Genomic DNA, 56,763 nt, shown 5'->3' with positions numbered 1-56,763 from the left:
CCCCGAACCAGGCCATTCGACAAGGGACCATCGAGCACCACGGCCGTGTCGATGCTGGTGGAGCCATTCCGGCCTGCGGCGAATCGGATCGGCGCGAGCGCAATGCGGGCGTTCCCCGCGGCGTAGGGCAGCACCTGGACCACGCCGCTCATGGGCGCACCGCTGCGAGGTTGGCTCAGCGCAAGGCGCGCCGTGGGCAGCCCGCCGCCCTGCATGGCAATCCGCCCGTCCACGCGCAGGCGCCCGCTCGGCCAGTAGTAAGTGACCCCATCGCCGCCGGCCACCTGGATGCGCGCGCCCGACCGGCTGCGGACGTTGGCCGTCTCGATCCGGACGGCGCCACCCCCGGCGAAGTTGACCAGCCGGAGCTTGCCCGCCGCATCCATGCTCGTGCCTGCGGCCCGGATCGCCTCGGACAAGGCCTTGCCGATCGGCTCCAATGGGGTGCCGCCCAGACCCCCGAGCGGGCCTGAGACGCCGCCCGTAATCGACTGCGGCACGGAAGCGCCCTGCGTCCGGTAGTCGCCCGCAAGCGTGATCTCCCCAGCCCTGGCGTTCAGCAGGTAACGGCCTGCGACTCGCGTCCGGCCAGTTCGAATCTCCGCCAGCCGAGCCGCCGCGGCGCTGAGGTCCACCTCGCCCCGGGCGGCGGTCGGCTCGCCGACGAAGGTCAGCCTGCCGTTGAGGCCGGCCATGCCGTTCGCTCCCGCGATCAACGACCCGACCGCGATCCGCCCCTCGCCATCGAACCGCTCGAAGGCCTCGCTGAAGCGGCTGTCGATCTCCAGCCTCGGCTGCTGGAGCGCGATCCGGCTCGCCGGGCAGTTGAACCGTTCGGCGGAGATCGGGCCGGTCACTCGCGGCCGCCGGGCCTTGACCGCAAGGCCGACCGCCGCGCGAAAGCCGATCAGCTCGCACCGGCCCGGAGCGAGCCTCGGACTGGTGGCCGCGAGCCGTCCCTTGAAGCCGCCGGTGAGATTGCCCTGACCCTCCACCGCAATCCCCAGCGGTCCGTAGGGAGTGGCCAGCGCGATGGATGAATCCGCAATATCGACGCTGAGCTCGGGCAGGCGGAACGGCTTGCCGCTGGGTGGAGGAAGCAGCTTGTCGACCTGCCCCCAGCTGATCCGCCCATCGACGAAGCGCCCGCGCAGCCTCACGCCGCGGGCGACCACCCGGAACACCTGGACCGAGCCGTTGAGCCTGATCCGCAGCTGCACCTGCGCGACTTTGGCGGTCAGGTCGGGATTGCGCGGATCGCCGAGGACGAGATTGCTAATCTGCTGGGTGCGCAGACCCACCCGGTCCAGCCGGTACGTCGCCTGAACGCCGCGCTTCTCCATCTCGCGGGCCAGGATATCGTTGGCGATCGGCCTTCGCTGCGTCCACAGGACAAGCAGGGCCGCAACCAGCAGCAGGCCCAGTCCGACCAGCGACCATTTGAGCACACGCGGCCAGCGCCGGCGCCGACGTGCGACGACCGAGCCCTCGGGAGCTTGCTCAACCGAGTGTTCGTCCATTACGCCTGCGCCACCATTCTTTGCTGAAGAACCTCGTTAGCCTGAAGCCGTTCCGCCTGCGGCATGAAGGAGTGTCCCGCGTGCCCCCGTTCCAGCCTAGCCTGTTGCCCGCCGGCGACAACCCGACCGGCACCGAAGGGCACCGCGCCCGCCTGCGCCAGCGCCTGCTCGACAGCAGCGGCGAGGGCCTGCTGGATCATGAACTGGTTGAATATCTGCTGACTCTCGCCATTCCCCGCCGCGACACCAAGCCGATCGCCAAGCGGCTTCTCGCACAGTTCGGCGGCATCGGTCCGCTGCTGGATGCTTCACCCGAGGCGATGCGGCGCGAGGGCCTGACCGACGGCATGATCGGCGCCCTTGCGATCGCCCGCGCAACTGCACTGCGCCTGCTCGAAACCAGGATGGAAGGCCGACCGCTCCTGTCCAGCTGGGACGCGCTGATGAATCACCTGCAGGCGGCCATGGCGCATTCGGCCGTCGAGGAAGTGCGCGTGCTGTTCCTCAACGCCAAGAACGTGCTCATCGCCAACGAGGCGATGTGGCGCGGCTCGGTGGACGAAGCGGCGGTCCACGTCCGCGAGGTAATCAGCCGCGCCATCGCGCTCGGCGCCACCGCCATCATCATCGTCCACAACCACCCGAGCGGCGATCCCACGCCAAGCCAAGCCGACATCCGCCTCACCCGCGACCTGATCGACGCCGGACGTCACATGAAGGTGACCGTGCATGACCATGTGATCGTGGGTGCAACCGGGCGGACGAGCTTGCGGGCGCAGGGCTTGATTTAGGTCCAGCGGGGGCCGCACGAACCGGAGCGGCACCGCAGTGACCTACTGAGTGTTGCCCTCGTGCTTGACGAGTCCGAACCGCATGTTGGGCGAGAGGTCGAGCACGACGACTTCGTTCAGGAACAGAGTGCTCCCGAAGAGCCCCTCGGCGCCCCCGCCGATCTGATCGCGAAAAAACGAAGGCGCCTGCGGGTTCGTGTACACGGTGGCTCCTTCTACTCGGACACCTCCCACTTGCAGCGGGAGGTGTGTCCGCGCACCAGAAAGCGGGATTTTCTTGCCCCACGAGGGCACCTCCAGCGTCCGCTCCGCTTCTTTCGCAGGATCGGCCTTGCGGGTGAGCATTTTCCAGCGGTCCAGATCGACATTGAGCGGGAACATGCTGGCGCCGGTGTCGAAGAAGCTGGCTGCGAACTCTTCGTCCCCGAGCTTCATTGGGACAAACAGCTTCCCGAATCGAAGGGTCGCGCGTTCCCACCCGACACGCTGTTCAAGGTCCGCAGGAACGCGATCCTGGGTCAAGACGCAAATCCTCTGACGCGGGTAGTCGATGATCACCATCGTGCCCAGCAACACGTCCAGCCCGACCGTGCCCGTGTTCTTGCCCTCGAGGAGGTGAAGGCGCGTCGGCAGCAAGGCCGTTCCCGCGACCTCCACGCTGCTTACATCAGCCTGGTCCTTTCCTGCGCGCCGCCAATTTCGCTTTGTCGCTTCGGTCGAGGGCGCGAAGCTTATGTGCGCGCCTGTGTCCAACTGGAACATATACGAGGTTCCGTTGATCTCGACCGGCACCAGCATCGCAGCCCTGTCCGATAGACCCGGAACGGCAACCCACTCGAACGGGGGACACGCAAGCTTATCAACGACAGAGGGCGCCTGGGCCTGAACAGCTCCGGACCACAAGAATGCGGTTCCTAATGCCAAAAGTATGCGATTTCTGATGCGGCACATTCCACGTCCCCCCGAACTGCTATCGTGCCGAGCATAGCACGCCTCGGCGATCGCGCAGGAGACAACATCCGTCCGTTCGTTGCAGCCCGAGGACTCTCCTGCTAGCCGCTCGCGCCATGGTTCCTCGCTATTCCCGCCCTGCCATGTCGGCCATCTGGTCGGCCGAAAACCGCTTTCGCATCTGGTTCGACATCGAGGTCTATGCGGCCGAAGCGATGGGCGAGATCGGGATGATTCCGGTTGAGGATGCGCGGAAGATCGTCGAGGCGCATGCCCGCGGCGTGATTGACCCCGTCGACGTGCCCGCGATCGACGCCATCGAGGCGGTCACCAAGCATGACGTGATCGCCTTCCTGACCTGGATCGGTGAGCGGCTCGGGCCGGAGAAGCGCTACCTTCACCAGGGCATGACCAGCTCGGACGTGCTCGACACGGCGCTGAACGTGCAGCTCACCCAGGCCGCCGATATCCTGCTTGCCGACCTCGACGAACTGCTCGCCGTCCTCGAACGCCGCGCCTTCGAGCACAAGCTCACCCCTACCATCGGCCGCAGCCACGGCATCCATGCGGAGCCGGTCACCTTCGGTCTCAAGCTCGCGCAGGCTCATGCCGAGTTCGCCCGCTGCAAGACCCGGCTACATCATGCTCGTGAGGAAATCGCCACCTGCGCCATCTCCGGCGCGGTTGGGACTTTCGCCAACATCGATCCGCGCGTGGAGGAGCATGTCGCGCAGCGCCTTGGCTTGACGCCCGAGCCCACCTCCACCCAGGTCATTCCGCGCGACCGCCACGCCATGTTCTTCGCGACGTTGGGCGTGATCGCCTCATCGATCGAGCGGCTGGCGGTCGAGGTCCGACATCTTCAGCGCACCGAGGTGCTGGAGGCGGAGGAGTATTTCTCGCCCGGGCAGAAGGGCAGCTCGGCCATGCCGCACAAGCGCAATCCGGTGCTGACCGAGAACCTCACCGGCCTCGCCCGGATGGTCCGCAGCGCCGTTGTCCCCGCGCTCGAGAATGTCGCCCTCTGGCATGAGCGCGACATCAGCCACTCCTCTGTCGAACGCTTCATCGGCCCGGACGCGACCATCACCCTCGACTTCGCGCTAGCCCGGCTGACCAGCGTCATCGACAAGCTGCTCGTCTACCCCGAGCGCATGCAGAAGAACCTCGATCGCATGGGCGGCCTAGTCCACTCCCAGCGCGTTCTGCTGGCGTTGACGCAGGCGGGCCTCAGCCGCGAGGACAGCTATGCGCTGGTTCAGCGCAACGCGATGAAGGTGTGGGAGTCCGACGGGCAGCTGTCATTGCTCGAATTGCTCAAGGCCGACCCGGAAGTCACCCGTGCGATCCCGCCGGCAGAGCTCGAGAAGAGCTTCGACCTCGGCTACCATCTGAAGCACGTCGACACGATCTTCCGGCGGGTGTTCGGGAGGAGTTAAGTCTGCCGTAATTGCGAGCGTAGCGAAGCAATCCAGCTGCGGGCACTCTGGATCGCTTCGCTACGCTCGCGATGACGAACTAGCGCGCCGCCCGCAAACTCTCGTACACCGCTCCCACGAAGTCATCGGCTTTGATGAAGCCTTCCTGCGTGGTGGCGAGATAAGGCGCAGCCGGCTTGCTGGCCACGATCTGCTCCTTGGTCCGACCCGCCTGAATGCCTGCGGCCACCTTCGCTCGCACATCCTCGAGCATGGCCAGGTACGCCGCATATTCCTCACGCGTCGCCACCGGCCCATGCCCCGGGATGACCTTCCCGCCCGGCCTCACCAGCTCCAGCCCCCGCTTGCCGGCCGCAACCATGCCGTCGACCGAGCCGCCGCTCTCCAGATCGATGAACGGGAATGTCGCCTTGTGGAAGAAGGTATCGCCGGCATGCAGGACATTCGCCTTCTGCCAGTAGATCAGCGCGTCGCCGTCGGTGTGGGCGTTAGCAACGTGCACCACCTGCAGCGTGTCGCCGTTGAGGTGGAAGGTGACACCCTGGTCGAAGGTGATGACCGGCAGGGCGGTTTTGGGCGAGGCCTTCACAGTCATGTTGAAGCGCTTGCTGATGTTGTCGACCGACATGCGCTTACGCACATTGTCCTGTGCGACGATCACGCTGCCCTGCCCGCCGAGCGCCTCGTTGCCGCCGGTGTGGTCGCCGTGCCAATGCGTGTTGATGACGAAACGCACGGGATCCGGGTCGAGGGTCTTCACCGCCGCGAGGATCTTCGGCACCAGCGGTGCGAACTGGTCGTCGATAATGACGTTGCCGTCCTCGCCATAGCTGACGCCGATATTGCCGCCCTGCCCGAACAGCACGGCAACGCCTGGCGCGACCTGTTCAACCTTGATCTCGACATTCGAAAAGTCTCGCTGCTGGGCAGCGGCTGGCGTTACGATCGTGAGCAGGCAAAGTGCGGCAAGTCGGCGCATGGCAAGTTCTCCCTGTCGGAGGAGCGTAGCCTTACGCATCCACTTCGTCATCCCCGCGCCAGCCGGGATCCATGTCCCGATTACAGCGTCTGATCGGGGCTGCGGAGATGGACCCCCCGCTTTCGAGACGATAATGGGTCTTAGTGGCCCAGCGCGTCCTTAATCCGGCTGAAGAAGCTCTTGGACGCCGGGCACTCCTCCCCCGTTTCCGTCTCCCGGAACTGGCAGAGCAGTTCTTTCTGCTTGGCCGTCAACCGGGTCGGAGTTTCGACAAGAATCCGCGTGACCAAGTCGCCGCGCCCGCGGCCGTTGATCACGCTCATGCCCTGTCCGCGCTGCCGCAGGGTCTCACCCGACTGGACGCCGGCCGGAATCTTGATCTCGATCGGCTGCCCGTCGATGCCCGGGACCGTGATCTGCCCACCAAGCGCGGCCGTGGTGAAGCTTACCGGACATTCGGCGATCAGCGTCGTGCCGTCGCGCTGGAAGATCGGATGCCGCTTGAGGTGCACGAACAGGTAAAGGTCGCCGTTCGGAGCACCGCGCACGCCCGCTTCACCTTCGCCCGCCACGCGGATGCGGGTGCCCTCGTCCACGCCGGCGGGCACGTGGATCGACAGTGTCCGGCGCTTGAGGCCGCGCCCCTCGCCTTCACATTGCGGGCAAGGGTCGGAGATGGTGACGCCATGACCGTAACAGGTCGGGCAGCCGCGCTCGACCATGAAAAAGCCCTGCTGGGCCCGGACCTTGCCCATGCCGTTGCAGGTGGTGCAGGTCTGCGGTCTGCTGGTGCCGCGGGAGCCATCGCCTTCGCACGGTTCGCAGGCGACGAGGGTCTCGACCTCGATCACCGCTTCCTTGCCGGCGAACGCTTCTTCGAGGCTTAGCTCAAGGTCGTAGCGCAGGTCCGCGCCTCGTGCCGCATTCTGGCGGGCGCCGCGCGGGTCCATGAACTCGCCGAAGATGGACGAGAAGATATCGGAGAAGCCCTCGAAACCCTGCCCACCGCCGAAGCCGCCAGCGCCGCCGTTCTGGAATGCCGCCTTGCCGAAGCGATCGTAAGCCGCGCGCTTCTGCGGGTCCTTGAGGCAGTCATATGCCTCGTTGATGGCCTTGAACTTGGCCTCCTGGTCCGAACAACCGCCGTGCCGGTCGGGATGGCATTCCATCGCCAGCTTCCGGTACGCCGCTTTGATCGTGCGATCGTCCGCACCCCGCTCGACTCCGAGCAGTTCGTAATAATCCGTCTCAACCATGACGCAGCACCGCGCACGCGGAGTGCGCCACCGTCGTGGTGACGAGGGTGACGCACTCCATTGCGCTTAGGCCTTCTTGTCGTCGTCGACTTCGGAGAACTCCGCGTCGACCACTTCCTCCTGGCCCGCCGATGCGGTGCTGTCCGCACCCGCTTCAGCATCAGTGCCGGACGCGGCCGCACCGGCTTCCTGCTGGGCCGAGTAGATCGCCTGGCCAAGCTTCATCGCCGCTTCGGTCAGCGCCTGGGTCTTCTGCGTCATTTGGTCGGCGTCGTTGCTCTCGACCGCGGTCTTGGCCTCCGCAATCGCGCGCTCGATGTCGCCCTTCACGTCGGCCGTGACCTTGCCGCCATGTTCGGCAAGCTGGCGCTCGGTCTGGTGGATAAGGCTCTCGGCGTTGTTCTTCGCCTCGGCCGCCGCCTTCCGCTTCTTGTCCTCCTCGGCGAACTTCTCGGCGTCCTTGACCATCTGCTCGATGTCATTGTCGCTGAGACCGCCCGAGGCCTGAATGCGGATCTGCTGTTCCTTGCCGGTGCCCTTGTCCTTGGCCGACACGTTGACGATGCCGTTGGCATCGATGTCGAACGTGACCTCGATCTGCGGCACACCGCGGGGAGCCGGCGGGATGCCGACCAGGTCGAACTGGCCCAGCATCTTGTTGTCCGCCGCCATTTCGCGCTCGCCCTGGAAGACGCGAATGGTCACCGCATTCTGGTTGTCGTCCGCGGTCGAGAAGACCTGGCTCTTCTTGGTCGGGATCGTCGTGTTGCGATCGATCATCCGGGTGAAGACGCCGCCAAGGGTCTCGATGCCGAGGCTCAGCGGAGTGACGTCGAGCAGCAGCACGTCCTTGACGTCGCCCTGCAGCACGCCGGCCTGGATGGCCGCGCCGATGGCGACCACCTCGTCCGGGTTGACGCCGGTGTGCGGCTCCTTGCCGAAGAAGTCCTTCACGACTTCGCGGACGCGCGGCATGCGGGTCATGCCGCCGACCAGCACCACTTCCGCGATGTCGGCCGCCTTCACGCCCGCATCGGCGAGCGCCTTGCGGCACGGCTCCAGCGTGCGGTCGATGAGGTCGCCGACCAGGCGCTCCAGGTCCGCACGGCTGATCGACTTGACCAGGTGCAGCGGGGTGGTCGCGCCGCCCTCCATGCGGGCCGTGATGAACGGCAGGTTCACCTCGGTGTTGGTCGCCGAGGAAAGCTCGATCTTCGCCTTTTCGGCCGCTTCCTTCAGCCGCTGCAGGGCCAGGCGGTCCTGCTTAAGGTCGATGCCGTGTTCCTTCTTGAACTCGTCCGCGAGGAACTCCACGATCTTGGCGTCGAAGTCCTCACCGCCGAGGAAAGTGTCGCCGTTGGTCGACTTCACCTCGAACACGCCATCGCCGATCTCGAGAATGGACACGTCGAAGGTGCCGCCGCCAAGGTCATAGACCGCGATCGTCTTGCCGTCGTTCTTCTCCAGCCCGTAGGCGAGCGCGGCCGCCGTCGGCTCGTTGATGATGCGCAGAACTTCAAGGCCAGCGATCTGGCCGGCGTCCTTGGTCGCCTGGCGCTGAGCGTCGTTAAAGTAGGCGGGGACGGTGATCACCGCCTGGGTGACGGTCTCGCCGAGATAGGCTTCGGCGGTTTCCTTCATCTTCTGGAGGATGAAGGCGGAAATCTGCGACGGGCTGTAGTCCTTGCCACCGGCCCCGACCCACGCGTCGCCGTTCGGTCCGCGCGTGATCTTGTAGGGAACCAGCTCGGTGTCCTTCTTGGTCACCGGATCGTCGAAGCGGCGGCCGATGAGGCGCTTCACCGCGAAAATCGTATTGTCGGGGTTGGTCACCGCCTGACGCTTGGCCGGCTGCCCGATCAGGCGCTCGCCGTCCTTGGTGAAGGCCACGACCGATGGAGTGGTCCGCGCGCCTTCCGCATTCTCGATGACCTTCGGCTTGCCGCCCTCCATGACCGCAACGCAGCTGTTGGTCGTGCCGAGGTCGATCCCGATCACTTTTGCCATGTTCGATACTGTCCTCTCACTAGCCCCCGGACGCCCCGTCAGGCACGCCCGTTATCTTCATGTTTCGGCGGCGATATAGGTGCGAGGAAAGCCGCGACAAGGATTCGCCGCGCGCAGAGTTGCAATACGGTTCTAGGACGGTGTGCGCGTGCAACACCTCATGTTCAGAGCATCGCCATGCCGCCATTCACGTGCAGCGTCTGGCCGGTCACATAGCCCGCTTCGCGGCTCGCCAGATAGACGACAGCCGCGCCGATATCCTCGCCAGAGCCCATGGCTCCCGCGGGAATCTTCGCGAGGATTGCAGCGCGCTGCTGGTCGTTCAGCGCATCGGTCATCGCGGACGTCATGAAGCCCGGCGCCACGCAATTCACCGTGATGTTGCGGCTCGCCAATTCCTGCGCCACCGCCTTGGTCATTCCGGCCAGGCCGGATTTGGAGGCGACATAGTTCGCCTGCCCCGGATTGCCGGTCGTGCCGACCACGGAGGTGACCGAGATGATGCGTCCATAACGCGCCTTCATCATCGGCTTGGCAGCGGCGCGCATGAGCCGGAAGGCGGCTTCGAGGTTCACGCGGATGACCTGCTCCCACTCCTCGTCCTTCATGCGCATCAGGAGGTTGTCGCGCGTGACACCCGCATTGTTGACCAGGATATCGAGCTTGCCGCCGAGCGCCTCGACTGCTGCGGGAACGAGGCCGTCGACCGCTGCGGGGTCGGAGAGGTTGCAGGGCACCGCCACGTGGTCAGCGCCGAGTTCATCGCGGAAGGCATTGAGCTTGCCTTCGTTGCTGCCGCTCACAGCAAGGCGCGCACCCTGCGCCGCGAGCGATTTGGCGATAGCGCTGCCCAGGCCGCCGGAGGCGCCGGTCACGAGGGCGGTCATTCCGGTCAGGTCGAACATCATGCAATCTCCTTCGCCAGCGCCTCGATGTCGTCGATCGTGATGACGCTGGTGACCTTCACGTCAGGCGCGATGCGCTTGATCATCGGGCCGAGCACCTTGCCGCCCAATTCGACGAACTCCTCGACTCCGGTGGCTGCCATGCCTGCAATGCTCTCGCGCCAGCGGACCATGCCCGTGACCTGGTGCACGAGGAGGTCGCGGATCGCGTCAGGATCCTGTTCCGGTGCTGCGGTCACGTTGGCATAGACCGGCACCACCGGCGCCTCGATCTGCGTCCCGGCGAGAGCCTCCGCCATCCGGTCTGCGGCAGGCTGCATCAGCGGGCAGTGGAAGGGCGCGGAGACCGGCAGCAGGACCGCTCGCTTGGCGCCCATGTCCTTGGCGATTGCTACGGCACGCTCGATGGCGGTGCGGTGCCCGGAGATCACGACCTGCGAGGGGTCGTTATCGTTGGCCACAGTGCAGACCTCGCCCTCGGCGGCTGCTTCGGCGATGGCGCGGGCTTTCTCCACGTCGGCCCCGAGCAGAGCCGCCATGGCGCCCTGCCCGACCGGCACGGCAGCCTGCATGGCCTGCCCTCGCAGCTTCAGGAGCTTCGCCGTGGTGGAGAGATCGAACGCGTGCGCCGCGCTTAGGGCGGAATACTCGCCGAGCGAGTGCCCCGCGACAAAGTGCGCCGCTTTCTCGAGCGAGACGCCGCCGTCGAGGGTCAGAGCTCGGAACACGGCCAGCGCGTTCGCCATGATTGCGGGCTGCGCGTTCTCGGTCAGGGTCAGCTGGTCCTCCGGGCCCTCGCGCATCAGTTGGGACAGCTTCTGGCCGAGCGCCTCGTCCACTTCCTCGAACACGTCGCGGGCGGTGCGGCTCGCCTCGGCGAGGGTCGCGCCCATGCCGACCGACTGGCTGCCCTGGCCCGGAAACAGGAATGCGCGCATCAACTCTCCCCTTGGTTCGGGCGGGGCCGATTGCACAGGGGGACGCAAGCTGCAACATCTCGCCCATGAAGACGGAACGCGCGCCCAAGCTGCTGGGGTTCTGGATGTGCCTGGCGCTGGTCGTCGGGAACATTATCGGGGCGGGTATCTTCCTGCTTCCCGCCAGTCTGGCGCCCTACGGGCCCAATACGATCTGGGGCTGGCTGCTGACGATCGCGGGTGCGCTGTGTCTCGCCTGGGTGCTCGCGCAGCTTTCGCGTCGGATCGAGGGCGGGCCCTACGCTTACGTGCAGCAGGCGTTCGGGGATGAAGCCGGATTCCTCGTGATGTGGAGCTACTGGATCTCCGTTTGGACCGCCGTGGCGGCGCTCGCGGTTGCCGCGGTCAGCTACGCCAGCAGCCTGCTGCCGGCACTCGGCGGAGTGATTGCAGCGCCGCTGTTCGCGATTGCGTGCGTCTGGCTGTTCACCCTGGTGAATGCGCGTGGCGCCAGGACGGCGGGTGTGGTGCAGGTGGTCACGACCACGCTGAAGCTCCTCCCACTGATTGCCGTGTGCGCGGTTGCGGCGGCGCAGTTCGGCAGCGGAGAAGCCGCCGCGCTCGAAGCCGATGTCCGGGTCACGGCCGGCGGGATCGCCAGCGTGGCCGCGCTTGCCATGTTCGCCATGCTGGGGTTCGAGTGCGCGACACTTCCCGCGGGCAAGGTCGAGAATGCGGAGCGGGTGGTTCCGCTCGCCACTATGGCGGGAACCTTGCTCGCCGGGATCGCGACCCTCGGGGCATGTGCGGCCGTGCTGTTCCTGTTGCCCGGAGATATCGCCGCGACGAGTTCGGCCCCGTTTGCCGACGCGATCGCACCAGCCCTTGGGTCGAGTGCGGGAACCCTGATCGCGCTGTTCGCCCTGATCAGCGCGCTGGGGGCCCTCAACGGCTGGATCCTAGTGTCGGGCGAGGTCCCGCTCAGCATGGCGCAGGCGCGAGTGTTCCCCGCTTGGTTCGGGAAGACCACGGCGCTTGGAACGCCGGTCCGCTCGCAGGTGGTTTCAAGCCTCATCGCGACCGCGCTGCTTGCAGCCAATTACACGCGCGGCCTGTCGGGCGTGTTCACCTTCATGATCCTGGTTTCGACCGTCTCGGCCCTGGTCCTCTACGGCGCCGCGGCGTTAGCCGCGCTGAAGCAGCGACAAGCGGTTGTCGCCTCCATTGCTGGCCTGGCATTCACGGCCTTCGCATTCTGGGGAGCGGGACTGGAGGCAAGCCTGTGGGGCCTAGGTCTCCTGCTGACCGGCGTCCCGATCTACTGGCTTAACCGCCGGTCCAACCGGGAGGCGGAGCGGGCAGCCGCGCCTCAGGAACCAGTCGCCTGAGCTTCTGCGCGAAGCTGCGCAGGCACACTTCGGACGTTCCGAGCGGACCGGGCACATAGGTGGGTGACGCCATACCCAGCTGCACCCGGTTGATCAGCTCGGTATCTTCCGCGTTCACGCGCCGGTTGATCCGCCAATTGAGGTAGCGCACCGCCCGCATCTCGCGCCGGTCGTCCGGCAGCGCGTAGCTGATCTCCCGGATGACGGTCTCGGTCGCACTCACGGGCAGGAACTGCATGAAGTCGACCTGATCCGGATAGATGTCGAAAGCGACGTTCGGGAAAAGCTTGTAGTAGAGCCACTTGCGCTGGTGGCTCTGCGGCAGATGGTCCACTCTAGGGAGCCATTGTTGGTAGGCGCGCTCGGAAGGATTCGTGGATGGAGCCTCGACCAGGTCGCCTTCCATTCGATCGACGTGCTCGCCCGCCTCGATCCGGTATCCGCGCCCGAACAGCCGCGTCAGGCCCGGGTGGCCGACGGGGATGTGCAGCCCGTCCGAATAATTGTCGGCAATGGTCTTCCAGTTCAGCGTCCGTGGACGGAGAGTGACCCGGCCGATCGTCCGGAGGTCCTCGAACCGGTAGGGCGCGACCTCATGCTCGTAGGGCGCCATCATCTCGGCAACGGACGGCGCGCCCGGTTCGAGCGTCACGAACAGGAAGCCGTGCCAGCGTTCCAGCGCCACCGGAACGAGCCCTAGCTCCTCCACCTTCAATCCGGGATACTCACCTCGATGCGGCACGCCGACGAGGCGGCCGTCCCGCGCATAGCTCCAGGCGTGGTACGGGCAGGTCAGCACCCGCGAGCAGCCCGCTTCCCCGTCGACCAGCCGCGAGCCGCGATGGCGGCAGACGTTGGTGAAGGCGCGAACCTGCCCATCGTCGCCGCGGATCACGATCACGCTTTCGCCGAGGTACTCGAGCGTTCGCCACTCGCCGGGATCCGCAATCTCGCTTTCGTGGCAGACCACCTGCGGGGTCGCGCGCAGGAAGGCCTTCTTCTCCGCCTCGAAGAAGGTCGGATCATGGTAGAGCCAGCCGGGGAGGCTCAGGTCGTCGAGCGGATCGGGAACGGCGCGGAGTTGCGTAGCCATGGCCCCTTTTATGCGCTCACCCTGAGCTTGTCGAAGGGTGCTGGGGCAAACGCTTCGACAGGCTCAGCGTGAGCGCGAGTACTCAATATCCCATCAGCGCGAGCACTTCCTTGCGGCTGCGCTCGTCACTGCGGAACACGCCCATCATCCGGCTGGTGGTCATCATCACGCCGGGAGTGTTGACCCCCCGCGCGGTCATGCAGGCGTGGCTGGCCTCGATCACGACTGCGACCCCCTTCGGATGCAGATGCTCGCAGATGCAATCTGCGACCTGCGCCGTCAGCCGCTCCTGGACCTGCAGCCTTCGGGCAAAGCCGTGCAGCACGCGCGCGAGCTTGGAGATGCCGACGACGCGCTCGTTCGGCAGATAGGCGATGTGCGCCTTGCCGATGATCGGCGCCATGTGATGCTCGCAGTGCGACTGGAAGGGGATGTCCTTCAGCAGCACGATCTCGTCGTAGCCGCCCACTTCCTCGAAGGTCCGGCTGAGATGCTCGCCGGGATCTTCCTCGTAACCGCGGGCATATTCCTTCCAGGCGCGCGCCACCCGTGCCGGAGTGTCGAGCAGCCCTTCCCGGTCAGGATCGTCACCGGCCCAGCGGATAAGGGTCTTCACCGCCTCCTGCACGGCCACGGGAACCGGGATCTTTGGCGCAGGCGAGACCAGGTCGCCGTCCTCCGGAGTGCCGTTCATGCCCCAAGCTCCTTCACGATATCGTCGGCCACTGCCGCTGCCTGGCCCCGAATATCCGGCACTGCGACCATCTCCCAATAGGTCCCTTTGGTCAGTGGACCGACCGCCCAGATGCGCTCGCCCGCACGGCCGGGCTGACCGACGTGCAGGCCGATGCCGAGATCGTCGATCCGGACAGCCCCTCCGGCAAGAAACTGTTGCAACAGCGGGTCCTGCGTGCGGCGCATCTCCCCTAGCGGCCCGGTGCAATTGAACAGGGCCGAGACGCGGCGCTCCTCGGACCGCCCGCCCCGCCTTTGGAAGAAGACGTCCAGCCCCTCTGCACCCTGGGTGACCGCGGTCAGGCGCCCCGCAACCACCTGCAGCCGACCCTCGGCGATGAGGGCCGCAAGTCTGGCTGCGACCTCCGGAGCGATCCGGTGGCGGTGAACGTCCCACCAGGCACGGGCGTGGCGGAGGAATCGGCGTTGGTCCTTGGAGGTGTAGGACTGCCAGAGCTCCGCACTGAACGGGCGCAGCGAGTCGACGGCGGCGCGGAAGCCCACCTGCCCGGTGCGCCGGCGCAGCCAACGCCAGGTGGCCAGCAGATCTCCGAACGGAACCTCTTCGGCAGACACTGGCGCGGGTTCATGGGGCGCGTGCGCACGCGGGACCAGGCCGCGTCGGGAGAGCGCCAGGATGCGGCCCGTGTGTCCGGCTTCGTCGAGGGAAAGGACCGTGTCGATCATGGTCAGGCCCGTGCCCAGGATGAGCACGTCCCCACCCTCTTGCGCGAGCCTGCGCACTGCGTTCGCCGCTTCCGCGCTCCACGGATTGTGGATGAAGTCATCCGGTGAGATGCCCTCCCCCACGCGCAACGGAAGCGGGGGCTGATTGCCTTGTGCAAGTACGATTGCCGACGCCGCGTGGACGGTTCCGCTCTCGGTGGTGATCCGCCACCCCTTGCCGTCCCGCTCCGCAGCAACGACGGTATTCTGCTGCGGCTGCACACCGCGGGCCTGACCAAGTATCTCCCGCAGGTAGGTGCCGAACCGACGCCGCTCCGCAAAGCTCGTGCCGTCGTCGCCAAGCCAGCGAGCGAAGTCGTCCGGCCGGTCGGGCCAGGCGCTCATCTTGCCTGACGGCACGTTGAGGAGGTGAGCCGGTTCCCTCGTGGAATAGGCAACTCCCAGACCAAGGCGGCCGCTACCGTCGAACAGCAGTGCGGGAACCCCGCGGCGTGCGAGCTGCACCGCCGTCATCACGCCCGAGAACCCGCCACCGACGACCGCAACCGGCGCGGCGTCAGATCTCATAATCGGGCCAGTCGTTCGGGTTTGCCGCACCTGCGCGGCGGCGCTGCATATGATCGTGGAGGCGGACCACGGTGCGGCCCGCCGTTTCAGTGAACCACCCCGGTACGACCGCGTGGACCAGGCAGGCGGTGCCCGCCGCGATCAGGCTTCCGCCGATCCGCACAGCGCCTGTTCCGTGCTCCCACCAACTCATTCCTAGAGCCCGCGGATGCTCGGTGAAGAGACGCGTCATGCCTCCGCTCTCCATTCCGGCCATGTGCCTGCTCCCCTGCAGTGGTGGTGACCCCGACTGGATTCGAACCAGTGACCTACGGATTAGGAATCCGGCGCTCTATCCTGCTGAGCTACGGGGCCTTGGCCCCTGCCCTACAGGAGGGGGACACTTCGAATCAATTCGCTTCCTCTGGCGGAACCACCGGAAGGGGCAGCGGCGCGATGGGAACACCCTCCTCGGCAAGCGATCGTGCGTCGGCGAGGGTGGCCTGGCCGTGGATCGGCCGGTGGTCGACCTCCCCCAAGTGCATGGCCCGCGCTTCATCCACAAAGCGCCCGCCCACCCAGGTGGAGTTTTCGAGCGCCTTCGCCTGTGCGGCGGCAAGGGCGGCGAGCATGGCCTTCGCATCCGGGACGACGCCGGATGGGCGCACGGCCGGAGCCATCGGCGCCTTGCCGATCTCGTCCGAACCGCACATCGGACAACTCAGAAGGCCTCGCGCACATTGGTCGTCATAGTCGCTACTCGACCCGAACCAGGCTTCGAACACGTGACCGCCGGAGCCGCAGAGAAGATCGTAGACGATCAACGGACGGTCTCGACGCGCGGCATGGGCCGACGATGGCTCAGAGCCGGAACGCGGCTCCGCACCTCATCAAGACGGCCAAGATGGAGGTCCGCGAATGCCAGGCCCGGTTGATCGTCCATCTCCAGCAGAACCTCACCCCAGGGATCGGCAACCAGACTGTGTCCGTAGGTCTCGCGGCCGTCCTCGTGCCGGCCTGCCTGCGCGGCTGCGACGATGAACAGGCCCGCTTCGATCGCCCGAGCGCGCAGCAGGACCTGCCAATGCGCTTGGCCGGTTGGGACAGTGAAGGCTGCGGGCACGGAGATCGTCTGGGCTCCGGCCTCTGCCAGCGCCGCGAAAAGTGCGGGGAAGCGGAGGTCGTAGCAGATCGCCAGGCCGAGGCTGCCGACCGGCGTCCCCTCCACGACGACGAGCCGCTCGCCCGGCGCATAGACCGCCGACTCGCGCCAGCTCTCGCCGGTCGGCAGGTCGACATCGAACAGGTGGATCTTGTCATAACGGGCGCGCACTTCGCCGCACGGGTCGATCACGAAGCCGCGGTTGGCGAGACGACCGTCAGGCCTCCGGAGGGCGAGGGAGCCGAGGTGAACCCAGATCCCAGCCTCGCGCGCGGCGGCGGCAACGGCCGCGAGCACCTCGTCCTCGTCCTCGGGGACGACCTTGGCGGCTACGCGCTCACGATCGCGGTCAAGGAGGCCCGACATCTCGGGCGTGAAGATCATCTCCGCCCCACCCCGCGCCGCGGCATGCACGGCCTCGACCAGCGCCTCGGCATTGCGGGCCGGTTCGATCCCACTTTGGGCCTGGAGAAGAGCGATCCGGGTCACGCGGCGAGCAGACCGTCCAGTTCGCCGCTTCGTTCGAGATCGTGAAGGTCATCACAGCCGCCGACGTGCCGCCCGTCGATGAAAATCTGCGGCACGGTCATGCGGCCGGAGCGCTCGATCATTTCGTCACGCTTCGGGCCGCCCCGATCGAGATTATATTCGACCACGTCGACGCCCTTGCGGGCCAACAGCGCCTGTGCGCGAATGCAGTAGGGGCAGGTGGATTTCAGGTACATCTCAACAGTCGGCAACGAACATTCTCCTTCACGCTCTATGTAGGGTCGGCTCAGCCATTGACCACTGTCGGACGCACGACGCGGGCCCAGGCGATGAGGTCGACGCTCGCCGCCCCTTTTCGTTTCAGCAGCCTGGCGCAGGCCTCCGCCGTGCTGCCGGTGGTGTACACATCGTCCACGAGGATGATCGAGCGGCCCCTCACCTCCTGACCTTGGCGCACGGCGAACGCACCGGACACCGCACGACGTCGCTCGGCAGGGCTCATGCCCTTGAGCTTGGGTGTGCGCTTGACCCGCTGGAGCAGCATCATGTCGGCCGGATTGCCGCTGGTCTTCTGCAGTTGGCGAGCAATCAAGGCCGCCTGGTTGAAGCCCCGTTCCCACAAGCGCACGCGATGGAGCGGGACGGGTACCAGCAGCGCATCGGGCGGGAGATCACCGAGCGGGCGGCGCATGTAAGCCGCCATGGTTCGCGCGAGCCCCGTCTTGCGGCCGTACTTCAGGCGAATGGCGATGGAACGCGCCGCCTCGCCATACTCGACGGCGGCTCGGATGCGGTCGAGCGCGCCCGCGTCAACGTGACAGGCACCGCACAACTCGGCCTCCGTCGCTTCGAGCGGCTGCGCGCAGCGCTGGCATCCGCCGGAAAGGAAGTGGATCTCCGGCCAGCAACTGCCGCAGAAGAGATCCACATCGGCGACAATCGTGCCGCACGCGGCGCAGCGCGGCGGAAGCGCGAAGTCGAGGAGAATGCGGCCGGCGCGGCCAAGAACGGTGCCTGGGATCACGTGGCCCTTGTTCCCGGCCCGGCCCAGCCGCACAAGAGGGCATGAGCCAGCCCCTGTTCGATGAAGCGGCGCGTGCGCTGCGCCGGCAACGCGCCCTGCGCAAAGGTCCGGTCCTCTTCTTGGCGGAGCGCGCAGTCGAGGATCTGCAGGACCGGCTTTCGTTCATCCAACGTCGCTTCCGGCGTGCGCTGCTCATTGGGCTCGCGGATGCATCCTGGACAGAGCGGTTCAGCGTGTCGGCTGAGGAACTGGTTTCAATCAGCAACCTGGAAGAGCTGGTGTCCGTTGAACCGGGCAGCTTCGACCTGTGCGTCGTGCTTGGACAGCTGGAGACCACGAACGAGCTTCCATTGTTCCTTCGGGTGATCCGGGCCACGCTCGAAAGCAATGGCCTGGCCGTCGGCGCCTTCCCCGGCAACGAGAGCCTGCCGGTGCTGCGCAGCGTCATGCTTGCGGCCGATCAGGCGACAGGCAGTGGGGTGAGCCCGCGTGTTCATCCTCGGGTCGAAGCCTCGGCCTTTGCCGGCCTTTTGCAGGACGCAGGCTTCACCATGCCGGTCGTGGACATTGACCGGGTACGGCTTCGCTACCGGCGCTTCGACGACCTGATCCGCGACCTTCGCGGCATGGGCGCAACGAATGTCCTCCTGTCCCGTGCCCCACGCCCGCTTGGGCGAGCGGCGCTGAACGCGGCGCGGCAGGCTTTTGCAAAGCTGGGGGATGAGTCCGGCACCATGGAGACCGTGGAGATCATCAACTTCGCGGCGTGGACGCCCGCTAGCGGGGAAAGCTGGTAAACAGGAGCCTAACTTCGCTCCGCCCACCACTCGTTTACCTTTTGGCGATACTTCTGCTCCGTGGACGTGGACCAGAGGAGGGTGGCGTGGACGCTATCCTATTGATGTTGCGCAGATTGCGCCGTGACCAGCACGGGGCAACTGCGATCGAATACGGACTCATCGTCGCTCTCATCGCCCTGGGCATGATGGGCGGACTTTCCGCACTTGGCGGGGGAGTCAACGGCAGCTGGGGCAAGACCGCCACCAAGGTTGCCGACGCCATGAAGTAAAGGCGCGCTCCGCAGAACGCGCCTTGCTCACTTCTCTATGGTTAGCCGAGATCAGGTGTAGGCACGTGTCCCGTAGACCACGAGCTTGACCCGCTGGCCCGGCACCAGGCGGCTGTTCGCCGCAAGCCCGTTCAGCGACAGGAACCGCTCGACCTGAAAGTTGCGGTAGGCCATCCGGCTCGCAAGCGATTGCACCGTCTCCCCGGGGCGCACGGTCACCACGTCGATCACTCTCGGGCGGATCTGCGCCGCTTCGGATCCCGAGATACGGCGCAGCGAGTTCACCATCGGAGTGAACGGGCCCACGCCCTGACCGCCGCGGGTCAGCATGACGAAGTGGTACGCCTGCGTCGGACTGAATTCGTAAGCGAAGACACTGACGTCAACCGCGCCCGATGACGTGTTCGCGCGGCTGATGAGATAAGCGGTCCGCAAGCCGTTCACGGTGGTCAGCCGCTGGTCGAGGACTTGCAACTGCGTGCGTCCGCCCGTCAGGGACTGCACGACACCCGCGATATAGGACTGCATGTCGCCATTGTATCGGGCGGTGGAGAACTGTGCCTTGCCCGCCGCTCCCTCGATGGTCACGGCGCTCGTGCTGTTCTGCATCAGGTAACCCGTCGGAACGGTGAACTGCAGCCGCAGGTCCGGATGGGTAAAGGTCCGCCCATCGATAATTCCCTGCGCGGGATCGTCGTCGACGACCGTGCCCTCCAGCTGATTGAGGAACTGGTCGCGATTGCGCAGTCCCTGCCCTGCCCGACCGGTCCGCTGCGCATCCGCGAGAGCCTGGCGCGTCCGATTTTCGGAAAGCGGGTGGGTGCTAGCCCATTCCGGCGTGGAACGGTTCGTCTGCCCCTGCACCCGCGCTTCCAGTGCCGTCGCGCGGCCGAGAGCGGCGAGCATGCTGGCGGACGCCGCCGGATCGTAGCCGGCGCGGGTCAGGTAATTGATACCGAGCCGGTCCGCGTCATATTCCTGATTGCGGCTGAAGCTGAGAGTCCGCAGCTGCGAGCCGGTCTGGAACGTCTGGCTGATGAGATCGCCGAAGCCACCACCAATGACGCTACCCAGGATGGCTCCCAGGATCCCGCCGATGGAGTTGCGGGTTGCCGCGGACTGCCGCGCCTGGGCGTGGTTGGCGGCGACGTGTCCCACTTCATGCCCGAGGACGAAGGCGAGCTCCGCTTCATCGTTCATGAGGCCCATCAATTGCCGCGTGATGTAGATGTAGCCGCCAGGGACCGCAAAGGCGTTCTCTACGGCACTATTGAGATTGGTGAAGCGATAGGCCGAGGGGTTCACACCGGAATAGGCGGCGACGCGACGCCCCACACTGTCCACGTAGGCGGCTCGCGGGCCCGTCTCGGCGCCGCCGAATTCCTGGACCAGTTCGCCGTGCTGCTGCTGCGCCTCCTGTACATAGCGGGCAGGCAGATTGCGGTACGCCGACTGCGCGGACAGGGCCGCCGGAGTGACGGCAACGGCGGCGACAGTAAAGAATAGCAAGGACTTACGCATGGTGATCGCCTTTTAATCAGAAGAGCTTTTCGCTCTCATGAACGGCAATCCGGCTGTTCGGGTTCCTGACTGTCCCTAGAGACCCATGCTCAGGAACTTGTCCCGTCGCTGCTTGAGCAGTTCTTCCCCGGAACGACCGGCAAGTGCCCCAAGCTCCTCCACGATCGCGTGCTTCAGGTTGGCGGTGGCTTCGCCAGGGTTGCGATGCGCACCGCCGAGCGGTTCGGGCACGATGCGATCGATGACCCCTAACGATTGGAGGTCGCCGGCCGTGATGCGCATGGCCTCGGCCGCCTCCGCTGCCTTGTCGGCGGTGCGCCAGAGGATGGACGCACAGCCCTCGGGCGAGATCACTGAATAAACCGCATGCTCGAACATCATCACGCGATTGGCTGCGGCGATCGCAACCGCGCCGCCAGACCCGCCCTCACCGACCACGACCGCGATCATGGGCACGCGGAGGGACAGGCACTGCTCCGTCGAACGGGCAATGGCCTCCGCCTGGCCACGTTCCTCTGCCTGCACGCCCGGGAAGGCTCCGGGTGTGTCGACGAGGCTGACCACCGGAAGACCGAACCGCTCCGCCAGCTGCATCATGCGGATCGCCTTGCGATAGCCCTCGGGCTTGGCCATGCCGAAGTTGTGCTTGAGCCGGCTGGCGGTGTCATCGCCCTTCTCGTGCCCCATGATGAGCACGCGCTGACCATCGATCCGGCCAAGGCCGCCAAGGATCGCTGGGTCGTCCGCGAAGCCGCGATCGCCTGCCAGAGGCACGAAGTCGTCGACCAGCCCCGCGACGTAATCCTTGAAATGCGGCCGATCCGGGTGACGGGCGACCAGTGCCTTCTGCCAGGGCGTCAGCCGGGAGTAGGTGTCCCTGAGCAGTCGGTCGGCCTTGATCTCCAGCCGTTCGATCTCGGCATCGATATCGATCTCGCCCGAACTGGCGGTCTCGCGCAGTTCGGCGACGCGCGTCTCGAGCTCGGCGATCGGCTTTTCGAAGTCCAGGTAGGTCCGCATGCGGGCGCGGCCCTATGACGAAGCGCTGCGGGTGGCAAGCGGATGGCGAGCATTCACGAGCTCGACTAGCCGACCGGTATCCACATGTGTGTAGATTTGCGTGGTCGCGATATCGGCATGCCCGAGCAGCGCCTGTAGCACGCGCAGGTCCGCTCCGCCGGCGAGCAGGTGGGTCGCGAAAGCGTGACGGAGAACGTGCGGACTGACCCGATCCGGAGCGATCCCCGCCAGCGCGGCCATTTCCCGCACCAGCTGGAACAAGCGCACTCGGCTGAGATGCGCCTTGCCGCCCGGGAACAGGTACGCGCTCTTCGCAGGCACGTGCGGCAGCCACTTCTCCACCGCCGCAAATGCCCGGTCGGAGATCGGGACCAGCCGCTCCTTCGCGCCCTTGCCGCGCAGTATCAGGAACGGTTGCCCCGTTCGCAGCGCACCGCGCGGCAGGGAGACGAGCTCCGTCGCGCGCAGACCGGAGCCGTAGAGCAGCTCCAGCAGGGCGTGGTTGCGGAGCGCCAGGGGGCGTCCGCTGGACGCGAGATCCTCCACCGCCGCGAACATGGCATCGACCTCATGCGGGGCAAGGATGCGTGGGAGCGGCCGTTCGGTCGCCGGACGCGGGAGCGATGAAGAGGGATCGTCGCGCCGGAGCCCTTCCTCGTGCAGGAAACCATAGAAGCGGCGCAGGGCTGCGGAGCGGCGGGCGACGGTCGAAGGCGAAAGTTCGCTCCACGCCGGGCCGAGCTGCCCAATCTGCTTCGCATCCGCCTGGCCTAAGGATGGCAAGGTCGCGGCAGCGGCGGTCAGGTCATTGCGGTAGGCGAGCAGCGTGTTGCGGGAAGCTCCCGCTTCCGCGGCGAGCATGTCGAGGAAACGATCGACCAGAGCCCGGTCCTCGGCGATCACGTCCGGGCAAGAGCCTCGGCCGCGATCATCCGCGCCTGGTACTCCATGCCCGCTCGGCGCAGGGCGCCAAGGGCATGGAATACATGGGCGGAGGAGACGCGCGACATGGTTGAAGTCTGCATCCCGATCGCCGCGAGAAGCGCAGCCGTCCCGGCTTGCCCCCTGCCCCCCGCATCGTCGGTGAGGCGGGACCATGCCGAGGTCCGGCCAAGGCCAAGGCCGTGCTGCTGGTTGAGCCGGTTGGCTGTGTCGACGTCGATCCGGCCGGTTCCGGCAAGACCGCCAAGCAGAAGGCGGCTGCGCTGTTTGCCGGGGCTGCCGTCGCGACCGATGAAGGCGTCGATCCGGTCATAGCTTACGTCGACATCGGTCGACCTAGTCCCGAGCGCCAGGAGCGCCCAGGCACGATCGGACGGTTCATCGTCCATCTGCCGGACCGCGGCGGACCAGCGCGCGGCTTCCTGATCGAAGCCGCCCGCCAGCATGGAGGCAATGAGCCGCTCGGCTACATCCTGGCGCTTCGCGTCGGGCGCGATGCGGGTCGCCGCGAACGACAAGAGGGCGTAGGCGGCCTGCTGCTCTACGGGTGTCCGGGCCGCGTCCCAGAAACGCCGCATGGCATCCAGCCGCGCATCGGGATCGCGGCCGACGAACGCGGTCCGCAGGCGCCAGGGGTCCGTTCCGGCTAGGTCGGACGGATCGATCGAGTCGTAGATCTGGCCGTAGAGGTCGACCAGCGCCGAGGAGGAGAAAACGCCCAGGCCTGTGGCGATCCGGGCGGAAGGGAGCCGCTGCTCGGGCGTCAGCATCGGTGCTCGCGCCTGCCAGGCCCGGAGCTGCGGAGAGGCGGCGTTGATCAGCCGTTCTGGCGGAGCCATGCCGGTTGCCGTGGCGAGGCCGAAACGCCAGCTGGTCAGTTGCTCGACGGGCTCCCACTCGACGGTCACCGCCCGAGCCGTGTCGGCTCCGGCTCCGACGACCTTGTCCGCGAGGACGAGGTCGATGCCGCCGATGCGGCCCCGTCGGCGCGCCTGTTCGATCTGCGAGGCAGCGCTCGCCGCTTCGCCCTCGAATGCGGCGCAAATCGCCTGTGTCAGCGGCAGGACTCGGGCATCCGTCCGCGCCATGTTCTCGCGCAGAGGGCAGAGTCCCGCCGGATCGGCGGTTGCGAGCGCGGCCTGCACGGCGACCTGCGTCATCTTGGGCGTGAAATCCGCCACGTCGATGCCTTGGACGATCATCCGGGCGGCGTCCGCTTCGCCCATCCGGAGAAGCAGCCAGGCGCGTTCCGCAGCCCAATCCACTGGATGTACCATGGGCGGCGCCTCGCTGCGGGCCAGCAGCGCGTTGCGCAGCGTCATGTGCAGCCAGCGCGAAGGCAGCGGCGCGTTCAGGCGGCGCATAAGGATGGACAAGTAAGTGCCGTTCGCCTGCTGCCATGGATCGGACCCGAGGCCGGCGGCAGCAGGGTCGATCGCGCCCACCAGTCGCGGATCGCGCCGGGCGCTCTCCGGCATCTCGATCGGTGGAGGTGGCGGCTCCAGCTCCTCTCCCTCGGCCAGTTCGTCCTCGCTGGTCTCCACCACCCCATCTTCGCCGGCTGACGTGCTAGGCCGCGGGCGAGTGGTCCCAGCGGGAGCGGGAGCCTGGCCGGCGTTCTGGGATGGCTGCTGCTGTTCGGCTGGAGGGAGCGGCGCGGCCTCGTTGCCAAAGCCTGGCGGGAGCAGGGATTCCTGGGCCAGCGCGGGAAGGGTCAGCCCGAGGGCGGCAGCGCCGGCGAGCAGGACCTTATTTCGCGGCGTCACGGGTGACTTCGACCTCAATCGGGCGGGTCGGCTGCTCCTCCACCGAACTGGCAAGCCAGATCAGGCCGCCGATCAGCAGGGCCAAGATGACGAGGGGGATGATCAATCCCCGCGCGGGATGCGGGGGCCGGCGAGCCGGCTGAAACGAAGAAGTCCGTCGGGCCATGATGCGGGCCTTTTGCCGAGCCGGGACGGCGCTGTATAGCCCCCAGGACAATGGGGAGCGTCAACCACAGCCTGCGGAAGCGACTGGACCGGCCGATCGTGCTCGTCGGGCTGATGGGTGCCGGCAAATCAACGGTTGGCCGGCGCCTGGCGCGCCGACTGGACCTGCCGTTCATCGACAGCGACGCGGCGATCGAGGACGCTTCGGGCCTGTCCGCCGGCGAAGTGTTCGAGCGCTACGGCGAAGCGGATTTCCGCGATGGCGAACGCCGGCTGGTCGCGCGGCTGATGGACGGACCGGTGAGGGTCATCGCGACGGGCGGGGGCGCTTATGTCAACGAGCAGACCCGCAAGCTGCTGAACGAACGCGCCATCACCGTCTGGCTCGATGCGCCGGTCGACCTGCTGGCGGAACGCACCGCTCGCCGGCCGGAGACCCGGCCCATGCTGAAGGATGGCGACCGGTCCGAAATCCTTACCAAGCTGATCGAGGAGCGCCGGCCGAAATATGCCGAGGCCCATATCCGCATCCCCTCCACGGGAGGCAGCCACGGCGAGGTCGTGGAAGCCATCGTCGCCGCACTGGAAAGGCATCTCTCACACCCATGAACATCATCCCGGTAGACGTCGCCGACCACAGCTATGACGTGGTGATCGGACCGCTCGAGCATTCACGCAGCCGACTGCGAGAGATCGCCGGCGGGCGCCCGCTGACGGTCGTCACGGACGAGAAGGTGTGGAATCTGCACGGGGAGCGTCTTTCCGGTCTGCTGCCGGCGGAACCGATCCTCGTGCCGGAGGGCGAGTCCGCCAAGAGTTGGGACGAGTTGCGCCGGCTGGTCAGGCGTTTCGCGGAGCTGAACCTCGACCGCCGCAGCCCGGTGGTAGCATTCGGCGGCGGCTCGATCGGCGATCTGACGGGGCTGGCCGGCGGCCTGTTCAAGCGCGGGTGCCCTGTCATCCACCTGCCGACGACGCTCCTGGCCCAGGCCGACAGCGCGATCGGCGGCAAGACTGCGATCGATGCCGAGCGCCAGAAGAACCTCGTCGGCATGTTCCACCAGCCGGCGCTGGTGCTGGCCGACGTTGCGTTCCTGGATACGCTCGACGAGCGCCAGCTACGCGCGGGCTATGCCGAGGTGGTCAAGTACGGGCTCATTGCCCACCCACAGCTGTTCGATTGGCTGGAGGAGCACCGCGAGCGCATCCTGACCGGCGACCACGAGATGCGGGCCGAGGCCGTCTGGCAAAGCGCTTCGGCCAAGGCGCGGATCGTGCAGGAGGATCCGGAGGAGCGCATCGGCGTGCGCGCCCTACTGAACCTGGGACACACCTTCGGTCATGCGATCGAATCGCTCGCAGGCCTCGGCACGGTCCTTCATGGCGAGGCGGTGAGCGTCGGAATGGCGCTGGCGTTCGCCTTCTCCGAGGAACTGGACCTGTGCCCGGCCGAAGATGCCGAGCAGGTACGTGCACACCTGATGGCCGCCGGGCTGCCGACCACGCTAGACCAGGTCGGATTAGGCGGACGCGGGCGCGACCTGCTGCCGCTGATGGGAGCCGACAAGAAGAACGAGGGCGGAAGGCTGAGGCTGGTGCTCACGCGGGGCATCGGGCGCGCGTTCCTGTCGGACGGGGTGGAGCCATCCACCCTCGCCAGCTTCCTGGAGCGCGCCGCCTAGCTCGGCTCCCGAGTCAGCTGTTCGTCGGGCAGTGGGTTCTCGGCATCGAAACGACGATCCGCGCCGGCATGGAGGTCGCCGCTGGCGCTCTGCATTTGGAGCCGTTCGCTGTCGCGCGAGCGGAACTCGCGCTCGACTCGCCCGACCTCGCGTTCGGCAATCCGCAAGCGGCGGAGCGCCTCGCGGCCCATTGCGATGGAGCTTTCGAACACCTCGCGCTCGAGCAGAGCGATGTCGAGCCCATCGAGCGCCAGCATGTGCCGGCGGTCGAACACCCGCACCATGATCACCGCATGCGGGAAAGCCTGCAGGATCGACTCCAGTTGCTCGCGGCCGAAGTCCGGATCGTCGTGACAGAAGAGGATGGCCTCGGCGGTTTCGGCGCCTGCCAGCCGGAGCAGATCGAGCCGCGTCCCGTCGCCGTAATAGACCTTGGTCCCGAACGACCCGGCGAGCTCGATCTGAGCCGCCTTGAGGTCGATCAGGGTGACCGGAATCCCCTTCGCCATCAGCATCTGCGTGACGGTCTGGCCGAAGCGGCCGTAGCCGACGACGATGGCGTTCGTCTCCGGCGAGAACTCGGGACCTTCCAGGTCGGCGGCAATCGCTGGACGCCGCTTCTGCAACCAGCCGATCAGCATCATCAGGAACGGCGTGGACACCATCGACAGAGTGACGACCGCCCCGAACAGGCTGGCTGCCTCGGGCAGGATCAGCTGCGCGGCGAGAGCCTGGGCGAACAGAACGAAGCCGAACTCGCCCGCCTGGCTGAGCAGAAGCGCGAGCGACAGGCCCCTGCCCTGCGGCATGCCGAACCCGCGCGCGAGCGGGTAGATGATGGCCGCTTTCACGAGAATCACCCCCACCGCGAGGGCAAGGACGTCGAGCGGACGGTCCGCGATGACGCCAAGATCGAGCAGCATCCCGACCGACATGAAGAACAGTCCCAGCAGGATGGAGCGGAACGGGTCGACGTCGCTCTCCAATTCATGCCTGTAGGGTGATTCGGCCAGCATCACGCCCGCGACGAATGCGCCCAGCGCAACGGACAGGTGCAGGCTGTGCATCAACGCCGACGCGCCGATCACGGCGAACAGGCCCGCGACGACGAACAGCTCTCGCTCGCCATAGCGGCCGATCAGCCGGAACAATGGATTGAGGATGAAACGCCCGGCGATCACCAGGCCTATGACCGCTCCAACCGTATACATCGCCAGAACCCAGCCGGCGGGCGCGTTGGGGTCCGGCGCCCGGCTGAGGGCGGCAATGATCGTGATCAGCGGGATCAGGGCCAGGTCCTGCAGGAGCAGGATGGAAAAGGCCTTCTCGCCATAGGGCGTGTTGAGCTCGCCCGAAGAGCGCAGCATGGGCAGAACCTGCGCCGTGGAGCTGAGCGCCAGGGGCAGCCCCAGGGCGATACTCGCCGCCGCGCTGATGCCGAGTGCAAGGTGGATCAGCAGCGCCAACGCCAGGCCGCAGAGTACCACCTGCGCAAGGCCGAGGCCGAAGATGTCCTTGCGCAGCCGCCACAATCGGCTGGGCCGCAGTTCGAGGCCGACGAGGAACAGCAACAGCGCAATGCCGATCTCCGACACGCTCATGATCTGCTGCGGATCGCCGATCAGGCCGAGCACGTGCGGCCCGACCACCGCCCCGCCGACGATATAGCCGAGGGTCGCGCCAAGCCCGAGGCGGCGGAAGATGGTCACGAACAGCAGGGCCGAGCCCAACATCACCGCACCGCTGGTCAGGAGCGCGTTCATCGGGTGCCGCGCTCGCTGAAAGTACGCTCGTCCTGAGCGGAGGACCGCAGGTCCGCAGTCGAAGGGCGTTCTTCCGAACCAACGCCCTTCGACTTCGCTGCGCTCCGCTCAGGACGAGCGCGGTTCAGGAGAACTTCAGCGGTCAGAGCCTCTTCCACCGCCGCGATCACTGCATCGAGCGGCAACAGCATCGCCGAATGCCGCGCCATCCTGGAACGAGCCGGCTCCAGCGGAGCAAACACCCCCGCCTCTCCCGCGCCGCCCAGCCAATTGCCGAGGGCACGCCGAAGCTCACCGAGCTCCTCCAGCGACCGCGCTTCTGCCGCCGCCTGCGTCAGCGCCGCACTGGCCTGCCCGAAGGCGCAGGCATTCACCCGTTGACGAAGTTCGGCCACCCGCCCTTCGCGATCGAGCAGCACTTCCGCACGGATCGTACTCCCGCAGGTAGCCGACCGCTTCTCCGCCGCCCCACTGGCGTCCGCCAACGGCTCGAACGGCGGCAGCGAGGCCGCGAGGCGGAGGATGTCGGTTGTATAAAGGGGCGTGTTCATGATCTGACCGCCACATAAGCGCTCACCCTGAGCCTGTCGAAGGGGTCGGAGTTCGACCGTCCATTCCAAGGCGCTCACCCTGAGCTTGTCGAAAGGTGGGCCGAAGCACGCTTCGACAAGCTCAGCGTGAGCGCAACAAGGCTCAAGCCCGCCGCCAAGTCGTCCCCTGCGGCCCGTCCTCCAGCAGAATACCCTCCGCCCTCAACTCATCCCGAATACGATCGGCTGTCGCGAAGTCCCGTGCCTTCTTGGCCTCGGCTCGCGCAACCACACGCGCGTCCACGTCAGCATCGCCGTCGCCGCGGAACCACTCGTCAGCGGTCGAACTGAACAGTCCGAGCAAGGCCCCGCTTGCCCTGAGCGCACCCGCACTCTCGACCTGGACAAGCCGCGCAATCGCCAGCGGAGTGTTCAGGTCATCTGCAAGCGCCTCCAGCACCCCCGCGGCGACCTCGCCAGGCTCCGCATCCGCAGCCCGCCGATACAGACCCTCCAAGGTCGCCTTGCTCTGCGTGATCAACTGCTCCGTCCAAGGCAGCGGCGACCGGTAGTGCGTGCTCAACAGCGCGAGCCGCAGGACTTCGCCCTTGTGCCCAGCCGCCAGCAGTTCCTGCGGCGTCACCACGTTCCCCAGGCTCTTCGACATCTTCTCGGAACCGAAATCGACGAACCCATTGTGCAGCCAGTACCGCGCGAGTGGCGCGCCGTGCGCACACCGGCTCTGCGCCGCTTCATTCTCATGATGAGGGAAGACGAGGTCGATGCCGCCGCCATGGATGTCGATCGTCTCGCCCAGGTGCGCTCGGATCATCGCCGAGCATTCGATATGCCAGCCGGGCCGTCCCCGCCCCCATGGCGAGTCCCAGCCGATCACCTCGGGCGCGCTTGGCTTCCACAGCACGAAGTCGCCCGGCGCGCGCTTGTACGGCGCCACCTCGACCCGCGCCCCGGCCAGCATCGCCTCCCGATCGCGCCGGCTGAGCGAACCATAGTCCGGATCGGAAGCCACATCGAACAGCACATGCCCTTCCACGGCATAAGCGTGCCCCTTGTCGATCAGCCCGGCGATCATCGCGATCATCGGCCCGATCTCTTGCGTCGCATGGGGCGCAAGGTCCGGGTCCTGCACGCCTAGGGCCCGCATGTCCTCGAGGTACGCCTGCTCGTAGCGCGCCGTGATGACCGAGGGATCGACCTCCTCCGCCCGCGCCGCGTCGATGATCTTGTCGTCCACGTCAGTGATGTTGCGGGCGTAGACGACCTCCCGCTCGGGATAGCTGTGCTTCAGGAGCCGCCGCAGCACGTCGAACACCACCGCCGGTCGCGCATTGCCGATGTGGGCGCGGCCATAGACCGTCGGCCCGCACACATACATGGTGATCCGCTTGTCATCGGCAGGCTCGAACAAGCGCTTCTCACGCATTGCAGTGTCGTACAGGCGGATCATCGTGTCTCTTCAGTCTTGCGATAGGCCTCGACCCAGTCGACGATCGCGCGTCCGCTGGCGTTCAGCAGCGGAAAGGTGCGCGAGCTCGTCATCCACTCGGGCCGCTCCGCCTCTGCGCCATAGACCATGTCGGTCGCAAGGTTCGCGAGCAGGAAGAACAGGGTCGCGCCGATCAGCCCCTTGAGCATCCCGAATCCGCCGCCGAGGAAGCGATCCAGGGGCCCCAGAACCGACTTGCGCGATGCCCGCCCCATTTGCCGCGCCAGCACGCGCACGCCGATGTAAACGGGCAGAAAGATCAGGGCGAACGCCAGCGCCGCCGCACCGGTCTCGCTAGAAGCCCAGCCCGACACAGCGGCGGCCATGTCCGCATGGAAAAGCTTGAGGCAGGTAATCGCGGCCACCCACGCGAGTAGCGTCAGCACCTCATGGACGAAGCCGCGCACGAAGCCCACCATGGCTCCGCCGCCGAGCAGCAGGATCACGAAGATGTCGAGCGCGGTCATCGCGTGCGGATAGCAACTGTTCCGAGCCTTGCCAGCCCCATGGCGCTCACGCTGAGCCTGTCGAAGCGTTGGTTCGAGCACCCTTCGACAAGCTCAGGGTGAGCGCACTCTTCACCGTCCCAGGATCCGCTCAACCAATCCCCGCAGCGCTCCGAACCGCGCCACCTTGATCCCCTTGCCGCCATCCACCCCGGCCGGAACCCAGGCCTCCTCGAACCCCAGCTTGGCCGCTTCCTTCAGCCGCAACGCCGTGTGCGCCACCGGCCGCACCTCGCCCGACAACGCGACCTCACCCAGGACCACCGCTTCCGCCGGCACCGGCCGCTCGCTCAGCGCCGACACCAAGGCCGCCGCCACGGCCAGGTCCGCCGCCGGATCCGCCAGCCGGTATCCGCCCGCGACGTTCAGATAGACCTCGGCATTGGCGAAGCTCACCCCGCAGCGCGCTTCCAGAACCGCCAGCAGCATCGCCAGCCGCCCCCCGTCCCAGCCCACCGCCGAGCGCCGCGGCGTCGCCCCGCTCGCGAGCCGCATGACCAGTGCCTGGATCTCCACCAGCACCGGCCGCGTCCCCTCGAGCGCCGGGAAGATCGCTGTCCCGCTCACCGGATCATCGCGCTTGGTCAGGAACAAGGCGCTCGGGTTCGGCACCTCGGCCAACCCAGCCCCCTCCATCGCAAACACGCCGATTTCGTCCGTCCCGCCGAAGCGGTTCTTCACGGCCCGCAGGATGCGATACTGGTGGCTGCGCTCCCCTTCGAAATTGAGCACCGCGTCGACCATATGCTCCAGCACGCGCGGGCCGGCGATGTTGCCATCCTTGGTCACGTGCCCGACCAAGATCAGCGCCGTGCCCCGCTCCTTGGCGAAACGGATCAGCTCGAGCGCGCTCGCCCGCACCTGGCTGACCGTTCCCGGTGCGCCTTCGATCAGGTCGGAGTGCATGGTCTGCACCGAGTCGATCACCAACAGCCCCGGAGCCGGCCCCGTCCCCACCGTCGTCAGGATATCGCGGACACTCGTGACGCTCGCCAGTTGCACCGGCGCTCCGCCCAGGCCCAGGCGCAGCGCCCGCAGCCGCACCTGGTCGACCGCCTCCTCCCCGGAGATGTACACCGCACCCCGCCCCGAGGCCGCGACCTTCGCCGCCACTTGCAGCAGTAGCGTGGACTTGCCGATCCCCGGATCGCCCGCCAGCAGCATGGCGCTTCCGTTCACGATCCCGCCGCCAATCGCCCGATCGAACTCTGCGATGCCGCTCGGCACACGCTCCGGGAGCGGAATGTCCGCGTCCAGTCCCACCAGTTCCACCGCCCGCCCGCCGCTCTGCAGGTCGTGCTTTGCGGAGAAGACGGTCACATTGCTCGCCTCCTGCACCAGCGTATTCCACTCCGCGCAGTCGGGGCACTGCCCCTGCCAGCGGGACTGAACCGACCCGCAGGCCTGGCAAACGTATCGGCTTTTCGGTTTGGCCATCTTCCGCCCGGCTTAGAACGGACCGGGAACAACAATCAATAGACCGGCTGCAGTAATCCCTCGATCACATGGTGCTGCTCGACCATCCTGAGCTCATCCACCACCCGGCAGGTCAGGTGATCGCGCACGCGCGCCGGCAGGCTCTCGTGGTAACCCCGCGTCACCTGCAGGTCGTGATGGTTGGCGTTGATCCCGTCGGGCGCGTCCACACCTACCACCAGAACGGGTCGCGGCTCGTTTGAGCGGTTCGCCGTGCCGCGGTGGATGGTCAGGGCCGAACGCGCCGAAATATCGCCCCGCTGCGGCATTTTCTGCACGGCTCGCGCCTCGTACCGCCCCCACAGCTCCCTCGCTGGAAACATGTCGTCCTTGGCACCCGTAATATCGTCCCACTGCGTCCCAGGAGCGACCTCGAACGGACCATGCTCCGGCCGGGTGTCGACGCAGGTCAGGTTGAACGCGAGGCTGTTGAGCCGCCGCCCGACCAAGGTCTCAGGCGGCGACTTGAAGTCGCGATGCCACGGCTGGTCTTCCGCCCCTGGAAACGGGATGTCGAAGCCAACCTCCACGATCTTGTACGCCGACCCGAGCACCGCCTCGCACACCGCCACGAACCAAGGATGCGTCGTGATATCGACGAAGCCGCGGATCTGCTGGGGCGCGACCTCAACGTAGAAGCGGTGAGGGCCCCGCGGCAGCGCTCCGCCGGGCCGATCCTTGACCGCGTCCCAAGCGCGCCAGATATCCGCCGCCAGCGCGTCCGCCCATTCCGGCGAGAAAGCACCTTTGCAGCCGATGATGCCGTCGCCATACAAGCCGCCCATGATCTCGGCGGGCTCATACTCCATCTGCCGTTGCATCGTGAATTCGCCTCCTCCGCCCCAACCCACTCTGGCAGCCACTTCGGCAAGAGCAAGGGTGTCGTCACGCTGGCAGAATGAACTTGAAGCCTTTTCGCCAACTACTCGGTTGGTTGCCCGACCCTCCACCCGTCGCTAAGCGCCGCAGCGTGCCCACCTCCCCGCTCGCGATCCGCGACTTCCAACTCTATTGGCTAGCGCGCTTCGCGGCGGTGCTCGCGACCATGGGGATGGTCGTGATCATCGGCTATCAGGTCTACGACGTAGCCCGGGCGGACTACGGCATGTCGATCCGCGAGGCGTCGTTCATGCTCGGCCTGCTTGGTGCGGTCCAGTTCGTGCCGCTCGCCCTGCTCACGCCAGTCGCCGGCTGGGTGGCAGACCGCTACGAGCGTCGCACCGTCGCTCGTTTCGCCAACGCCGTGGACATGAGCGTGGCGCTCGGCCTCGGCTTCTGCACCGCGAACGATCTGCTCACTCTGCCCTTGCTGTTCACCTTCGCCGCCCTCCATGGCGTGGCGCGGGTGTTCGTGGGCCCGGCCATGTCGGCGATCGCTCCGAACATCGTTCCGCCCGAACTGCTGCCCAAGGCGATCGCTCTGTCCTCCATTGCCTGGCAGTCGGCGTCGGTAGCCGGCCCGGCGATCGGAGGCTTTCTGTACGCCGCCGATGCGCCCATGCCCTATTGGAGCGCAACGGCCCTGATGCTGCTCGCGATCCTGCTGCTGACACCCATCCGCCACATCATCCCGCCAAGGATGACCGGCCACCCGCACCCGATCCGACAGATGATTGAGGGGCTGACCTATGTTCGCGGCCATCGCTTCCTACTCGGAGCGATCACGCTCGACCTGTTCGCGGTCTTGCTTGGGGGCGCGACCGCCATGCTCCCGGTGTTCGCCCGTGACATTCTCCACGTGGGAACCGAAGGACTGGGGCTGCTGCGTGCCGCCCCGGCGGTGGGAGCGGCGCTGGTCGCCGGCTGGTTCGCGTGGCGCCCGCTCAAGCACAATGTGGGCCTGAAGATGCTGGCCGCGGTCGCCGCCTTCGGTCTGCTGACCATCCTGTTCGGCGTGTCCCGCTCGCTGCCGCTGTCGCTGCTCGTCCTAGCCCTCCTCGGCGCAGCCGACATGCTGTCCGTCTACGTCCGTTCCAGCCTCGTCCAGCTCCACACCCCCGACATGATGCGCGGCCGCGTGTCGGCCGTGTCCGGGCTCGCCATTTCCGCCTCCAACGAACTCGGCGAACTTCAGTCGGGTCTGGCCGCGGCGCTGCTTGGCCCGGTCGGTGCGGTTGTGTTCGGTGGAGGCGCCGCCATATTCGTCGCCGGGGCATGGTCCTGGCTGTTTCCGGAACTCAGGCGTGCCCGGACGTTCGACCCGCCCAAGGAATTGCTCGCGCAAGCCGTCGAAGAGGAGAAGCCCGCATGAAGGCACAGACGATACTCGAAACCATCGGCAACACGCCGCACATCCGGATCCAGCGCCTTTTTGGCGACCAGGCCGAGGTCTGGGTCAAGTCCGAGCGCTCCAACCCGGGCGGATCTATCAAGGACCGCATTGCGCTTGCCATGATCGAGGATGCGGAGCGCAGCGGCAAGCTGAAGCCTGGCGGTGTCATCGTTGAGCCGACCAGTGGCAACACGGGGATCGGCCTCGCGATGGTCGCAGCGGTGAAGGGCTACAAGCTGATCCTCGTCATGCCGGAGAGCATGAGCCTGGAACGCCGCCGGCTGATGCTAGCTTATGGTGCGACCTTCGACCTGACCTCGCGCGAGAAGGGCATGAAGGGAGCCATTGCCCGCGCCGAGGAGATCATCGCCGAAACTCCGGGCTCGTGGATGCCGCAGCAGTTCGACAATCCCGCCAACATCCAGGTTCACCTGGAGACCACCGCGCGCGAGATCCTGGCGGACTTCGGCGACGACGAGCGCGGCTTCGATGCGCTGATTACCGGTGTGGGAACCGGCGGGCATATCACGGCCTGCTCTCAGCTGCTCAAGCAGAAGTGGCCGAACCTCCAAGTCTTCGCGGTGGAACCGACGCTGTCGCCCGTCATCTCCGGCGGCCAGCCTGGTCCGCACCCCATCCAGGGGATCGGCGCGGGCTTTATCCCCACGAACCTGCATACCGACACGCTCGACGGCACGATCCAGGTCGATCCGAACGATGCCAAGGAAATGGCCCGTCGCGCTGCGCGCGAGGAAGGGATCCTGGTCGGGATCTCATCGGGTGCGACGCTGGCCGCCATCGCCCAGAAGCTGCCCGAACTCGGGGAGCGGCCCCGCGTGCTTGGCTTCAACTATGACACGGGCGAGCGTTACCTGTCCGTCCCCGACTTCCTTCCCGAACAGAGTTAAACAGCCAGAAAGCACATGGGTTAGACGGTCCGTTAACGGCCCGGCGCATACCATGTCCGCGAGGAGACTTGCGGAAGTATGCGTCGGGCCCGTCTTGGACTACCCACCGATGGTCAGTTGGCCGGTCCCGCGCGCGCTTCCACGCGTGAGGCGATCTGGTTTGACCTGTCACCCGCGGGCCTGACGGACGAGAACTCGTCTCTCCAGTCCAAGCGCGTGTCGATGTTCACCTATGGGCCGCTGCTGCTTGCCGCCACGCACATGGTGATCGGCGCGGCCATTATCGTCCAGGGATGGCAGAGCATCGGCATCGGCGGTCTATTCGGGACCCTCGTACCGCTGATCCTGTCGTTATTGCTGGACGGTGCGGCGGCGGCACTGCTCCTGAAGCGCCGGGACTTCAATATTCCGCCGCACACCGCGGCGCGGCTGATGCTGGCTTACGTGGTCGCCTCCAGCCTCATCTGGATGCTTTTCGCGCAGGCTGCGAACTCTTACGGGACGGTGGGAGGGTTCGGTTTCCTTCCATTGGTGCTCGGCGCGGGGTTGGCGATGAAGACGCTGATCTGCGCCGGGTCACCGCCGCTCGCGGCGGCGAATGCTTTGGTCGCCACGATCGGGACTGCGCTTTTCAGCGGCGACCCTTTCGTGACCGCAGTGATCGCCTCGCTCGGGCTGGTGACCACGGCCTACAGCATCACCATAACCCGGCAGATGCTGGCAGCGGCTCGCCGCCGGCTGCATCTCGATCAGCAGGCGCAAAAGGCACTCAACTTCGTCGGCGAGTTCGAAGCCTCAGGCCGTGGCTGGTTCTGGGAGACCAACAACGTGGGCACGCTGTCCTACGTGTCGCAGCAGCTGGCGGACGACTTCAACACCACCCCCGAAGCACTGCTCGGACGGCAGTTTACCGACCTGTTGTCGGTCGAAGCTTCCTCCAACGACACGTTCCGCGAAGAGCGTACGCTGGGCTTTCACCTTTCGGCACGATTCCCCTTTTCCGACGTGGTTGTTCGGCCCGCCAGTGACGCCGATGTCCACTGGTCGCTCTCCGGCAACCCCATCTTCGACGAGAACGGCCGTTTCCTCGGCTTCCGTGGCATCGGGACGGACCTTACGGAGCAACGCCGGTCCGAGCAGGAGATCAGCCGCCTCGCGCGTTTCGACTCGCTCACGGGCCTGCCGAACCGGGCCATGATGCGCCAGACGCTTGACGAGGCGCTCCGGAACGCCGCGCGTCGCCAGAAGGGACTTTCGCTGTTCCTGATCGACCTCGATCGGTTCAAGAATGTCAACGATACCCTCGGCCATCCCGTAGGAGACGCCCTGCTGAAGCAGGTGGCGCAGCGCCTTACGAGCGTGATGGGCGAACACGGGCAGATGGGGCGGCTTGGCGGTGACGAGTTCAAGGCCGTTCTGCCCGGAACCGTGGACATCGGGCTACTCGAATCACTCGCCCGGACATTGATCCACGAGGTCTCCCGGCCTTACCAGATCGAGGGACATCGGGTGTCGATCGGCGCCTCGGTCGGCATCGCCATCGGCGATCCGGGGAGATGCTGCGCCGACAGCCTCGTGCGCAATGCCGACCTGGCGCTCTATGCAGCCAAGGGCGCCGGTCGGGGCAAGCACTGCTTCTACCAGCCTTCGATGCACTCCGAGGCGGCTGACCGGCAAATCCTTGAAGGCGACCTTCGCCAGGCCATCGAGCGCGGCGAGCTCTCAGTCATGTACCAACCGATCGTGCGAGCGGCGGGCGAGGAAATTGCCAGCTTCGAGGCGCTGGTCCGCTGGACACACCCCAAACGTGGCGCGATCTCCCCCGCGATTTTCATCCCACTCGCCGAAGAGTGCGGCATGATCGGCCGCATTGGCGAGTGGGTCCTGCGCAACGCTCTGCTCGAAGCGGCCCGCTGGCCGGATACGGTGCGCGTGGCGGTGAACCTTTCCCCCATCCAGTTCAACGATCCGGCGATCGTGAAGATCGTGGATGCCGCGCTGCGAGACACGGGCGTGAAGCCGGAGCGGCTCGAGCTTGAAATCACGGAAGGCGTGTTCCTCGCCGACAACGATGCCACGGACGAAACGTTCGCGCGCCTGAAGGAGCTTGGCGTCAGGCTCGCACTCGACGATTTCGGCACCGGCTACTCGTCCTTGGGCTATTTGAAGAAAGCGCCGTTCGACAAGATCAAGATCGACCAGAGCTTCGTTCGGGGTGCGGCGTCGTCCAAGAACCGCAACGCGGCCATCATTCGCGCCATCGTGACGCTGGCCGACAGCCTGTCGATGGACACGGTGGCCGAAGGCGTCGAGACGCATGACGACCTCAACCTCATCCGCGAGCTCGGCGTCAGTCACGTGCAAGGCTATATCTTCGGTCGCCCTGCCGAACCCGAAGTGGCGCGTAAGCTCGCCTCTGACCGGTCAGTCGAAGCGGAAGGCTATCAGTGTATCCGTGAGCCCCGTCAGCGGCTGATGCGACGCGCAATCATCTCCCTGGACGGGATCGTCACGGAGGTGCGGCTGCGCAACATCTCGGCTTCCGGAGCCCTAGTCGAGTGTCCGCGTTCCGCGACGCCGGACCAGAAGCTGACGATCGACGTCGTGGGAGTCGGACCCGTGACCGGCACCGTCCGCTGGGCCCAGCGTGGCAAGTTCGGGGTCCACTTCGACCAGACGTTCGACCTGTCCCGACTTGCACCCAAGAAGGTCAAGTCGAATGACGTGACGATGCTTCAGCCCTGGTACGTCAACCGCGCGGTTGGCGAGTAGCTGGCCGGGTTCTTCAACCGGCCACCGACTGCCTCAGAACGCCTCCACCGGAAGCGCCATCAGCGTATCCGCGCCCGCCTCAATCTGCCGGCGGAAGGTACCCGCCTTGACCAGCTCCCGCGAAGCATAGAAGCGCGCGGTGGCGAGCTTGGCATCGTGGAAGGACTGGTCCTCGCCCGGCTGCTCCAGGAGACGAGCCGAAGCCGAGGCCATCTTCAGCCACATCCAGCCGAGCGCCACCACGCCCATGAGGTTCATGTAGGCATATGCCCCTGCCCCGGCATTGTTCGGGTCGGCCATGCCGTTCTGCGCCAGCCACATTGTCGCCTGCTGCAGTTCGCCCAGAGCCTTCTCCAGCGGAGCGGCGATACCCGCAGGATCGCCAGCGGCACGTGCCTCGGCGATGTCGGCCGTCACGACCTCGAAGAAGGTCCGCACGGCCCGGCCGCCATTCTGCGCGAGCTTGCGTCCGACAAGGTCCATTGCCTGCACCCCGTTGGTGCCTTCGTAGATTTGGGCAATGCGGGCATCACGGACGAACTGCTCCATACCCCATTCGCGGATGTAGCCGTGGCCGCCGAACACCTGCTGCATGTTGACCGCCACCTCGAAACCCTTGTCGGTCAGATAGCCCTTGATAACCGGGGTCAGCAGGCTGATGAGGTCGTCGGCCCGCAGGCGGTCCTCTTCCGTCTGGGCCTTGCGCGTCAGGTCAACCTGCAGCGCACCCCACAGGATCAGTGCGCGTGACGCCTCATTGGTGGCCTTGGCTTCCAGCAGCATCCGCCGCACATCGGGGTGAACGAACAGCGTGTCGGCCTTGGCGTTCGGATCGCGGTCGTCCGGCTTCAGCGCCCGGCCCTGCCGGCGGTCCTTCGCGTAAGCCACGGCATTCTGATAGGCGACCTCGGCCTGGGCGAGGCCCTGCAGCCCAACACCCAGGCGCGCAGCGTTCATCATGATGAACATGGCGGCGAGGCCCTTCTCCGGCTCGCCGACCAGATAGCCGATGGCCCCGTCATAGTTCATGACGCACGTCGAGTTGCCGTGGATGCCCATCTTGTGCTCGATCGAGCCGCAGGACAGGCTGTTGCGCTCACCCAGGCTGCCGTCCTCGTTGACGAGGAACTTGGGCACGATGAACAGCGAGATGCCCTTCACATTGTCCGGCGCGCCCGTGATCTTGGCCAGCACCAGGTGGACGATGTTCTCGGACAGGTCGTGCTCGCCCGAGGAAATGAAGATCTTGGTGCCGGAAATCTTGTAGCTGCCATCCGCCTGCGGCTCGGCCTTGGTCTTGAGGAGGCCGAGGTCGGTGCCGCAGTGCGGCTCCGTGAGGTTCATGGTGCCGGTCCACTGGCCGCCGACCATCTTGGGCAGATAGGTCTGCTGCTGCTCCGGCGAGCCCTTGACCAGGATGGCGGCGATCGCCCCCTGGGTCAGGCCATTGTACATCTCGAAGCTGTGGTTCGAGGAGCAGAGATACTCCGACAGCGCCGTGGAAACGACGGAGGGGAGCCCCTGCCCCCCGAACTCCGCCGGAGAATGGAGGGTCGTCCAACCACCGGCAACGAACTGGTTCCACGCGTCCTTGAAGCCCGCGGGAGTGGTCACGGACCCGTCCTCGTGACGGGTGCAGCCTTCCTCGTCGCCGGTACGGTTCAGCGGTAGCAGCACCTCCTGGCAGAAGCGCGCGCCCTCCTCGAGAATAGCCTCGACCAGGTCTGGGGTCGCTTCGCTGAAGCCCGGCAGATTGCCGTAGTTCTGCAGCCCTACGACATGGTCGAGGACGTAGCGCGTGTCGCGGACGGGGGCGTTGTAGACGGGCATGGGTCAGTCCTTCTGGTCAAGGATGGCGATGAAGTCGCGGAGTTCGTCAATGGTGGTGTCGATGTCGCGGCGCTGCTCCTCCAGCGCTGCGATGCGTTCCTTGCAGCGGGCGATCGTCACCTGCCTTTGGGTCCTGCGCTGGTCGCCCAGATCGTAGAGGTCGAGCATCTCACGAACGGTCGCGAGACTGAAGCCCACCCGCTTGGCACGCAGGATCCAGGCCAGACGGGCGCGATCCCGGTCGGAGTAGAGGCGCTGTGTCCCGCGCCGCTCCGGCGAGAGCAGACCCTCGTCTTCGTAGAAGCGCAGGGCGCGACCGGTCACCTCGAACTCGTCGCAGAGTTCACCGATGCTGTAGAAGCGCGAATGGTCGCTGGCGGCCGCTGCGGGCATAAGCTTTCGCTACTTGACGTTCACGTAAAGGTCAACACAACGGATCACCGGCAAGGTCTACGACGGCGCCGGCGCTGTCGCTACGGCGGAACTCGGCACCGGAATAGCTGGCCGTTGGACCGCAGTAATAGGCACATGCTGCGGTCGCGCCGCCTAGCCGCACGCCTTCGCCCGAGATTGTGAGATCGACCCGGCACGCCTGGTCACCGTCCGGAAAGAGCGCGGCAGAACTGCCGTTCCGCCGCAGTGACCCCGTGGCAGTACAGTTGGCGTTCCCCTGACCATAGGTGATGAAGGCTGCGCGGCCTCTTCCTTCATCCAGGCACAGGCGGTTCCGGCCCGATCCGGCAAATGTAACCGTCGCCGCGGCGGGCGTTCGCGACTCTGCGGCGGTGGACTGCTCCTGGGGTGTCTCCTCAGAGCGTCCACACGCCCCCAGGAGAAGCAGACTTGCAGCGATAAAGACGTTCCTCATGGCCCTCACGTGACGTGCCGGGCGCGGCTCTTCAACCCTGGTTCAGGCGCGGGGAGACAAAAGCGGCGCCTTCCCCTATAGGCGGCGCAACTCCAGGCAGGCGGCAGGTTCCATGCTGACGACCAACCCGTTCGACGACGACAAGCTCCGCGAGGAATGCGGCATATTCGGCATCTGGAATGCCGAGGTTGCCGCCAGCTTCGTCGCATTGGGGCTGCACGCTCTGCAGCATCGCGGCCAGGAGGCCGCCGGCGTCACAAGCTACGACGGGATGAGCTTCCACTCCCATCGTGCCATGGGGCATGTCGCAGGTAATTTCGACAAGGACGAGGTGATCCGCTCCCTTCCCGGGCGAACCGCGATCGGACACGTCCGCTATTCGACTACCGGCTCTTCGGCCATCCGCAACGTCCAGCCCCTCTTCGCGGAGCTGAGCGAGGGCGGCTTCGCGGTGGCGCACAACGGCAACCTGTCGAACGCGATGAAGCTGCGTCGGACTCTCAATCGCCGGGGCTCAATCTTCCAGTCGACGTCGGATACCGAGGTCATCATCCACCTGGTGGCGACCAGCCACTATACGACGTCGCTGGACAAGCTGATCGACGCGCTGGGCCAGGTCGAAGGCGCCTATTCGCTGCTGGTCCTGACCGAGCAGGGACTGATCGCCTGCCGCGACCCCCTCGGCATTCGCCCGCTGGTGATGGGGCGGATCGGCGAGTCCGTCATCTTTGCGAGCGAGACCGTCGCGCTGGACGTGATCGGTGCCCGCTACGAACGCGAGATCGGCCCGGGCGAGATGGTCGTCGTAAACGAGGAGGGCGTCCGCAGCTTCCGACCCTTCGCCGCGGCGAACCCTCGCCCTTGCATCTTCGAGCACGTGTATTTCAGTCGCCCGGACAGCGTGGTGGACGGCATCTCCGTCTACGAATCGCGCAAGAACATCGGGGCGGAGCTGGCCATGGAGGCTCCGGTCGAGGCCGACCTCGTGGTCCCGGTGCCCGACAGCGGCGTTCCGGCAGCGATCGGCTACAGCCAGAAGTCCGGCCTCCCGTTCGAGCTCGGCATCATCCGCTCGCACTATGTCGGGCGCACGTTCATCCAGCCGAACCAGGAGGTCCGGCATCTCGGCGTCAAGCTGAAGCACAATGCCAACCATGCCCTGATCAAGGGCAAGCGGGTGGTGCTGATCGACGACTCGATCGTGCGTGGCACCACCAGCCTCAAGATCGTGCAGATGATGCGCGATGCTGGTGCCCGCGAGGTTCACATGCGGATCGCGTCCCCGCCGACCCGCCACAGCTGCTTTTATGGAGTCGACACGCCCGAGCGCGCGAAGCTGCTCGCCGCGCAGATGGACGTGGAAGGCATGACCAAGTTCATCAACGCCGACACCCTCGCCTTCATCTCCATCGAAGGGCTATATCGGGCGCTAGGAGAGAGCCGGAATCCAACTTCGCCGCAGCGCTGCGATGCCTGCTTCACCGGCGATTATCCGACACGGCTGACGGACCTCACCGACAAGAAGACGGAAGAAAGCGGATTGGCGCTGGTCGCCTCGCGCTAGGCTCGCTAACGCGCGCGCCATGACAGCATTGCAAGGCAAACTCGTCCTCGTCACCGGGGCTTCGCGCGGCATTGGCGCTGCGACAGCGGAAGCACTCGCGCGCAGTGGGGCGCACGTTATTCTGGTCGCGCGCACCGCATCGGGGCTCGAGCAAGTGGAGGACCGGATCCACGAGGCGGGCGGAAGCGCCACTATCGCGCCCCTGGATCTTACCGATGGCGAGGCGATCGGCAAACTCGCGACGGCCGTGGCAGAGCGTTGGGGACAGCTCGACATCCTGGTGATGAACGCGGCCATGCTCGGTACCCTGACGCCGGTCGAGCATATCGATCCGAAGGAATACGCCCGCGTCCTCGGCATCAACCTGCTGGCGAACCAGGCCCTTATCGCCGCCTTCGACCCGCTGCTTCGCCGGGCGAAAAAGGCGGACGTCATCGGTGTGACCAGCTCCGTAGGCCGGGAACCCCGCGCATTCTGGGGCGCCTACGGGTCGTCCAAGGCTGCCTTCGAAATTCTGTTGGGCGCCTATGCGGACGAAACGGACCACACCGGCAAGCTGCGGGTCACCGTGCTTGATCCGGGTGCCACGCGGACTCGCATGCGCGAGCTGGCCTTTCCCGGCGAGAACCCCGAGAGCGTCAAGTCCCCAGAGGTTGTTGCGGAGCGCATCGTTCAGCTCCTGTCGGAGGAGCGCGCAACAGGGGCACGCGTCCGCGTCGACTAAAGGCGGGTGGCGGCGTCCGCGAGGCGCTGGAAGAAGGCCGTCCTCTGCTGGGCGAGATCGTCGTTCAGCGCCGCGGGCCAGGCGCTGACGGCCACGATGGCCAGCTTGCGCTTGGGATCGATCCAGATGCTCTGTCCGAAGATGCCGCTGGCACGGTATCCGCTCGGCTCGATCCACCAGAGATAGCCGTAGCCCCGGCCCGGCTGCTGGAAGGGCTGGTGGATGGCCGTGGCATCCCGGACCCATCCGCTGGCGAGCAGGCCGGCTCCCTCCTCGAGCATCAGCTGCCCCAGCCGGGCATAATCCCGCAATCGCGCTGAGATGCAGCAGCCGGCGATCTCCTGTCCCTGCTCATCCACCTGCCAGGCGGCGTCGGCCTCCATTCCATACGGCTGCCACAGCTTGAGCGAGGCATAACGGCTGATCGGCATCTTGACGGCGCGCGCCAGGATCACGCCGGCAAGGTTGGTCTCTCCCGTATTGTAGTTGAACCGGCTGCCAGGCATCGCGGCACGCGCGAGGGTCTTCATGTACGACACCGTCACGTCCTCGCCGGACGGCACCGGGCGAGCGAACATCTGTGCGACGTCGGACTTCGGGTCGGTATAGTCCTCGTTCCACTTGGCACCGGATGACATGGTCAGCACCTGGCGGACGGTCACGCCGTCATAGGCGCTGCCTTTCAGCTCGGGCACGTAGCGGATCACGAGGTCATCGAGCGACTGGATGGACCGATCCTTTAACGCTGCCCCGAACAAGGTGGAGGTGACCGACTTCGCCACGGAGAAGCTGGTCCAGCGCTGGTCGGGCCCGAAGCCGCGCGCATAGCGCTCGAGCCGGACGCGGTCGTCCTGAAGCACGATCAGCCCGGCGATGTTCTGATCCTCAATGAACCGAGTCACGTCGGCATCCGCAACAGGCAGCGGCCGACCGCGGGGCAGTAGACGCGCCTTGCCGCCGGCCTTGATCGGAACCGCCGGGAAGATCTGCTCCATGCGCCGGAAATTGGCGTCTCGCTGCTGCTGACTCCAGAACAGCACCTCCGCGCCTGCCCTGCGCACGGCCTCACGGCTTCCCGCGTCGGCAGGCACCGGCGCCTGCGCAGCCGCGGAAACGGGGGCAAACGCAATCGCAAGCGCAAGGCTGAGGCAGGCAATCCGCATCACATCTCCTTCGTCAGGGTGACCTGGCCGACGTTGATGCCGTCGCCGCGGAAACCCCCTTCGCAGTACATCAGGTAGTAGCGCCAGAGCCGATGAAACTCCTCGCTGAAGCCGGCAAGCCGCCCTTCGGCAATCGCAGCGTCATAGCGTTCACGCCACAGCTTCAGCGTCCGCGCATAATCCTGCCCGAACCAGCGCACGTCCTCCCAATTCAGGCCGCGATCCCTCGCCAGCCCGGCAAAGCGGGGCTCTTGCAGCAGCATTCCGCCCGGGAAGATGTAAGCCTGGATGAAGTCAGCCGACGCGGCATAGCGGTCGAACAGTTCCGGCCGGATGCTGATGAACTGCAAGGCTGCACGCCCACCGGGCTCCAAGGACTGCGTGATGCAGTCGAGGTAGGCACCCCACCAGCGCTGTCCGACCGCTTCGACCATTTCAACCGACGCGACCGCGTCGAAGGTCTCGCGGACGTCACGATAGTCCTGAAGGCGAATCTCGATCCGATCGGACAAACCTGCTTCGACGATCCTGCGGTCGGCCCAGAGTTTCTGCTCCGTCGAAAGCGTCAGGCCGACTACCCTGGCGCCGCGCCGCGCCGCCTCGATCGCCAGAGTTCCCCAGCCACAACCGATTTCAAGCAGCCGATCACCCGGCTTGAGCGCGAGCCGATCAAGTAGACGGGCGACCTTGCGATCCTGTGCCTTGGCAAGATCTTCCACGCCTTCGAACAGGGCCGACGAATAGGTCATACCCGGGTCCAGCCAAGCGGCGTAGAAGTCGTTGCCGAGGTCGTAATGCGCCGCGATATTGTCTCGCGCCTGGACCGGGCTGTTGTCCCGCCATTGGTGCGCGGCCCAGTTCAACAGGCGCATCGGTCCCTTGGCGCGTGCCGTGTCTCCGAGACTCGCCGCGTTGCGCATGAATAGCTCGAATAGCGGCACGGGATCTGGCGATGACCACTCGCCCTTCTCCCATGCCTTGTACCAGCCGACACTCCCCGACGTCGCGAGCCGCACCAGTGCCATCCAGCTGTGGAGGTGGACCACCGGCTCCGGACCTGGGCCATGGAAGCCGATCCGCCGCTGCTCACCGGACGGCAGCGTTGCGTGGATGCCGCCCTCGATCAGGCGCTCGTCCAGCCGATCCACGATCCTGGAGAAAGCCGGCGCGACAAGACGCCCCACGAGGCCTGCGCCTGTCGCGAAACCGCGGTCGGCCCGCAGCAGATGCTCACCCCTGGTTGCCATCACGGCGTCTTTGCCGAGGGGCAGGGACACTTCAACCCCACTCGTGCTGAGCAGCAGCGTGAGCGGCGTTTCGAAGCGCGCCCTTCGATAGGCTGCTGGACCGCTCAGGACGATCGGGCTCTGGCCTCCCGAAATGCCTGCAACGCCCGCTCCCGCGCTTCACGGTGGCCGATCAGCGGCGTGGCGTACTCGGCTGGCGCCACTCCCTTACTCCACGGATCGTGGATCTCTGCGTCCGAAAGGTGGGCGAGCTCCGGCACCCACCTCCGGATGTAGTCCGCCGCCCCAAACTTCTCCGACTGAAGCAAGGGCGCCATGACCCGGTAGAAGGGTTGGCTGTCGAAGCCGGTGCCGGCGATCCATTGCCAGTTCTGGCTGTTGTTTGCGTAGTCGGCGTCCACCAGCGTGTCCCAGAACCACAGCGCTCCGCGCCGCCAATCGAGCAGCAGATGCTTCACGAGGAAGCTCGCCGTGATCAGGCGCACGCGATTGTGCATCCAGCCTGTCACCCACAGCTGGCGCATACCCGCGTCAACGATCGGGTAGCCGGTCTGACCCTCAGTCCAGGCCGCGAAATTCTGGTCGGCCTGCGTGCCGGTGCGGTACTTCAATCCGATCGAGCGCTGCTCCCGCGTTCCGAGGTCCCGATCGGCGAGTACCACGTGGCGCGAGAAGTCCCGCCAGGCGATCTCCCGTCGAAACTTGTCGCCTGCGCCCTCCTCCAGGCCGTGCCACACTTGCCTGGGACTAATCTCGCCATGATGCAGGTGCGGCGACAGGTTGGAGGTACCGACTTCCGCCGGAAGGTCGCGACGACCCGCATAGGAGGCCGCCTCCGCCGCGAAGCGCCGGAGGTGGTAGAGAGCGCCTGCCTCGCCGGGCTCCCAAACCGCGAAACCCTTCGCCCAGTTCGGCCGTGTGGGGAGCAGCTCCCAGTCCTCGAGCCGATCGGACGCCGGCAGCCGCTCCGGCCCCGCGAGTTCGCGCGGAGCAGGCCGCGGTTTGGGCGGCGGCAAGTGCTGGGAGAGAGCGCGGAAGAACGGGCCGAAAATCTTGAACCCGCCACCGGAGCCGGTGCGGATGGCCGAGGGCTCATGGAGCACGTCGCCCTCGTGTAGGGTCAAGCGTTCGCCCACCTCGGCTTCGGCTTGCCGCCACCACGGCTCGTAGTGGCGCGTGGCGTGGACCGCCGCCCCGAGCTTCTCAGCGACTTGGCGGACGACCTCGGGCGACTTTCCGCGCCGCAGGATTAGCGCGCCTCCCCGCTCCTCCAAACCGCGGCCAAGGCTCGCCAGGCTATGGTGCAGCCACCAGCGCTGGGCGCCCCCGATCGCCCAGCGGCCGGGTGCCTCATCATCCAGCACATAGAGGGCGACCACGGGCCCGCGCTCCATTGCGGCGGCGAAGGCCGGCTGGTCGGCGAGACGGAGGTCCTGGCGGAGCCAGACGAGTTGCGTGTCGGCCATGATGGGTCGAGCGAGCTACTGCCCGCTCGGTTCCGGGGAGAGCACTACGGTAAATGGGTCATATTCGCCCACCGTGCGCCCCGCCGACTGGCGCAGCGAAGAGGAAAACCGCTGATCCTTCAATACGGTGCGACCATTCTCTTCCACGACATATGGCATTCGCGACCAGAAGAGGAACGCCTCCACATCGCTCCTCCCGCGGGCGGCGGTCAGAGCCGGGTCGTCGAGCCGGTTCGGGCAGGATGCGTCAGGCAGGCGCACTCCGGTCAGCAGGCCATAGTCTCCGTCGCCATGCACCTCCGCATCGCGCCACAGCATGCGCCGGTTCCAGAAGGTGAACGGCAGTGGGTTGGCGACGACCAATTCGGCGCGATGGCCACGCTGTTCGAGCACGGCATGGGTATGCGCCTCGGCACGGCCGGTAATCAGTCCGTTGGCCAGGATGTAAGCCCCGATGGCCGCAAACCCGATCCACGCCGGACGCTGCCAGTCCCCGCCACGCTTCTCCCGGCGCCGCGACCAGAGGAAGCTGACGATCAGCGCCGCCCAGATCCAGACGTCTACGATGAACAAAGTGTCGCCGGCAAACCAGCGATGGCTGAACGGCTCCAGCAGGCGCACCCCGTAGCTGTTCAGCCAGTCGAGCGCGGGATGGCTCCACGTCCCAAGGCAGGCGAGCAGCAGCAAGGGCCAGAAACGCACCGGCTGTCCAGCCTTGTTCCGCCGCCACTTTTCCCATGCCAAGACCGCTCCGGTCAGAAGCAGCGGCAGGATCAGCATGGCGGGAGGGCCGTGGGTGATCCCTCGGCGTATAGCGAGGCTCTCGGTCCCGAGCACCGAAGCGATGGCGTCAAGATCGGGAATGTTGGCAGCGATGATCAGCGTCGCCATCGCCCGTCCGGTCAGTCGCTTCAGGCCCATCTGTCCCAGGAGCGCGCCGGCCAGGCTGTGCGTGAGATTGTCCATCAGCGCGGCGTCGCGAACCAGATGTGATGCCTCGGCCCCTTGCCATTGGCCCGGGCCCGAACGACTTCCTCGTCAACGGCATAGCCGGCGTTGGTGAGACTTCGCGTGAAGCGCGGATCGGGGGCTGCGGACCAGATCGCCAGAAGCCCGCCCCGTCGGAGCGCCGCCTTTGCTGCGGCAAGTCCCGCCGAAGAATAGAGGCGGTCATTGGCGGCTCGGACGAGCGCATCCGGCCCATTGTCGACGTCGAGCAGGATGGCGTCGTAGGTCCCGCCGCTGATCGCGTCCGCCACGTCGCCGAGCCGCACCGTCACGCGCGGGTCGTCCAGTCCGCCTCCCGTGAGTGCCGCCATTGGACCTCGAGCCCATTCGATGATCTCGGGGACCAGCTCCGCAACCGTGAGAGTGGCATCCTTGGGGAGGGCCCGGAGAGCGGCCCGCAGCGTGAAGCCCATCCCATAGCCGCCCACCAGCCAATGCTGGCGAGGACGCGAACCCAGCCGTGCCGCCGTAAGCTCGGCGAGCGCCTCTTCCGAGCCACTCATCCGGGTCGACATGAGTTCCTCGCGCTCGACCAGGATCATGTGGTCACGCCCGCGCCGATAAAGCCTCATCTCCTCGCCGCCCGGGATTCGGGCGGTGGCGACCAGCTCGCGCGGGATCATGGGATCGTCATCCGTCACTCCCGCGAAGGCGGGAGTCCATCACCGGTCCGTGAGACTCGCGAAACATTCGGGAGATGGATTCCTGCCCCCGCGGGAATGACCGTCCCCTACTCAGCCCGCGGCTCCTTCTCGACCTGCCAGCTCTGGCCCTTGCTCACCAGCGCCTGCAGGTCTGGCGCCTTGCCGGCGCTGACCGTCCGGTTCTGCTCCAGCACGGCCTCGTCGAAGGTCGGCGCCGGATCGTCGTAGATGACGCCGAGCGCGACCGGGAAGCCCTGCCCAGGCATCTCGACCAGCAGGTGCGCCAGCAGACGATTCCTGGGATTGTGGACCAGCACCGCGGGATCGTCCCCGGGGACGACCTTCAGCGCGAGCGTCTCCAGATCCAGCGCTATGCCCTTGGCCCCACCTGCAAATAGCATCTTCTCACCGGGCTTCAGCCACAGCTGCATTTCGGTCGCGACTTCCCGTGCCGTAAAGGGCGCGAACACGTCGTCGTTGTAAACAACGCAGTTCTGAAAGATCTCCACGAAGGCGGCGCCCTTGTGCGCGTGCGCCGCCTTGAGCACGTCGGGCAGGTTCTTGTGAACGTCGATCCCACGCGCAACGAAGCGAGCGCCCGAGCCGAGGGCGAATGCCGCCGGCCGGGTCGGGCGATCGACCGAACCGAAGGGCGTGGAGGGCGAGCGGGTCCCAATCCGGCTGGTGGGAGAATATTGCCCCTTGGTCAGGCCGTAGATCTCGTTGTTGAACAGCAGGATCTGGCAGTTCAGGTTGCGGCGCAGCACGTGCATCGTGTGGTTGCCGCCGATCGACAGCGCGTCGCCATCGCCGGTGATGATCCACACGTCCAGCTCCGGGTTCGCCAGCTTGATGCCCGTTGCCACCGCCGGCGCTCGGCCGTGGATGGTATGGAAGCCGAATGTCTCCATGTAGTAGGGGAACCGGCTGGAACAGCCGATCCCGGAGACGAACACCGTCTTCTCCCGCGCGACGCCCAGGTCAGGCATGGTGCGCTGCACGGCCTTCAGAACCGCATAGTCCCCGCAGCCCGGACACCAGCGGACTTCCTGGTCCGACGCCCAGTCCTTGGCAGTGGTCTTCTCGATAGGGGTGAGTTCGTTCATGTCAGAGCAGCCAGTAAATGAGGACCAGGACGACGATCAGCATGGCGACCAGCGGAAAGGCGTTGATCGGCTTCATCACGCAAGGCCTTCTCGGACGGTGCGACCGTCATCGTGACCGGAGTCGCGGATCGGCAGCTGCGCCGGATCGGGTCGCAGGTTCACGGGCGAATGCCCCTCCAGCGCCTCGGCGATGGCGGCCTCGATCTCGGCAATGCGGAAGGGCTGGCCACTGACCTTGGTCAGGGAGCGCGCATCGACCAGATACTGATCGCGCAGCACAGTCTTGAGCTGGCCCGCGTTCATCTCCGGCACGATTACCCGGCCGAAGCTCTTCAGCAGTTCGCCGAGGTTCCGCGGCAGCGGCCAGATGTGGCGAATGTGCACGTGGGCCACGTCGTGGCCGCGCGCACGCATCCGGCGGACCGCCTGGTGGATGGGTCCGAAGGTCGAACCCCATCCGACCACGGCCATAGCTGCGCCGCGCTCGCCCAGACATACGTCCTGCTCGGGGATGTCGTTGGCAATGCCCAGCACCTTCTGGTGCCGCTGGCGCGTCATCTCCGCATGGGCGGCCGGCGAATAGTCGAGGTCGCCCGTGCCCGGGTTCTTCTCGATTCCGCCGATCCGGTGCGTCAGCCCCGGCGTGCCTGGCTTGACCCACGGCCGAGCCATGCGGTCGTTGCGCTGATAGGGCAGCAGCTTGCCGTCCTTCATCGGCGCATCACCATTCGCGAATTGCACGGGGAACGGCGCGTAGCCGCTCATGTCCGGCACCTTCCACGGTTCGGCAGCATTGGCGATGTAGCCGTCCGTCAGCAGCATGACGGGCGTCATGTAATGGGCGGCGATACGACACGCCTCGATCGCGCAGTCGAACGCGTCTGATGGCGAGCGGGCAGCGATCACCGGCAGCGGCGCATCCCCATTGCGGCCGTAGACCGCCTGGTAGAGATCGGACTGCTCCGTCTTCGTCGGCAGCCCGGTAGACGGCCCGCCACGCTGCGAGTTGACGATCACCAGCGGCAGCTCGGTCATGATCGCCAGACCCATCGCCTCGGTCTTCAGCGCAATGCCGGGACCCGACGATGACGTGACGCCCAACTGCCCCGCATAGCTCGCGCCAATGGCAGCGCAGATGGCGGCGATCTCGTCCTCCGCCTGGAAGGTCGTGATTCCATATTCCTTCAGGCGGCTGAGATGATGCAGCAGCGGCGAGGCCGGGGTGATCGGATAGGAGCCGAAGAACATCGGCAATCCTGCCAGCTGCGCACCCGCCACAAGGCCCAGCCCAAGCGCTTCCGCGCCGGTCACCGTCCGATAGAGACCGGGCTCCGCCGGAGCGGGACCGATGTGCCGCGGCTTCACCGCCGCGCCCATCTCCACCGTCTCGCCATAGGCATGACCGGCGTTGAGGGCCGCAATGTTCGCTTCTGCAAGCTGCGGAGCCTTGGCGAACTTGGTCTTGAGCCAATCCACGATCGGTTCACGCGAACGGTCGAACATCCAGAGCGCCAGCCCCAGGGTCCACATGTTCTTGCAGCGAAGCGCTTCCTTGTTGCCGAGCCCGAACGGCTTCACGGCGTCCAGCGTCAGCTGTGAGATGTTGAATTTCACGAGCTGCCACTTGGCCAGACTGTCATCCTCCAGCGGGTTCTGCTCGTAGCCCGCTTTCGCAAGGTTGCGCTGCGTGAACTCCCCCTCGTCGGCGATGATCAGCCCGCCCTCGCGAAGCTGGTTCACGTTCACCTTCAGGGCCGCCGGGTTCATGGCGATGAGCACGTCGGGCTCGTCGCCCGCCGTCTCGATCGCCGCGGAGCCGAAGTTGATCTGGAAGGCCGATACACCGAACGTGGTGCCCTGCGGTGCCCGGATTTCTGCCGGAAAGTCCGGGAATGTCGCGAGGTCGTTGCCGGCCAGCGCCGTGGACAGGGTGAACTGGCCGCCGGTCAGCTGCATCCCATCGCCGGAATCCCCGGCAAAGCGGACGACGACGGCTTCCTGCGGCGCATCGCTGTGCGCTTCTTCTGGGGTGAGGAGATGGGTGGCCGTAGCCATTACAGATCCTGCGATGTGGGGTTTCGAGGTCTATCTAAGCGCATTGTGGCAAGTTTGCGAGGGCGGAGAGTAGCTGGTCTCCATCGCCCGGCCTGCGGCTTGCCTCAGGGGCGGCTGGCCGCGATGAGGACGGCATGACCCAGCCCTTTGTTCGTCCCGATGTTCGCGCGTTCCTCGACCAGATGGCGGCCGGAGGCGCCAAGCGGGCCGTCGACGTGTCGCTCGCCGAGGCACGCAACATGATGCATGCCTCCAAGCACCTGTTCGATGCGCCCACCGGAGAGCTCGCGATCATCCGCGACATCGCGGGCGGACCCTGCCCGATGCGGCTCTACGATGCGAGGACGGAGCGCCGTGCCGGACCGGTGCTGGTCTTCTATCACGGCGGCGGCTTCGTCCTGGGCGATATCGCCACCCATGAGCCCCTCTGCGCGGAGATCGCCCGGCTGCTGGATCTGCCGGTGGTCTCGGTCGACTACCGGCTCGCACCGGAACACCCCTTCCCCGCCGGCGTGACGGATGCCATCGAATCAGCGCGGTGGCTCGCGGCCAGCCCGGCTGAGCTGGGTCTGCAAACGTCGGGTCTCGTGCTGGCCGGCGACAGTGCCGGCGGCAACTTCGCTATCGTGACCGCCCTGGCCCTGCGCGACTCGCCTGCCAAAGTCCCGGTCCTCGCGCAGTGGCCGATCTACCCGGCGGCGAACCCGACGGAAGGCTACCCTAGCCTGGAGGATTTCGGCGAAGGCTACCTCCTGTCACGCGACAGCATGCACTGGTTCGACGAATGCTATGCGCCCGCCGCCCGCGACTGGCGCTACGATCCGCTCCACCGGTCTCAAGATGGGATGCCTCCAACCCTCGTGGTCACGGCTGGACTCGACCCGATCCGGGACCAGGGACGCGCCTATGCCGCGGCCTGCGCTCAAGCCGGCGTTTCGACGGTCTATCTCGAGTGCGCAGGCACGATCCACGGCTTCATGAACCTTCGCAAGGCCTTGCCCAGCGCGCAGGGCGATCTCGAACGCTGCATCGCTCACCTCAAGCTGCTGCTTGCGCCAGCCTGAGCAGGAGAAGCGCTGCGTCGACCGTCCCCGACGCGGAACCTCGGAGGCGTCGATTCGCTTGTTGCGGTGCCGGGACACGTGTCGCCCGGCGCGGGAGATTCAAAATGCAAGGCAACATCGTATCTGCGGTCTTCGACAACTACTCGGAAGCGGAGCGCGCCGTATCCGAACTGCGGGCCGCAGGCGTGGGGAACGACGCCATCTCCATCATCGGCCGCCACGAGGGCGAGACCACCGAAACGACGGGCAGTGGCGACCGGGTCGACAACGATGGTGACGAGCCCGCGAGCTTCCTGTCCAAGGCTGCCGCCGGATCGGGCATCGGTGCGCTGCTAGGCGTCGCCGCCCTCGCGATCCCGGGCGTGGGCCCGCTCGCGGCAGCCGGCGCCATCGCCCAGTCCGCCATCGGCGGCGCTGCCCTGACCGGCACGGCCATCGGCGCCGCAGCCGGCGGCCTCAGCGACATCCTCACAAAGCATGGCGTAAGCGATGAGGACGCGGGCTACTATCACGAGCGCATCAACAACGGCGGCGTGTTCGTCTCCGTCGACCCCGACCGCGCCAACCTGTCGCGCGACCGGGCCGAAGACATCCTGTTCCGCGCTGGTGGTCACAACTCTTCGCGCAGCCGCGCGGCAACGACGACCTACTAAGCGGTCCCTGGGGAGCGCGAAGAACTCCGGTTGCGGAACCGGATTGCTTCGTCGCTCCCCAACTCGCATGGACCCAGGGATGAGCGAAGAGCCACTGTACCGCCGCGGCGTGGGCGTCATGCTGATCAACACCGACCGCAAGGTCTGGGTCGGGCGCCGGATCGATAACACGGACGAGGCCTGGCAGATGCCGCAGGGCGGGATCGACAAGGGCGAACAGCCTTGGGCGACGGCCTTGCGCGAACTGGAAGAAGAGACCGGGATTCCGCCTCACCTGGTGGAGCGCATCGCCGATCACCCGGAGCGCCTGCGCTACGACCTCCCCGATGACCTGCAGCCGAAACTCTGGGGCGGGAAGTGGCGCGGGCAGGAGCAGGACTGGTTCCTGTGCCGGTTCCTGGGCCGGAACATGGACGTGAACATCGCAACTGCTCACCCGGAGTTCTGCGACTGGAAGTGGATCGAGGCGGCTGAGCTTCCCGGGATCATCGTGCCCTTCAAACGCGATCTCTACCGCTGCCTGATCGACCATTGGGCGGAGCATCTCAGATAACCGTCACTCCCGCGGAGGCGGGAGTCCAATTCCTGAAGCCGCCGCAAGTCGAAGGGTTCGCAGATGGGTTCGCGTTCGCGGGAATGACGACCGTGGCCCCTCTCGCCTTCCCCGTTCGCTCCCGCTAGAGCGCTTGGGCATGGGGGAACTGAGCTCTACCGAACGCGACACCCTCGCGCAGATCGCCGCCGAGCCGATGCTGGCCGAGGTCCAGTCGTGGGCGGCGATCAACAGCGGGTCGACGAACCTCGACGGCCTCGCACAGGTCGCGGCCGCACTGGCCGACGCCTTTTCTCACCTTTCCGGCGAACTCAAGCTGCTCGACCCAACCCCGGTCACCGCGGTGGAGCCGAGCGGAGCTGTCCGCGACATCGCCCATGGCCGCAACCTGCACCTCAAGGTTCGGCCGGATGCTCCGATGCAGTTGCTGTTCACCGGCCACATGGACACGGTTTACGCCTCCGACCACCCTTTCCAGCATCTGGCCTGGATAGAGGACGGCGTGCTCGGCGGTCCGGGCGTCGCCGACATGAAGGGCGGATTGGCGGTCATGCTCGCGGCACTGCGGGCGGTGGAGTCCAGCCCACTGGCAGCCCGCCTCGGTTATGAGGTCGTGATCAACTCCGACGAAGAGGTCGGGTCGCCCGGCTCCGCTGCGCTGCTGGCTGCAGCCGCCTTAGGAAAGCGGGCCGCCCTTACCTATGAACCCGCCGCCCTCCCGGACGGAACTCTTGCCAGCTCCCGTCCCGGAAGCGGGAACTTCAGCTTCGTGATCACGGGTCGGTCGGCGCATGCCGGTCGCAACCCCGAAGACGGCCGAAACGCCGTGGTCGCCGCCGCCGACCTTGCCTTGCGCCTATCCTCGGCGAAAGCGCCCGGACTCAGCGTGAACGTCGCCAAGTTGGACGGCGGAGGACCCAACAACGTGGTTCCCGATCATGCGGTGCTGCGGGTCAACCTGCGGCCCGGCACGATGGAGCTTCAGGACGCAGCGCAGCAGGCAATCGACAATGCCGTGCAGGCGGTAGCCGCCGCGCACGACGTCGGGATCCGCGCGCATGGCGGCTTCGGACGCCCGCCCAAACCACTCACCCCAGAAGCCGAGAAGCTGTTCCAGCTCGTCGGCCAGGCTGGCGCCGACCTCGGCCAGCCGATCCGCTGGCAACCGTCTGGCGGCGTCTGCGACGGCAACAACATCGCGGCCTGCGGCGTGCCCGTGGTCGACACGATGGGCGTGCGCGGTGGCAAGATCCACAGCATGGAGGAATATCTGATCGTCGAGAGCCTCGCCGAGCGCGCGGCCCTGTCCGCCCTCACCATCCTGCGCCTCGCCCAGGAGGCCGCATGAGTTTCCGCATACGTCCGGCCGAGCCGGAAGACTTCGACGCCATCTACGAAATGGCCAAGCTGACTGGCGGCGGGTTCACCAACCTGCCGGCGGACAAGGGCACGATCGTCGAGAAGCTGGCGCGATCGGAGGAGGCCTTCGCCAAGGCGGAGGAGCGCCAGGGGAACGACTGCTACATCTTCGTGCTGGAGGACCCGCAAGCGAACGTCATCCGGGGAACCTGCCAGGTCTTCGGGCAAGTGGGTGTCACCCAGGCCTTCTATTCCTATCACCTCAGCACCCTCACCCAGTGGAGCCCGGAGCTCGGCAAGACCTTCCGCAACCAGATGCTGACCCTGACGACCGACCTGGAGGGCTCCAGCGAGGTCGGCGGACTGTTCCTGCACCCGGCCATGCGAGCCGGGGGCTGGGGGATGCTTCTCGCCCGGAGCCGCTATCTCTTCATCCGCCAGCACCGGGAGCGCTTCGGCGAGCGGGTTCTCGCGGAACTGCGCGGTGTCATGGACGATGCCGGCAACTCGCCCTTCTGGGATGCGCTCGCCGGCCGGTTCTTCGACATGAGCTTCCCCGAAGCGGACGAGTTCAACGCCGTTCATGGCACCCACTTTATCGCCGACCTGATGCCAAAGACACCGATCTACGTCGCCCTGCTGCCCGAAAGCGCCAAGGCCGTCATGGGCCAGCCGCATCCCACCGGCCGCGCGGCGCTGCGCATGCTGGAAGCCGAAGGCTTCAGCTTCGACCGGTATATCGACATTTTCGACGGGGGCCCAACGGTGGTTGCCAAGACGGACCAGGTCCGCACCGTGCGGGAATCGACCGAGGAGGTCATCGCGGAGGTCGGTGAAGGGGGCCCAATGAAGATGCTGCTCGCCACCGGACGCCTGAAGCAGTTCCGGGCCGTAATGGCCGAGGTGCGGCGCGTGGGCACGGAGGGTCTCGCGATCGACCAGCAGACCGCGGACCTGCTCGAGGTCAAGCCAGGCGACGCGGTCCTGGCGGTGTCCCGCTGATGTCGCTGGTGGAAATCAACTTCGACGGGGTGGTCGGCCCCAGTCACAATTACGCGGGCCTCAGCCTCGGCAACCTCGCCTCCGCCCGCAATGCCCGCCAGGTGTCGCACCCCCGTGCCGCTGCGCTGCAGGGGCTGGAGAAGATGCGCGCCAACCTGCGGCTAGGACTGCATCAGGGACTGTTCGTTCCCCAGCCGCGTCCTGCCCACCAGTGGCTGGCGGAGCTCGGAACCACCCTGGAACGGGCCGAACCCGGACTTCGGGCCAACGCCATGTCCGCCTCCAGCATGTGGGCGGCGAACGCGGCCACCGTGTCACCTGCGCCGGACACGGCGGATGGCCGGACACACCTGACAGTCGCCAATCTTCGTACCATGCCCCACCGCAGCCATGAGTGGCACGCCACGCTGGCCCAGCTGAGGGTCGCCTTCCGGGACGAGCGACACTTCGCCGTGCATGGCCCGGTGCCGCCCGCCTTTGGCGACGAGGGCGCGGCCAACTTCATGCGCCTGACCGAGCAACATGGGCAGCCGGGCGTGGAGGTCTTCGTCTACGGCCTCTCCGGTGGTCCGTTCCCCGCACGGCAGCACCTCGAGGCGTTCAAGGCCATTGCCCGCCGCCACCGGCTCGATCCCGAGCGCACCCTGTTCGTGCAGCAGTCCGAAGAGG

Annotated in this window: 54 protein-coding genes and 1 tRNA gene (2 of these 55 cut by a window edge); 18 read left to right on the top strand and 37 right to left on the bottom strand. The window is 66.4% G+C overall.

Translation table 11 applies throughout. The annotated features are described in order from the left end of the window. Positions 1–1,520, bottom strand: partial view of an intermembrane phospholipid transport protein YdbH family protein gene (locus JT720_RS11950; protein WP_205481531.1) — the 5' end (the start) only. It extends 1,714 nt beyond the left edge of the window; the window shows 1,520 of its 3,234 coding nt (coding positions 1–1,520); its start codon is at positions 1,518–1,520; its stop codon lies off the left edge, out of view. A gap of 80 nt (positions 1,521–1,600) precedes the next feature. Here JT720_RS11950 and radC point away from each other — a divergent pair, with 80 nt between their 5' ends. Continuing rightward, a complete protein-coding gene (gene radC, locus JT720_RS11945; protein WP_336512007.1) occupies positions 1,601–2,311 on the top strand; it encodes a RadC family protein in 711 nt (236 codons plus the stop codon). A gap of 42 nt (positions 2,312–2,353) precedes the next feature. On the opposite strand, the gene JT720_RS11940 is transcribed toward radC, so the two are convergent. Beyond that, positions 2,354–3,262, bottom strand: coding sequence for a hypothetical protein (locus tag JT720_RS11940; RefSeq protein WP_205481530.1), 909 nt, complete (start codon positions 3,260–3,262; stop codon positions 2,354–2,356). Between the two features lie 116 nt (positions 3,263–3,378). Here JT720_RS11940 and purB point away from each other — a divergent pair, with 116 nt between their 5' ends. Continuing rightward, positions 3,379–4,701, top strand: a complete 1,323-nt coding sequence (purB, locus tag JT720_RS11935) for an adenylosuccinate lyase (RefSeq protein ID WP_205481529.1) — start codon at positions 3,379–3,381, stop codon at positions 4,699–4,701. Positions 4,702–4,780: 79 nt separating this feature from the next. Here the strand turns inward: purB and JT720_RS11930 are convergent, their stop codons facing one another. The 5 genes from JT720_RS11930 to fabD form a co-directional block, all read right to left on the bottom strand. Further along, complete coding sequence (locus JT720_RS11930) at positions 4,781–5,680, bottom strand: MBL fold metallo-hydrolase (protein WP_205481528.1); 900 nt, start codon at positions 5,678–5,680, stop codon at positions 4,781–4,783. A gap of 140 nt (positions 5,681–5,820) precedes the next feature. Next, complete coding sequence (gene dnaJ, locus JT720_RS11925; RefSeq protein WP_205481527.1) at positions 5,821–6,936, bottom strand: molecular chaperone DnaJ; 1,116 nt, start codon at positions 6,934–6,936, stop codon at positions 5,821–5,823. Between the two features lie 66 nt (positions 6,937–7,002). Then, positions 7,003–8,943: a molecular chaperone DnaK gene (gene dnaK, locus JT720_RS11920; RefSeq protein WP_205481526.1), complete on the bottom strand. Its 1,941-nt coding sequence runs from the start codon at positions 8,941–8,943 to the stop codon at positions 7,003–7,005. Between the two features lie 164 nt (positions 8,944–9,107). Further along, positions 9,108–9,848, bottom strand: a complete 741-nt coding sequence (gene fabG, locus JT720_RS11915; RefSeq protein WP_205481667.1) for a 3-oxoacyl-[acyl-carrier-protein] reductase — start codon at positions 9,846–9,848, stop codon at positions 9,108–9,110. Beyond that, positions 9,848–10,786: an ACP S-malonyltransferase gene (gene fabD, locus JT720_RS11910; protein WP_205481525.1), complete on the bottom strand. Its 939-nt coding sequence runs from the start codon at positions 10,784–10,786 to the stop codon at positions 9,848–9,850. Before fabD ends, fabG begins: the two co-directional genes overlap by 1 nt. Before the next feature lie 65 nt (positions 10,787–10,851). Here fabD and JT720_RS11905 point away from each other — a divergent pair, with 65 nt between their 5' ends. Further along, positions 10,852–12,153: an amino acid permease gene (locus tag JT720_RS11905; protein WP_205481524.1), complete on the top strand. Its 1,302-nt coding sequence runs from the start codon at positions 10,852–10,854 to the stop codon at positions 12,151–12,153. On the opposite strand, the gene JT720_RS11900 is transcribed toward JT720_RS11905, so the two are convergent. The 9 genes from JT720_RS11900 to JT720_RS11860 form a co-directional block, all read right to left on the bottom strand. Continuing rightward, on the bottom strand, positions 12,092–13,246 hold the full coding sequence (locus JT720_RS11900; RefSeq protein WP_205481523.1) for an aromatic ring-hydroxylating oxygenase subunit alpha: 1,155 nt from the start codon (positions 13,244–13,246) through the stop codon (positions 12,092–12,094). The two genes, JT720_RS11905 and JT720_RS11900, sit on opposite strands and share 62 nt — an antisense overlap. A gap of 82 nt (positions 13,247–13,328) precedes the next feature. Next, positions 13,329–13,940, bottom strand: a complete 612-nt coding sequence (gene folE / locus JT720_RS11895; protein WP_205481522.1) for a GTP cyclohydrolase I FolE — start codon at positions 13,938–13,940, stop codon at positions 13,329–13,331. Next, positions 13,937–15,235, bottom strand: a complete 1,299-nt coding sequence (locus JT720_RS11890; RefSeq protein WP_205481521.1) for an FAD/NAD(P)-binding protein — start codon at positions 15,233–15,235, stop codon at positions 13,937–13,939. Before JT720_RS11890 ends, folE begins: the two co-directional genes overlap by 4 nt. Then, the gene (locus JT720_RS11885; RefSeq protein ID WP_205481520.1) at positions 15,225–15,467 is read right to left on the bottom strand and encodes a DUF6356 family protein; all 243 of its coding nucleotides are present in this window, start codon (positions 15,465–15,467) and stop codon (positions 15,225–15,227) included. Before JT720_RS11885 ends, JT720_RS11890 begins: the two co-directional genes overlap by 11 nt. Positions 15,468–15,512: 45 nt before the next feature. Then, positions 15,513–15,589: transfer RNA gene (locus JT720_RS11880), tRNA-Arg, on the bottom strand. Positions 15,590–15,624: 35 nt separating this feature from the next. Further along, positions 15,625–16,038, bottom strand: coding sequence for a DUF1178 family protein (locus JT720_RS11875; protein ID WP_205481519.1), 414 nt, complete (start codon positions 16,036–16,038; stop codon positions 15,625–15,627). Further along, entirely contained in the window at positions 16,035–16,865 is an 831-nt protein-coding gene (locus tag JT720_RS11870) for a nitrilase-related carbon-nitrogen hydrolase (RefSeq protein ID WP_205481518.1), read from the bottom strand. The genes JT720_RS11875 and JT720_RS11870 overlap by 4 nt, the downstream gene beginning before the upstream one ends. Further along, positions 16,862–17,116 (bottom strand): glutaredoxin 3, encoded by a 255-nt coding sequence (gene grxC / locus JT720_RS11865; RefSeq protein WP_205481517.1) that lies wholly within the window; start codon positions 17,114–17,116, stop codon positions 16,862–16,864. Before grxC ends, JT720_RS11870 begins: the two co-directional genes overlap by 4 nt. Positions 17,117–17,151: 35 nt before the next feature. Continuing rightward, entirely contained in the window at positions 17,152–17,889 is a 738-nt protein-coding gene (locus tag JT720_RS11860; protein WP_205481516.1) for a double zinc ribbon domain-containing protein, read from the bottom strand. 41 nt (positions 17,890–17,930) lie between these two features. Between JT720_RS11860 and JT720_RS11855 the strand changes: the two genes are divergently transcribed. Together JT720_RS11855 and JT720_RS11850 are read left to right on the top strand one after the other, a co-directional pair. Next, entirely contained in the window at positions 17,931–18,686 is a 756-nt protein-coding gene (locus JT720_RS11855) for an SAM-dependent methyltransferase (RefSeq protein WP_205481515.1), read from the top strand. An 86-nt stretch (positions 18,687–18,772) separates the two neighbouring features. Then, a complete protein-coding gene (locus JT720_RS11850) occupies positions 18,773–18,958 on the top strand; it encodes a Flp family type IVb pilin (RefSeq protein WP_336512006.1) in 186 nt (61 codons plus the stop codon). Positions 18,959–19,009: 51 nt separating this feature from the next. On the opposite strand, the gene JT720_RS11845 is transcribed toward JT720_RS11850, so the two are convergent. The 5 genes from JT720_RS11845 to JT720_RS11830 all read right to left on the bottom strand — a co-directional run bounded on the left by JT720_RS11845 (position 19,010) and on the right by JT720_RS11830 (position 24,373). Further along, positions 19,010–20,479 (bottom strand): M48 family metalloprotease, encoded by a 1,470-nt coding sequence (locus tag JT720_RS11845; protein WP_205481514.1) that lies wholly within the window; start codon positions 20,477–20,479, stop codon positions 19,010–19,012. Positions 20,480–20,554: 75 nt separating this feature from the next. Further along, positions 20,555–21,499 carry an acetyl-CoA carboxylase carboxyltransferase subunit alpha gene (locus tag JT720_RS11840; RefSeq protein WP_205481513.1) on the bottom strand — a complete coding sequence of 315 codons (945 nt, stop codon included), beginning with the start codon at positions 21,497–21,499 and terminating at the stop codon, positions 20,555–20,557. A 12-nt stretch (positions 21,500–21,511) separates the two neighbouring features. Continuing rightward, positions 21,512–22,399, bottom strand: a complete 888-nt coding sequence (locus JT720_RS11835) for a tyrosine recombinase (RefSeq protein ID WP_336512011.1) — start codon at positions 22,397–22,399, stop codon at positions 21,512–21,514. Continuing rightward, positions 22,399–24,207 (bottom strand): hypothetical protein, encoded by a 1,809-nt coding sequence (locus JT720_RS13905; protein ID WP_237219956.1) that lies wholly within the window; start codon positions 24,205–24,207, stop codon positions 22,399–22,401. The genes JT720_RS11835 and JT720_RS13905 overlap by 1 nt, the downstream gene beginning before the upstream one ends. Next, the gene (locus tag JT720_RS11830; protein ID WP_205481511.1) at positions 24,191–24,373 is read right to left on the bottom strand and encodes a hypothetical protein; all 183 of its coding nucleotides are present in this window, start codon (positions 24,371–24,373) and stop codon (positions 24,191–24,193) included. Before JT720_RS11830 ends, JT720_RS13905 begins: the two co-directional genes overlap by 17 nt. Before the next feature lie 50 nt (positions 24,374–24,423). Here JT720_RS11830 and JT720_RS11825 point away from each other — a divergent pair, with 50 nt between their 5' ends. Next, positions 24,424–24,981 carry a shikimate kinase gene (locus JT720_RS11825; RefSeq protein ID WP_205481510.1) on the top strand — a complete coding sequence of 186 codons (558 nt, stop codon included), beginning with the start codon at positions 24,424–24,426 and terminating at the stop codon, positions 24,979–24,981. Next, positions 24,978–26,054: a 3-dehydroquinate synthase gene (aroB, locus tag JT720_RS11820; RefSeq protein ID WP_205481509.1), complete on the top strand. Its 1,077-nt coding sequence runs from the start codon at positions 24,978–24,980 to the stop codon at positions 26,052–26,054. The genes JT720_RS11825 and aroB overlap by 4 nt, the downstream gene beginning before the upstream one ends. Here the strand turns inward: aroB and JT720_RS11815 are convergent. From JT720_RS11815 to JT720_RS11790, 6 genes are all read right to left on the bottom strand, one after another. After that, complete coding sequence (locus tag JT720_RS11815) at positions 26,051–27,817, bottom strand: monovalent cation:proton antiporter-2 (CPA2) family protein (protein ID WP_205481508.1); 1,767 nt, start codon at positions 27,815–27,817, stop codon at positions 26,051–26,053. The genes aroB and JT720_RS11815 overlap by 4 nt on opposite strands. After that, positions 27,814–28,368 (bottom strand): iron-sulfur cluster assembly scaffold protein, encoded by a 555-nt coding sequence (locus tag JT720_RS11810; protein ID WP_205481507.1) that lies wholly within the window; start codon positions 28,366–28,368, stop codon positions 27,814–27,816. The genes JT720_RS11815 and JT720_RS11810 overlap by 4 nt, the downstream gene beginning before the upstream one ends. 142 nt (positions 28,369–28,510) lie before the next feature. After that, complete coding sequence (gene cysS, locus JT720_RS11805; protein WP_205481506.1) at positions 28,511–29,815, bottom strand: cysteine--tRNA ligase; 1,305 nt, start codon at positions 29,813–29,815, stop codon at positions 28,511–28,513. After that, positions 29,812–30,321 (bottom strand): CvpA family protein, encoded by a 510-nt coding sequence (locus JT720_RS11800; RefSeq protein WP_205481505.1) that lies wholly within the window; start codon positions 30,319–30,321, stop codon positions 29,812–29,814. Before JT720_RS11800 ends, cysS begins: the two co-directional genes overlap by 4 nt. A gap of 111 nt (positions 30,322–30,432) precedes the next feature. Next, entirely contained in the window at positions 30,433–31,797 is a 1,365-nt protein-coding gene (gene radA, locus JT720_RS11795) for a DNA repair protein RadA (protein WP_205481504.1), read from the bottom strand. Between the two features lie 35 nt (positions 31,798–31,832). After that, positions 31,833–32,657: a phytanoyl-CoA dioxygenase family protein gene (locus tag JT720_RS11790; RefSeq protein WP_205481503.1), complete on the bottom strand. Its 825-nt coding sequence runs from the start codon at positions 32,655–32,657 to the stop codon at positions 31,833–31,835. Between the two features lie 149 nt (positions 32,658–32,806). On the opposite strand from JT720_RS11790, the gene JT720_RS11785 reads away from it, so the two are divergent. The 3 genes from JT720_RS11785 (at position 32,807) to JT720_RS11775 (ending at position 37,788) form a co-directional block, all read left to right on the top strand. Beyond that, positions 32,807–34,087 carry an MFS transporter gene (locus JT720_RS11785; protein WP_336512005.1) on the top strand — a complete coding sequence of 427 codons (1,281 nt, stop codon included), beginning with the start codon at positions 32,807–32,809 and terminating at the stop codon, positions 34,085–34,087. Next, on the top strand, positions 34,084–35,016 hold the full coding sequence (cysK, locus tag JT720_RS11780; protein ID WP_205481501.1) for a cysteine synthase A: 933 nt from the start codon (positions 34,084–34,086) through the stop codon (positions 35,014–35,016). Before JT720_RS11785 ends, cysK begins: the two co-directional genes overlap by 4 nt. Before the next feature lie 78 nt (positions 35,017–35,094). Beyond that, a complete protein-coding gene (locus JT720_RS11775; protein WP_205481500.1) occupies positions 35,095–37,788 on the top strand; it encodes an EAL domain-containing protein in 2,694 nt (897 codons plus the stop codon). Positions 37,789–37,821: 33 nt separating this feature from the next. Here the strand turns inward: JT720_RS11775 and JT720_RS11770 are convergent, their stop codons facing one another. Genes JT720_RS11770 through JT720_RS11760 form a run of 3 tightly spaced genes read right to left on the bottom strand, consistent with a single transcriptional unit; the run spans position 37,822 to position 40,486 of the window. After that, positions 37,822–39,618 carry an acyl-CoA dehydrogenase C-terminal domain-containing protein gene (locus JT720_RS11770; protein WP_205481499.1) on the bottom strand — a complete coding sequence of 599 codons (1,797 nt, stop codon included), beginning with the start codon at positions 39,616–39,618 and terminating at the stop codon, positions 37,822–37,824. 3 nt (positions 39,619–39,621) lie between these two features. Further along, entirely contained in the window at positions 39,622–40,011 is a 390-nt protein-coding gene (locus tag JT720_RS11765; protein WP_205481498.1) for a MerR family transcriptional regulator, read from the bottom strand. Between the two features lie 31 nt (positions 40,012–40,042). Beyond that, positions 40,043–40,486, bottom strand: a complete 444-nt coding sequence (locus JT720_RS11760) for a hypothetical protein (RefSeq protein ID WP_205481497.1) — start codon at positions 40,484–40,486, stop codon at positions 40,043–40,045. A 112-nt stretch (positions 40,487–40,598) separates the two neighbouring features. Between JT720_RS11760 and purF the strand changes: the two genes are divergently transcribed. Then, on the top strand, positions 40,599–42,050 hold the full coding sequence (purF, locus tag JT720_RS11755; protein WP_205481496.1) for an amidophosphoribosyltransferase: 1,452 nt from the start codon (positions 40,599–40,601) through the stop codon (positions 42,048–42,050). 19 nt (positions 42,051–42,069) lie between these two features. Beyond that, the gene (locus JT720_RS11750) at positions 42,070–42,774 is read left to right on the top strand and encodes an SDR family NAD(P)-dependent oxidoreductase (protein ID WP_205481495.1); all 705 of its coding nucleotides are present in this window, start codon (positions 42,070–42,072) and stop codon (positions 42,772–42,774) included. On the opposite strand, the gene JT720_RS11745 is transcribed toward JT720_RS11750, so the two are convergent. The 7 genes from JT720_RS11745 to JT720_RS11715 form a co-directional block, all read right to left on the bottom strand. Then, positions 42,771–43,937, bottom strand: coding sequence for a serine hydrolase domain-containing protein (locus JT720_RS11745; protein ID WP_205481494.1), 1,167 nt, complete (start codon positions 43,935–43,937; stop codon positions 42,771–42,773). The genes JT720_RS11750 and JT720_RS11745 overlap by 4 nt on opposite strands. After that, positions 43,937–45,184: an SAM-dependent methyltransferase gene (locus JT720_RS11740; protein ID WP_205481493.1), complete on the bottom strand. Its 1,248-nt coding sequence runs from the start codon at positions 45,182–45,184 to the stop codon at positions 43,937–43,939. The genes JT720_RS11745 and JT720_RS11740 overlap by 1 nt, the downstream gene beginning before the upstream one ends. Positions 45,185–45,288: 104 nt before the next feature. Then, the gene (locus JT720_RS11735; protein WP_205481492.1) at positions 45,289–46,650 is read right to left on the bottom strand and encodes a cryptochrome/photolyase family protein; all 1,362 of its coding nucleotides are present in this window, start codon (positions 46,648–46,650) and stop codon (positions 45,289–45,291) included. Between the two features lie 15 nt (positions 46,651–46,665). Then, positions 46,666–47,616 (bottom strand): metal-dependent hydrolase, encoded by a 951-nt coding sequence (locus tag JT720_RS11730; RefSeq protein ID WP_205481491.1) that lies wholly within the window; start codon positions 47,614–47,616, stop codon positions 46,666–46,668. Then, positions 47,616–48,281 (bottom strand): spermidine synthase family protein, encoded by a 666-nt coding sequence (locus JT720_RS11725; protein ID WP_205481490.1) that lies wholly within the window; start codon positions 48,279–48,281, stop codon positions 47,616–47,618. Before JT720_RS11725 ends, JT720_RS11730 begins: the two co-directional genes overlap by 1 nt. A 107-nt stretch (positions 48,282–48,388) precedes the next feature. Then, positions 48,389–49,408: a 2-oxoacid:ferredoxin oxidoreductase subunit beta gene (locus JT720_RS11720; RefSeq protein WP_205481489.1), complete on the bottom strand. Its 1,020-nt coding sequence runs from the start codon at positions 49,406–49,408 to the stop codon at positions 48,389–48,391. A gap of 75 nt (positions 49,409–49,483) precedes the next feature. Beyond that, a complete protein-coding gene (locus JT720_RS11715; protein WP_205481488.1) occupies positions 49,484–51,463 on the bottom strand; it encodes a 2-oxoacid:acceptor oxidoreductase subunit alpha in 1,980 nt (659 codons plus the stop codon). Between the two features lie 134 nt (positions 51,464–51,597). On the opposite strand from JT720_RS11715, the gene JT720_RS11710 reads away from it, so the two are divergent. The 6 genes from JT720_RS11710 to JT720_RS11685 form a co-directional block, all read left to right on the top strand. Next, positions 51,598–52,527: an alpha/beta hydrolase gene (locus JT720_RS11710; RefSeq protein WP_205481487.1), complete on the top strand. Its 930-nt coding sequence runs from the start codon at positions 51,598–51,600 to the stop codon at positions 52,525–52,527. A gap of 104 nt (positions 52,528–52,631) precedes the next feature. Beyond that, on the top strand, positions 52,632–53,180 hold the full coding sequence (locus tag JT720_RS11705; protein WP_205481486.1) for a general stress protein: 549 nt from the start codon (positions 52,632–52,634) through the stop codon (positions 53,178–53,180). Between the two features lie 79 nt (positions 53,181–53,259). Beyond that, complete coding sequence (locus JT720_RS11700) at positions 53,260–53,733, top strand: RNA pyrophosphohydrolase (protein ID WP_205481485.1); 474 nt, start codon at positions 53,260–53,262, stop codon at positions 53,731–53,733. A 139-nt stretch (positions 53,734–53,872) separates the two neighbouring features. Further along, entirely contained in the window at positions 53,873–55,081 is a 1,209-nt protein-coding gene (locus JT720_RS11695; protein ID WP_205481484.1) for a hydrolase, read from the top strand. Beyond that, a complete protein-coding gene (locus tag JT720_RS11690) occupies positions 55,078–56,094 on the top strand; it encodes an arginine N-succinyltransferase (protein WP_205481483.1) in 1,017 nt (338 codons plus the stop codon). The genes JT720_RS11695 and JT720_RS11690 overlap by 4 nt, the downstream gene beginning before the upstream one ends. Further along, positions 56,094–56,763: the 5' portion of an N-succinylarginine dihydrolase gene (locus JT720_RS11685; protein WP_205481482.1), read on the top strand. The gene runs 584 nt beyond the window's last position; only the first 670 of its 1,254 coding nucleotides appear in the window; it begins with the start codon at positions 56,094–56,096; its stop codon lies off the right edge, out of view. Before JT720_RS11690 ends, JT720_RS11685 begins: the two co-directional genes overlap by 1 nt.

The sequence above is a fragment of the Sphingomonas arenae genome (genome assembly GCF_016924655.1).
GTDB lineage: Bacteria > Pseudomonadota > Alphaproteobacteria > Sphingomonadales > Sphingomonadaceae > Sphingomicrobium > Sphingomicrobium arenae.
Note: the sequence above shows the minus strand (reverse complement) of the source record. Positions and strands in the feature narration are given on the sequence as shown.

Coding starts and splice junctions, on each gene's coding strand:
- JT720_RS11840 (WP_205481513.1), bottom strand. CDS start 21,499: ATGCGGACCTACCTGGACTTCGAAAAGCCGATCGCCGAGCTCGAGACG.
- JT720_RS11930 (WP_205481528.1), bottom strand. CDS start 5,680: ATGCGCCGACTTGCCGCACTTTGCCTGCTCACGATCGTAACGCCAGCC.
- JT720_RS11775 (WP_205481500.1), top strand. CDS start 35,095: ATGCGTCGGGCCCGTCTTGGACTACCCACCGATGGTCAGTTGGCCGGT.
- cysS (WP_205481506.1), bottom strand. CDS start 29,815: ATGATCCGCCTGTACGACACTGCAATGCGTGAGAAGCGCTTGTTCGAG.
- JT720_RS11705 (WP_205481486.1), top strand. CDS start 52,632: ATGCAAGGCAACATCGTATCTGCGGTCTTCGACAACTACTCGGAAGCG.
- JT720_RS11810 (WP_205481507.1), bottom strand. CDS start 28,368: ATGAACACGCCCCTTTATACAACCGACATCCTCCGCCTCGCGGCCTCG.
- aroB (WP_205481509.1), top strand. CDS start 24,978: ATGAACATCATCCCGGTAGACGTCGCCGACCACAGCTATGACGTGGTG.
- JT720_RS11740 (WP_205481493.1), bottom strand. CDS start 45,184: ATGGCAACCAGGGGTGAGCATCTGCTGCGGGCCGACCGCGGTTTCGCG.
- JT720_RS11725 (WP_205481490.1), bottom strand. CDS start 48,281: ATGATCCCGCGCGAGCTGGTCGCCACCGCCCGAATCCCGGGCGGCGAG.
- JT720_RS11825 (WP_205481510.1), top strand. CDS start 24,424: ATGGGGAGCGTCAACCACAGCCTGCGGAAGCGACTGGACCGGCCGATC.
- fabG (WP_205481667.1), bottom strand. CDS start 9,848: ATGTTCGACCTGACCGGAATGACCGCCCTCGTGACCGGCGCCTCCGGC.
- dnaK (WP_205481526.1), bottom strand. CDS start 8,943: ATGGCAAAAGTGATCGGGATCGACCTCGGCACGACCAACAGCTGCGTT.
- JT720_RS11750 (WP_205481495.1), top strand. CDS start 42,070: ATGACAGCATTGCAAGGCAAACTCGTCCTCGTCACCGGGGCTTCGCGC.
- JT720_RS11800 (WP_205481505.1), bottom strand. CDS start 30,321: ATGACCGCGCTCGACATCTTCGTGATCCTGCTGCTCGGCGGCGGAGCC.
- JT720_RS11720 (WP_205481489.1), bottom strand. CDS start 49,408: ATGAACGAACTCACCCCTATCGAGAAGACCACTGCCAAGGACTGGGCG.
- JT720_RS11845 (WP_205481514.1), bottom strand. CDS start 20,479: ATGCGTAAGTCCTTGCTATTCTTTACTGTCGCCGCCGTTGCCGTCACT.
- JT720_RS11695 (WP_205481484.1), top strand. CDS start 53,873: ATGGGGGAACTGAGCTCTACCGAACGCGACACCCTCGCGCAGATCGCC.
- cysK (WP_205481501.1), top strand. CDS start 34,084: ATGAAGGCACAGACGATACTCGAAACCATCGGCAACACGCCGCACATC.
- JT720_RS11760 (WP_205481497.1), bottom strand. CDS start 40,486: ATGAGGAACGTCTTTATCGCTGCAAGTCTGCTTCTCCTGGGGGCGTGT.
- dnaJ (WP_205481527.1), bottom strand. CDS start 6,936: ATGGTTGAGACGGATTATTACGAACTGCTCGGAGTCGAGCGGGGTGCG.
- JT720_RS11940 (WP_205481530.1), bottom strand. CDS start 3,262: ATGTGCCGCATCAGAAATCGCATACTTTTGGCATTAGGAACCGCATTC.
- JT720_RS11745 (WP_205481494.1), bottom strand. CDS start 43,937: ATGCGGATTGCCTGCCTCAGCCTTGCGCTTGCGATTGCGTTTGCCCCC.
- JT720_RS11710 (WP_205481487.1), top strand. CDS start 51,598: ATGACCCAGCCCTTTGTTCGTCCCGATGTTCGCGCGTTCCTCGACCAG.
- JT720_RS11830 (WP_205481511.1), bottom strand. CDS start 24,373: ATGGCCCGACGGACTTCTTCGTTTCAGCCGGCTCGCCGGCCCCCGCAT.
- JT720_RS11715 (WP_205481488.1), bottom strand. CDS start 51,463: ATGGCTACGGCCACCCATCTCCTCACCCCAGAAGAAGCGCACAGCGAT.
- folE (WP_205481522.1), bottom strand. CDS start 13,940: ATGAACGGCACTCCGGAGGACGGCGACCTGGTCTCGCCTGCGCCAAAG.
- JT720_RS11885 (WP_205481520.1), bottom strand. CDS start 15,467: ATGACGCGTCTCTTCACCGAGCATCCGCGGGCTCTAGGAATGAGTTGG.
- JT720_RS11700 (WP_205481485.1), top strand. CDS start 53,260: ATGAGCGAAGAGCCACTGTACCGCCGCGGCGTGGGCGTCATGCTGATC.
- JT720_RS11815 (WP_205481508.1), bottom strand. CDS start 27,817: ATGAACGCGCTCCTGACCAGCGGTGCGGTGATGTTGGGCTCGGCCCTG.
- JT720_RS11765 (WP_205481498.1), bottom strand. CDS start 40,011: ATGCCCGCAGCGGCCGCCAGCGACCATTCGCGCTTCTACAGCATCGGT.
- JT720_RS11790 (WP_205481503.1), bottom strand. CDS start 32,657: ATGCAACGGCAGATGGAGTATGAGCCCGCCGAGATCATGGGCGGCTTG.
- JT720_RS11900 (WP_205481523.1), bottom strand. CDS start 13,246: ATGGCTACGCAACTCCGCGCCGTTCCCGATCCGCTCGACGACCTGAGC.
- JT720_RS11770 (WP_205481499.1), bottom strand. CDS start 39,618: ATGCCCGTCTACAACGCCCCCGTCCGCGACACGCGCTACGTCCTCGAC.
- JT720_RS11690 (WP_205481483.1), top strand. CDS start 55,078: ATGAGTTTCCGCATACGTCCGGCCGAGCCGGAAGACTTCGACGCCATC.
- fabD (WP_205481525.1), bottom strand. CDS start 10,786: ATGCGCGCATTCCTGTTTCCGGGCCAGGGCAGCCAGTCGGTCGGCATG.
- JT720_RS11890 (WP_205481521.1), bottom strand. CDS start 15,235: ATGAGATCTGACGCCGCGCCGGTTGCGGTCGTCGGTGGCGGGTTCTCG.
- purF (WP_205481496.1), top strand. CDS start 40,599: ATGCTGACGACCAACCCGTTCGACGACGACAAGCTCCGCGAGGAATGC.
- JT720_RS11730 (WP_205481491.1), bottom strand. CDS start 47,616: ATGGACAATCTCACGCACAGCCTGGCCGGCGCGCTCCTGGGACAGATG.
- JT720_RS11855 (WP_205481515.1), top strand. CDS start 17,931: ATGAGCCAGCCCCTGTTCGATGAAGCGGCGCGTGCGCTGCGCCGGCAA.
- JT720_RS11905 (WP_205481524.1), top strand. CDS start 10,852: ATGAAGACGGAACGCGCGCCCAAGCTGCTGGGGTTCTGGATGTGCCTG.
- radA (WP_205481504.1), bottom strand. CDS start 31,797: ATGGCCAAACCGAAAAGCCGATACGTTTGCCAGGCCTGCGGGTCGGTT.
- purB (WP_205481529.1), top strand. CDS start 3,379: ATGGTTCCTCGCTATTCCCGCCCTGCCATGTCGGCCATCTGGTCGGCC.
- JT720_RS11735 (WP_205481492.1), bottom strand. CDS start 46,650: ATGGCCGACACGCAACTCGTCTGGCTCCGCCAGGACCTCCGTCTCGCC.